The sequence below is a fragment of the Roseomonas acroporae genome (genome assembly GCF_023223525.1).
Classification (GTDB): domain Bacteria; phylum Pseudomonadota; class Alphaproteobacteria; order Acetobacterales; family Acetobacteraceae; genus Roseomonas_E; species Roseomonas_E acroporae.
In genome coordinates this window covers 54884-111965 of sequence record NZ_JALPRX010000022.1, presented here as the reverse complement: position 1 = coordinate 111965, position 57082 = coordinate 54884, and the positions used below count along the sequence as shown (strand labels likewise).

Sequence of the window (57082 nt, the reverse complement as noted above, 5' to 3'; positions counted from 1 at the left end):
GCGCCTCGCCCACCGCGGGGGCGGCGGAGGCCGGCACCGGCATGGCGGCGCCGGCGGACTGCGTGGCGGCCAGGCCGCACAGCGCGGCGGCGGTGAGGCCGGCGACGACGGCGGCACGGCGCAGGCGGGACCGCATGGCGGGGAAATCGGCGAGGGTGGCGGACATGGCTCGGTCTCCTTCGGGGGAACGGGAGGCGGGGCGATGGCCGGCGGCCCGATCCGTCTCCGCCGACGACGCCATTGGGGCCCGGCGGGCGGCCCGCGGCGCTGAAGCGCTTCAGAGGGCGACGCATGCCCGGCCGCGCCTACCGTCGCCGGCAGCGGCAGGCCGGGATTGCGTCGCACGGGTCCGGCGGGCGACCCTGCCGCCTTTGCGGGGAGGGAACGATGGACGGCGGGGCGGAGAGTTACGACGCGGCCTATGCGGCCTGGCGGCGCGACCCGGAGGCGTACTGGGCGGCGGCGGCGAGGGGCATCGACTGGGAGCGCGAACCGGCGCGGATCCTTGCGCCGGAACTCGGCGCCTACGGGCGCTGGTTCCCGGACGGGCGGCTGAGCCTCTGCCACAACGCGCTGGACCGGCACGTCGCCGCCGGGCGCGGCGGGCAGGCGGCGATCATCCACGACAGCCCGATGACCGGCACCTGCACCACCCTCACCTACGCGGCGCTGCTCGCACGCGTGGAACGGGTCGCCGGGGCGCTGGCGGCGCTCGGCGTCGGGGCCGGGGACCGCGTGGTGGTCTACATGCCGATGGTGCCGGAGGCGGCGGTCGCGATGCTCGCCTGCGCGCGGCTCGGCGCCGTGCATTCCGTGGTGTTCGGCGGCTTCGCGGCGCCCGAGCTGGCGGCGCGCATCGCCGACGCGAAGCCGCGCGTCGTGGTGGCCGCCTCCTGCGGGCTGGAGCCGGGGCGCGTCGTCGCCTACAAGCCGATGCTGGACGCGGCGATCGAGCTTTCGCCGCACAAGCCGGATGCCTGCCTGATCCTGCAGCGGCCGCAGGCCGTGGCCGAGCTGGTGCCGGGCCGCGACCACGACTTCCTGGCGGCCGAGGCGGCGGCCGCGCCGCACCCCTGCGTGACGGTGGCGGCCACCGATCCGCTCTACATCCTCTACACCTCCGGCACGACCGGCAAGCCCAAGGGCATCGTGCGCGACACGGGCGGGCACGCCGTCGCGCTGCACCACTCGATGTCGATGGTCTACGGCCTCTCGCCCGGCGAGGTGATGTTCACCGCCTCCGACGTGGGCTGGGTGGTCGGGCATTCCTACATCGTCTACGCGCCGCTGCTGGCGGGCTGCACCTCGGTGCTGTTCGAGGGCAAGCCCGTGGGCACGCCGGATGCCGGCACCTTCTGGCGCGTCTGCGCCGACCACCGGGCGCGCGTGCTGTTCACGGCGCCGACCGCGATGCGCGCGATCAAGAAGGAGGACCCGCGCGGCGAGCTGCCGGCGCGGTACGACCTCTCGAACCTCGCCGCGCTGTTCCTGGCCGGCGAGCGCTGCGACCCGGACACGGCGGTGTGGGCGGAGCGGCTGCTCGGCAAGCCGGTCATCGACCACTGGTGGCAGACCGAGACGGGCTGGACCATCACCGGCAATTTCCGCGGCCTCGGCCTGTTCCCGTCGCGCCCCGGCTCGGGCGGCAAGCCGGCGCCGGGCTATCACGTCGCGGCGCTGGACGAGGCGGGGCAGCCCGTGGCGCCGGGGCAGATCGGCACGCTGGCGATCCGCCTGCCGCTGCCGCCCTCCTGCCTGCCGACGCTCTGGCAGGCCGACGACCGTTTCCGCGCGGCGTACCTCGAAGCCTTCCCCGGCTGGTACAACACCAGCGACGCCGGGATGGTGGACGCGGAAGGCTACGTCTGGGTGATGAGCCGCACCGACGACATCATCAACGTCGCCGGCCACCGGCTCTCCACCGGCGCGATGGAGGAGGTGCTGGCGAGCCACCCGGACGTCGCCGAATGCGCCGTGGTGGGCGTGAAGGACATGCTGAAGGGGCAGGCGCCGCTCGGCCTCGTGGTGCTGAAGTCGGGCGTGGCGCGGCCGGAGAGCGAGATCGTGCGCGAGCTGGTGGCGCTGGTGCGCGAGCGCATCGGGCCGGTGGCCGCCTTCCGCGAGGCGCGGGTGGTGGAGCGGCTGCCCAAGACGCGCTCGGGCAAGATCCTGCGCGCCACCATCCGCGCCATCGCGGATGGCGACCGCTACAACGTGCCGCCCACCATCGACGACCCGGCGATCCTGACGGAACTGGGCGAGACGCTGGGACCGGCGGGGCGGTAGGGCCTCTTCAAGCCGGGCGTCCACGCCCGGTGGTCCGGAAAGGGCGCCGGATCAAAAGGACCGGGGCCGTTCCGGCCCGCCCGTATCGGCCCGGAAGGGCGCCAGAGACCCGGGAACGCTCCAGGCCCGGCGGGGCGGCTGCCAGGCAGGCCGCCTCCGCCGGCCCCCCTGCCCCGTCGGCCCGGCGCCGGGCCGGCGGACCGCGCCGGGCATTGACCGGCCGGCGGCCGGGTGGCCTCCTCGTCCCCGGCGGCGACGGAGCCGGCCGGGGGCGGCGATCGGGCGGCGATCGGGCGCCGCCGGCCTGGCCCGGCGCCCGTCCGGCATACCGAAGGAGAGCACATGGCAGGCATTCCGCGGCGGTCCTGGCTCGCCCTGACCAATGCCACGCTGCTCGCGGGCGGCGCCGGGCCGGCACTGGGCCAGGGGCAGCGCCAGCGTCAGGGCCGCCCGGCCGAGCCGACCACCTTCTCGCTCTCGGCCGAGAGCGACACGCTGCGCGACCGCGGCGCGGTGAATTTCTGGCTGCGCCGCAGCGGCGCGCCGATCGCGCCCGGCCGGAAGGCGACGCTGCGCATCGGCCTCGGCGGCGGCGCCACCGACGCCGACCTGCGCCAGCCGGCGCCGGCGCTGATCTTCCAGTCCCTGGCCCTGACGCGCGGCGTCGCCGTGGATGCGCGCGCCGGCACCGTGACCATCGGGCCGGAGGCGCCCGAGGTGCTGTCCTGGGCGCTGATCGGCCGCACCCTGTCGGCGGAGGACGCCGCGGCGACGCTGGTCACCACCCTGTCGGACCCGGAGGGCTGCCGCCTCGGCACGGCCAGCCACACGCTGCGGATCGAGCACGCGCCCGTCCCGATCCCGAAGCCGGCCTTCGCCTGGGACGCGGACCGCCTCGGCGACCGCAACACGCTCGACGCCGAGGGCCGCATCACCCGCTACACCGACCCGGCGAGCGGGCGCGTCGCCACGGCGCGGCCGGGCACGGCCGGGCCACGTCCGGTCACGGTGGACGGCGTGCGCTACCTGCGGGTGCGCGGCAGCTCGATGCGCTGCGTCGATCCCGCCCTGCTCGCCCTGCTCGGCAAGGTGCCGCGCGACTACACCATCCTGGTCGCCGGCAGGCTGCGCGCGGCGGGCGACGCGGTGCTGCTGGACGTGGGCACGCCGGACAGCAACCCCTCCCCCGGCACGCGCAGCTTCGCGCTGGCGACGGCGGGCGAGCGCCGGGCGGGGCTGAACCTGCGTTTCCGCTCGCATTTCGGGCAGCTCACCCCGACGCCGGACGTGACCCCCGGGGAGGAGCACGTCTGGACCGCGCAGATGCCCGCCGACGAGCGCGCCGCCGGGATGCGGCTGGACGACGGCCCGAGCCTCGGCGTCGAGGGCTGGATGAGCCGGGAGCGGTCCGACTTCTCCGTGGGCGCGGTGGACTTCTTCGCGGGGCTGGCCGGCGGCAACCCCTGCGACGCGGATCTGCGCGCCTTCGAGCTCTACGTGCCTTCGCTCGACGAGATCCAGTTGCAGGCGCGGCAGCGGGCGCTGCTGGCGCGCATCGGCCGGCGCGAGACGCGGCCGGCCTCGATCGACGCGATGCTCGCCGGCACCGAGCTGCGCTTCGCCGACGACTTCGACGAGATGCTGTTCGGCAACGTCGACTTCGCCGAGCAGACGCGCGACGGCCGCCCCGCGCTCTGGCAGAGCGTCGTCAAGGGGATGACGGAGCGCGACGCCCGCGGCGACAACACCGGCAAGTACTACTACGTCATCAACCGCGAGGAGCAGTACTACGGCGAGCCCGGGCGCGGCGTCGACCCGTTCTCGCTGCCGATGCCGAGCGTGCTCGGCATCACCGCCTCGCGCGCCTCCGTGACGGGCGCCAACCCGCTCGGCAAGCCCTACAATTCGGGCCACATCTGCACGCGCCGTGCCTCGATCGAGCAGCGCCTGCTGCACGGCTTCTTCGAGGTGCGCGCGCGCCAGCCGACCGGACTCTCCCCGGCCGAGGCGCAGGGGCTGTGGCCCGCCTTCTGGGACATGCCGGTGGGCTACGACAATTCCAACGAGATCGACATGGTGGAGTCGGTCAACGTCATCCGCGACGCCACCAACATGGGCTGGATACAGGGGATCGCGCAGAACTACAGCGAGAAGCAGGGCGGCGGCGGCTTCACCGGCCTCGCCGACCTGTCGGACGGGAAGTTCCACAACCACGGCAGGCTGTGGGACGCCAACGGCAACATCTGGTTCACCTGCGACGGCGTCATCGTCCGCCACGGCGTGATCGGGGCGCAGTTCATCTGGCTCTACAACCAGATCTACCGCAGCCTGATCCTCAACATGGCGATCGGCGGCACCTTCCCGGGCGATCCGACCCCCGCCACCAAGCTGCCGCAGACCCTGCTGATCGACTGGGTGCGCTACTGGTGCGACGACCGGGCGGTGGGCACCATCGTGCACGGCCGCATCGGCGGCTGGAATCCCGCCTCGCGCTGGCTCGCGGAAGTGCCGCCGGCCCGGGTCGGCATCCAGCTTCCCTTCCCCTACGAGGTGCTGAACGCCACCCGCGGCAGCCTGACCGTGCAGCTCCAGAAGGGCGGCGTCACCGACGGCAAGGTCCAGCTGGCGCCGGAAGGCCCGGCCGTGCTGCTCGGCAACACCTCGGGCGTGCTGTCCGTCCGCCCGCTCACCACCGGGCGGCACGTCGTGCAGATCCTCGACAACAACGACAACGGCAAGGTGGTGGCCGAGAGCCGCTACTTCACCGTGACCTAGAGCCGATCCAGCCTGACTGTATCAGGCCGGAACGGCGCTACAGCGAACCGCAGTCCGGTTGGGACTGCGGTTCGCTGTCGCTCGTTGTTCTCGGCGCGGATCCACGCCGCCGGGCGTGTCCGCCCGCCGGCGATCCGCTCTAGCCTTTGATCCGGCGCATTTTCCGAGTTGAACCGGCGCATCTTCCGGGCCACCGGGCGCGTGCGCTCAGTCGGCCCGTCCCGGGCGCCACCGGGTCTCGAAGGGGGGCCGCTCCCTCGGATCCGGGAGGCGGCGGGAGGAAGCCGGCGTCAGCGCACCAGCGCGCCGTGCCGGGTCTCCGTCGGCAGGCACAGCGCCGCCAGCGCCGCCGCCCGCTCGGCAGGGGCGACCGGGGCGGCCGGGTCGTCGCCCGGGAAGGCGGCGCGGCGCAGGCGGGTGCGCATCGGGCCGGGGGCGAACAGGTTGACACGCAGGCCGCTGCCGGCGACCTCGGCCGCCCAGGTGCGCGCCAGATGCTCCATCCCCGCCTTGCCGGCACCGTACAGGCCCCAGTAGGCGGCGGGCTCGGCCGCCACGGCGTCGGTCACGAACACGGCGCGGCCGGCCGGCGCGGCGCGCAGCGGCGGGTCGCAGGCGCGGATCAGGCGCCAGGCGGCGGCAAGGTTCACGCCGATCGCCTCGGCCCAGTCCTTCGGCTGGATATGCCCGACCGGTGTCAGCCTCGGCAGCGCGCCCGCCGCATGCACCAGGATGTCGAGCCGCCCGAAGCGTCCGACCACCGAGGGGCCGATCATGTCGATCCGCTCCGCCTCGCGCACGAGGTCGAGCGGCAGCAGGGTGGCGCCGCCCTCCTCGGTGATGCCTGCCTCGGCGCGGGCCCGGCGGATGGCGTCGTCGGTCTCCTCCAGCCCGCCCTGGGTGCGCGCCACCAGCACGCAGTGCGCGCCGAGACGCGCCAACTCGACCGCCGCCGCGGCGCCGAGGCCGCGCGAGGCGCCGGTGACCAGCGCGACTCTGCCGGCCAAGGGGGCGGCCAAGGGGGCGGCCAAGGGAGTAGCCAGGGAGCCGGCCGGGGGCGCGACGCTCACGAGACGGCGTGCAGCAGGGAGAGCTGGCGCTCGTTGTTGTCCTGCTGGTCGGTCAGCGGGATGGCGTAGTCGCCGGTGAAGCAGGCGTCGCAGTAGGCGGGCTTCAGCGGGTCGCGCGCCGGCTTGCCCAGCGCCCGGTACAGGCCGTCGAGCGAGATGAAGGCCAGGCTGTCCACGCCGATGATCCGGGCCATCTCGGCGGTGTCGTGCTGGGCAGCCATCAGCTTGCCGCGCTCGGGCGTGTCGATGCCGTAGTAGCAGGAGTGGGTGGTGGGCGGGGAGGAGATGCGCATGTGCACCTCCGAGGCCCCGGCGGCGCGCACCATCTCGACGATCTTCTTGCTGGTGGTGCCGCGGACGATGGAATCGTCCACCAGGATCACCCGCTTGCCCTCGATCATCGCGCGGTTGGCGCTGTGCTTGAGCTTCACGCCGAGGTGGCGGATCTGGTCGGTCGGCTCGATGAAGGTGCGGCCGACATAGTGGTTGCGGATGATGCCGAGCTCGAACGGGATGCCGGACTCCGTCGCGTAGCCCATGGCGGCGGGGACGCCGGAATCGGGCACCGGCACGATCACGTCGGCCGCGACGCCGCTCTCGCGCGCGAGCTCCGCGCCGATGCGCTTGCGCGTCTCGTAGACCGGCGTGCCCTCGACCACGGAGTCCGGGCGGGCGAAGTAGATGTACTCGAAGATGCAGAAGCGGCTGGGCTGGCGGCCGAAGGGCTTGATCGAGCGCACGCCCTGGTCGTCCACCACGACGATCTCGCCCGGCTCCACGTCGCGCACGAACTCGGCGCCGACGATGTCGAGGGCGCAGGTCTCGCTGGTCAGCACCCCGCCGCCGGCGGCGCGGCCGGTCTCGGCGCCGAGCCGGCCCAGCACCAGCGGGCGCACGCCCAGCGGGTCGCGCGCGCCGATCAGCGCGCCGTTGTGCAGCGCGACGAGGGAGTAGGCGCCCTGCACCTGCTTGATCGCGTCGATGAGGCGGTCCACCACGGTGGAGTAGAGGCTGATCGCGACGAGGTGGACGAACACCTCGGAATCGGTGGTGCTCTGGAACAGGCAGCCGCGGCGGACCAGGGCGCGGCGGAGCTGGTGCGCGTTGGTCAGGTTGCCGTTGTGCGCGACGGCGAAGCCGCCGAACTCGAAGTCGGCGTAGAGGGGCTGCACGTTGCGCAGCGCCGTCTCGCCGGTCGTGGCGTAGCGGTTGTGGCCGATCGAGGCGCGGCCGGGCAGGCCGGCCATCACCTTGGCGTTGCCGAAATTCTCGCCCACCAGCCCGAGGCCCTTGTGGGCGTGGAAGATGCCGGCCTCGTCGAGGCTGACGATGCCCGCCGCCTCCTGGCCGCGGTGCTGCAGCGCGTGCAGGCCGAGCGCCGTGAGCGCCGCGGCGTCCACCGACTGCCAGACGCCGAAGACGCCGCATTCCTCGTGGAACTTGTCGTCGTCCGGTCCCCCGGCCGTGGCAGCCTCGACCGGGGACCAGGGATGGGTCGTGACCATGGGCGCACTCACAGCCGGTTGCGGGCGGGGGGACGGAACAGGTCGTCCGCGGAGGGAGCCTGCCCGCCGGGCGGGGCGCCCGGGGCGCTGCCGGGCGGCAGGCCGAGCTGCGGGCGGATGTCGGGGGGAAGCTGGGCGACCAGCCAGGACGCGCCATCCGCCGCCAGGGGCAGCGAGCGCGATTGCAGCACCGCCTCGGGCCAGCGTTCGGTGGCGGGGATGAAATGCACGGCCGCAATATAGGCCACCACCACGAGCAGCGCACCCCGCGCGATGCCGAAAACCAGGCCGAGCGCCCGGTCCGGGCCGCCAAGCACCGAATCCTGCACCAGCCCGGCAACGACGCTGATGATGACCTTGAGCACCACCAGCACCACCAGGAAGACGATGGCGCCGGCCACGACGCCGGCCAGCCAGGGCGGGTCGATGTAGGGCTCCAGGCGCGGCTGGAGCGAGGGGCGCGCGGCGAGGCCCGCCAGCGCCGCGCCGACCCAGGCGCCGATCCCCAGCACCTCGGACACGAAGCCGCGCAGGAAGGCTAGCAGCGCCGAGACGGCGAGAACGGCCAGGACGGCCCCATCAACCCAGGTCATGGTGCGCGGGATATAGCGGCGACGGTGCGCCGCGTCATCGACGAAGCCCCGCGCCGACGATGTTGCCGCTGCATGTCAGGGCAGCGCCGCCGCGGCCGGCCCGGCGGCCGGCGTCCCGGGATGACCGGTCCGGACATGGTCGGCACATGGTCGGCCGGGGCTGCCGGCGAACAGGGCATTGCCCCATGGGGCCACTGGTATCGCGGTCCCATGGGGCAAGCGCCCCGGGCGGGTCCGCCCGGGGCGTCGGCGCGCCGTCCCCCTCCCGCGCCCCTCCACGCGGAGGAGGGAACGGCGCGCCGGATCAGCCGCCGAAGGCGGACGACCCGGTCGGGCCGGAGGCCGGCGCCCCGACCGGCACGCCGCGCGGCGCCTCCGGCGCGCGGGTGCTGTCGGCGAGGCGGCAATTGCCGGGGGCGTAGCGGATCACGAGGTTCTCGCCGCCGCCTTCCATGACGGCGCCGGGGCAGCCGGCGCCCTGGCCGGCACCGCCCTGCGCACGGGTGGCGAGATTGGCCGAGGCGCTGCCGGCGGCGGCAACCGTCAGGGCAAGGACGGCGACGGCCAGAGCGGAACGGGCTAGCATTAAAATTTCTCCACTTTTCGACCCGCCCTACATGGCCGTCGAGCGCGCCGGTTCAATGGACCGGCAGCGGGAATGCGGGCGACGGTCGTTCAAACAAATATTACACGCATTTAATCAGATTCCGCTTCCATCGTCGCCGGCCTGCTTCCGGTGCGCGGCCGCTCCCGCCGCACCGTCGCCGCCGCGAAGCCCGCGACGAGGTCGGCCAAGTGCCCGATCTCGTTGAGCCGCAGCCCGTCGGGCGCCGCCTTGCCGCGCCCGCCGCGCGCCACGCGCCGCGGCAGGGTGGCGGCGGCGAAGCCCAGCTTGGCCGCCTCGCGCAGCCGCGCCTCGGCCTGCGACACCTGCCGCACCTCGCCGGAAAGCCCGACCTCCCCGAAGAACACCGAATCCGCGTCGGTCGGCTGGTCGGTGGCGGCCGAGACCAGGGCGGCCGCCACGGCGAGGTCCGCCGCCGGCTCGGCGATGCGCAGGCCGCCGGCGATGTTCAGGTACACGTCGTTCTGGCCGAGGCTGACGCCGCAGCGCGCCTCCAGCACCGCCATCAGCATGGCGAGGCGCCCGGAATCCCAGCCCACCACCTGCCGGCGCGGCGAGCCGCCCGGGCTCGGCGCCAGCAGCGCCTGCACCTCCACCAGCACGGGGCGCGTGCCCTCCAGCCCCGCGAACACCGCCGAGCCGGAGACGTTGCCGCGTCGCTCGGCCAGGAACAGCGCCGAGGGGTTGGCGACCTCCACCAGCCCGTGCTCGGTCATCTCGAACACGCCGATCTCGTCCGTCGCGCCGAAGCGGTTCTTCACCGCGCGCAGGATGCGGAACTGGTGGCCGCGATCGCCCTCGAAGTAGAGCGTGGCGTCGACCATGTGCTCCAGCACGCGCGGCCCGGCCAGCGTGCCCTCCTTGGTCACGTGCCCGACCAGCACCAGCGCGAAGCCGCGCGACTTGGCGAGGCGGATCAGCTCGGCGGCGCAGGCGCGCACCTGCGAGACGGTGCCGGGGGCGGAGTCGAGCGTGTCCAGCCAGACGGTCTGGATCGAGTCGATCACGGCGAGCGCCGCCTCGCCCTCGGCTTCCAGGCTGGCGCCGATGTCGCGCATCGAGGTGGCCGAGGCGAGCGCCAGCGGCGAGCCGGCGAGGCCGAGCCGGCGCGCCCGCATGCGCACCTGGTCCACCGCCTCCTCGCCCGAGACGTAGAGCGCCCGCCGCCCCGCCGCCGCGATGCGCGAGGCCGCCTGCAGCAGGATGGTGGACTTGCCGATCCCGGGGTCGCCCCCCACCAGCACCGCCGAGCCGGGCACCAGCCCGCCGCCCAGCACGCGGTCCAGCTCGGCGATGCCGGTCAGGATGCGCGGCGGCGGCGCGGCGCGGCCTTCGAGACCGACGAATTCCAGCCGCCGCCCGCCGGCGGCCTTCTGCGTCGGCCCGGCGGGGCGGGCCTCCGGCGCCTCCTCGGCGATGGTGTCCCAGTTGCCGCAGGCGTCGCACCTGCCCTGCCATTTCGGGTAGGCGGCGCCGCAGCCCTGGCAGACGAAGCGGGTCCGTTCCTTGGCCATGGGTCGCGTGCCTCGTCGTCGATTCCGGGGAATGGCTATAAGAACAAATAGAGTACACAGCTTGGCGGCCGGGTCCAGCGGCGCAAGGCCCGCGCGTCACGTGCCGCGCGCGGCCGGCTGGCGCCTAGAGCATTTTCAAGCTGAGCGTCCTCGCTCAGCGGCTCAGAAAATGCGAAAAATCAAAGGCTAGAGCCGTTCCGGCCTGATACAGTCAGGCTGGATCGGCTCTAGCGGGCACGATGCCTGCACCCGCTGACCTGGGCGTGACGCCCGGCCGGTCGGGGGCTGCCCGTGCCGCCTCGCCCGACAGATGGCGGGAGGACCGCGCGCCGGCCCCGGCCGGGGCGAGGCGCCCTACGAGGCCCCGGCCCCGCCGGCCTCCGCCTCCGCGAGGCCCCAGCCCAGCAGCAGGATGAACAGCCCGGCGATCGGCAGGGCGGTGAAGCCGCTGCTGCTGGTCAGCGGCCAGAGCTGCACCAGCGCCGCCACCAGCAGCCCGATCCGCACCGGGCGTGGCGAACGCCACAGCCCGCGCGCCAGCGGCCGGACCCAGGCGAGCGCGGCCGCGGCGAACAGCAGCAGCCCCGGCACGCCGGCATTCACCAGCGCCTCCAGATACGGGTTGTGCGGGTGCTGCACGCAGATGCCGGCGCCGCCGCCATCGTCGCCCGGGCCCCAGCCTTGGAAGTAGCGCGGGTCGGCGCAATGGTCGCGGAAGCTGTCCTCGCCCAGCCCGAGCAGCGGGTGCTGGCGCGCCATCTCCAGCGCGCGGCCGAGGATGCGGCCGTAATGGCTTTCCGGGAACCCCGCGAGCTGCTCGGCGAAGCGCACCACGAGGTAGTGGAACGCGTCCGGCGCCACCAGCGAGGACAGCGCCAGCGCCAGCGCCGCCGCCCCCAGCGCCAGCAGCGCCGGCAGGCGCAGCGCGGGCAGCAGCAGCATCGCCAGCCCCATCCCGGCCAGCCCGTACACCACGGCGAGGCGCTGGCCGATGAAGACCAGCGTCGCCAGCGCCCCCGCCACCAGCGCGAAGCCGCCGACGCGGCGCCAGAACCCGCCCGCCAGCAGCGTCGCGGCGGCGTGCAGCAGCGGCGGCCACATGAGCCGCACCATGAAGCCGCCGGCGCGCGGCCGGGTGAAGGGTCCCGGCAACTGCCCGGCCGGCCAGCGCCGCTGCCCGGTGATGCCGCGCCCGAAGAGCAGCTCCAGCCACACCTCCAGCGCGATCCAGCTCGCGGCGAGGCCGGTGGACCAGAGCAGCAGCCGGCGCGCCCTGGCCGGCGGCAGCACCCAGAGCGCCAGCGCCATCACGGAAAGCGGGATGCGGCCCCAGGCCAGCGCCTCCAGCAGGCGCGGCCAGGCGGCGCCGGAAAGCAGCGTCGCCACCACCAGCCAGGCCCAGTAGAGCAGCGCCGGCACCGCCCAGGGGCGCCGGAAGCCGGACCAGTCGCGGCGGATCAGGCAGCGCAGCACGAAACCCACCGCGAGCGCCACCACCAGCCCCTCGCCGATGCCGCGCGCGTGGATCAGGATGAAGGGCATGGCCAGCGCCGCGCCGAGCGCCGCCGGGTAGGCCCGCGCCTCGAACAGCGCAGCACCGCGCCTCGTCCGCACCGTCTCGCTCAAACCCAAACTCCCCCGCCCGGCCGGGCGGGACTACGGCGGACCGCAGTCCGGTCGGGACTGCGGTTCGCCGTAGCTCGTTGTTCTCGGCGCGGATTCACGCCGCCGGGCTGTCCGCCCGCCGGCGATCCGCTCTAGCGGGCCGCGCGGCGGCGGACAAGCCGGGCTGCGGAGCGCCGGCCCGGACGCCGCCGGAGGGCCTTGCCCCGGACCCCGCCGAAGGGCGAAGCCCCTCCGGAAACCCCGTGCCGATGAGGGGGGGCCGGTCGCTGCGACGCCCCACCCGCGAACGGACGGCAGTGCGGGCGGAGTTCGCCCTCCTGCCGGATCGGGCCCGGGGAAGGCGACGCCTTCCCCGGAGGCGGGCCGCGGCCCTGCCCTGCCGCGCCTCAGCCCCGGCGCCGGAGCACCAGCGTGGTCCACGCCCCCTGGTCCAGCCGGCGCTCCAGCACCAGCCCCTGGCGGCGGTGCGCCGCGAGCACCATGCGCGCCTGGGTGCCGAGCAGCCCGGCCAGGATCGCCGTGCCGCCGGGCGCCAGGTGGTCGGCGAGGTCGCGCGCCATGGCGCAGAGCGGGCGGGCCAGGATGTTGGCGAAGACGAGGTCGTAGGGGCCGCCGCCGCGCACCGCCGGGTCGCGCCAGCCATCGGCCTGCCAGACGCGCACGAGATGGGCGAGGCCGTTCATCGCCGCGTTCTGCCCGGCGACGCGTACCGACCAGGGCTCGATGTCGGTGGCGAGCACGCGCCGGTGCAGCAGCCGCGCCGCCGCCATGGCCAGGATGCCGGAGCCGGTGCCGAGGTCGAGGATGCGCCGGGGCCTGCGGTACAGCACGTCCTGCAGCGCGATCAGGCAGCCGCGGGTGGAGCCGTGCTCGCCGGTGCCGAAGGCGAGGCCGGCATCGAGGCGCAGCACGGCGCGGCCATGGGTGACCGGGTTGGGCAGGTGCGTCGGGCGGATCAGCAGGCGGCGGCCGATCGCCTGCTCCGGGAAGCCCTGCAGCGAGCGCTCCAGCCAGCCGCCGGCCTCGACCGGGCTGGCCTGCACCGTCGCCTCGACGCCGGTGACGGCGGCGGCGAGCGCCAGGGCGGCGGCCAGCTCCTGCTCCCCGGCGCCGGCCTCCCGCACGCCCTCGAGGCGCCAGATCTCGGCATCCTCGTCGCGGAAGAAGGCGACGGTGGTGCAGACCCGCATCAGCGCCGCCTCGTAGGCGGGCACCGCCGCCTCCGGCAGGCCGTCGATGGCGAGCGTCTCCAGCGGCTCGGCGCGGCGGCCGGCCAGCGGGGCGAGACGGGAAGCGGCCAGGGGAACGGCCGGAGGAGCGGCCGAGGGGATGGGCGGGGATGCCGCCGTCGCGTTGGCGGTCATCACGCCTTCTCCACGAAGCTGTCCAGCACGCGCTTGCGGCCGGCCTTCTCGAAGGCGACCTCCAGCCGGTTGTCGTCCACGCTCAGCACCGTCCCGTAGCCGAATTTCTGGTGGAACACGCGCTCGCCCGCCTTCAGCCCGCCGGGCTGGGCGGGGCGTTCCGTCACCTCCCAGGCGTCGATCACCTTCGGCTTGCGGGCGGTGAGGCCGTAGGGCGAGGTGAAGACGGAAGGCGCCTCCACCATGCGGTTGCGCTGCATCGCGGCCGAGCCCTCGCGCTCGACATGCTCGGGCGGCAGCTCGTCGATGAAGCGGCTGGGGATGGCGGCGGACCAGTTGGCGTAGACGCGGCGGTTGGCGGCGAAGGAGATGATCGCCGTCCGGCGCGCCCGCGTGATGCCGACATAGGCGAGGCGCCGCTCCTCCTCCAGCCCCTTGGTGCCGCCCTCGTCCAGCGCGCGCTGGTGCGGGAACAGCCCCTCCTCCCAGCCGGGCAGGAACACCGTGTCGAATTCGAGGCCCTTGGCGGCGTGCAGCGTCATCAGCGAGAGACGGTCGCCCTCGGCGTTCTCGTCGTTCTCCATGACCAGGGCGACGTGCTCCAGGAAGCCGGCCAGGGTCTCGAACTCGCCGATGGCGCGCAGCAGCTCCTTGAGGTTCTCCAGGCGCCCCGGGGCTTCCGGCGACTTGTCCTGCTTCCACATCTCCGTGTAGCCGCTCTCGTCGAGCATGGTGGCGACGGTGGCGACGTGCCCCTCCTTCGGCAGCATCTCCCGCCAGCGCGCGAAGTCACGGTCGAGCTGGGCGAGCGCCTGGCGCGGCTTCGGGCGCAGCGCGGCGGACTGGCCCATGCGGCCGGCGGCGGCGGCGAGCGGGATCTCCTCGTGGCGCGCCACCTCGTGCAGCGCGCGCAGCGCGGAATCGCCGAGGCCGCGCTTGGGCACGTTGACGATGCGCTCGAAGGCGAGGTCGTCGGCGGGCTGGGCGAGGACGCGCATGTAGGCCATCGCGTCGCGTATCTCGGCGCGCTCGTAGAATTTGAGGCCGCCGACGACGCGGTAGGGCACGCCGAGGGTGATCAGCCGCTCCTCGAAGGCGCGGGTCTGGAAGCCGGCGCGGACCAGGATGGCGATCTCGGCGAGGCGGTGGCCGCTGCGCTGGAACGCCTCGATGCGCTCGCCCACCATGCGTGCCTCCTCCTCGGAATCCCAGAGGGAGACGAGCTTCACCTTCTCGCCGTCGGCGTCGTTGCGCCCCGGGCGCAGCGTCTTGCCGAGGCGGCCGGTGTTGTGCGCGATCAGCCCGGAGGCGGCGGCGAGGATCGGGCGGGTGGAGCGGTAGTTGGATTCGAGGCGGACGATGCGCGCGCCGGGGAAGTCCTTCTCGAAGCGGAGGATGTTCTCGATCTCGGCGCCGCGCCAGGAATAGATCGAATTGTGGGTGACGAGGCCGTTGGCGACGAAATTATGCGTGCCGGCGACATCGATGTCGTGGACCGTGACCGGCTCCTCCACGCTCTCCACCGCCACCACCGGGTCGTGTGACCCGTCGGCGGCGGCCAGCACCATGCCGGGGCGTATCTGCGCGGCGGGGCGCAGGGTCAGCGCCTTGCCGAGCAGGTTCGCCTTGCGCACCAGGGTGACGTCGAGCCGTTCGGACAGGCGGGCGCGGATCGACTCCACCTGCGCCATGTCGCGGAACAGCGATTCGTAGCGCCAGTTGGCCGGATTGCGCCTGTAGGCGCGGGTGTTGAGTCCCGCTGCCAGAACGGCCTCGCGCCCCGCCGCGTCGTTGCCACTGAGGGCGACGCGGTGCATCGGCGTCGGGCCGCGATGCTCGGCGTAGAGCGTCACGATCAGGTTTCGGCGTCGGCCGGAAAAGGTCTGGGGACGGTGGTGCGGGTGGTCGGGATCGAGGCCGTAGGCCGTCATCAGCCGCCCTGCGCCGTCCTCGCCGGCGGCGGCGTGGATGCGGTCGAGCCGCGCCTGGTCGTGGACCAGGCCGTTCTCCGAGCCGCCCTTGCGGGCGACGAAAGGTAGGGTGCTGACGCCGTAGCGCAGGCTGAGCAGATGCTCGCACTCCCGCGCGTCGTTCTCGGCCGCGAAGGCATCCACCAGCCAGAGCGCGTCGGCGTGTTCCTGCAGGCAGCGCTGCTTGAAGCCGAGCATCGGCCTCGCCTGCCCGGCCGTATAGACCTGCGAGGTGCCGAGCCGGTAGCCGACGCCCTGCTTGTGCATCAGGTAGGTGAAGAAGCGCTGCGGGCTGTCGCCCAACATCAGGTCGGCGAAGTGGACATGCTCGGGCGTGCTGACCAGCTCGCGCCCGGCGGCGGTGCGCAGGCGGACGAGGCGGCGGTTGACGCGGCGCTCGAACACCGCGGTGACGGGGGCGGGGCGGAAGCTGCCGGCGCCGTAGCAGGAGAGGACCCTGTCGCCGGGGCGGACCTGCTCGATCGGCCGCTCGGTGCCGTCCGCCATGGCGATGCGGGTGCCGGCCGCGAGGCACTGATCGTCGTCGCCGACGCAGCAGATGTTGCGATGGCCCTGCGCCAGCAGCCGCAGCCACAGATACTGCACGAGGTTGGTGTCCTGGTACTCGTCCACCAGGATGTAGCGGAACATGCGGTGGTACTGCGCCAGCACGCTCTCCTCGGTACGCAGGATCTCCGTCATGTGCAGCAGCAGGTCGCCAAAATCGGCGGCGTTGAGGTCGCGCAGGCGGGACTGGTAGTCGCCGTAGATCGCCAGCGCCCGGCCGTTGGCGAAATCCGTGTCCTCGGCCGGCGTCACGCGGGCCGGAGTCAGGCCGCGATCCTTCCACTTCTGGATCTGCGCCATCATGCCCTGGGCCGGCCAGCGCTTCAGGTCGATGCCCGCCGCCTCCATCACCTGCTTGAGCAGGCGCATCTGGTCGTCGGCATCGAGGATGGTGAAGTTGGACTTCAGCCCGACATACTCGGCGTGCCGGCGCAGCATGCGGGCGCAGAGGGCGTGGAAGGTGCCGAGCCAGAGCCCCTCCGCCGGCCGTTCGAGGATGGCCCCCACCCGCTCGCGCATCTCCCGCGCCGCCTTGTTGGTGAAGGTGACGGCGAGCACCTGCCCCGGATAGGCGCGCCCGGTCATCAGCAGGTGGGCAAAGCGGGTGGTCAGCACGCGGGTCTTGCCGGTGCCGGCGCCGGCCAGCACCAGCAGCGGGCCGTCCAGCGTCTCGACCGCCGCGCGCTGCTCCGGGTTCAGCCGGGCGAGGTAGTCGGGGGCCTCGGCGCCGCCGGGCGCGAGCGGCAGCGGGTCGGACAGGCGGCGGGGCGGGAGGGAGGAGGACACGGGTCCGGTATAGGACGCCGGGCCGCTCCGCTCCACCCGTCCGGCGGGCCCGCCGGGAAACGGCGCCCCCGCATTCCCGGGGGCGGCCGCCTCACATGCAGCCGTACTGGACCAGGCACATGGTGTAGCGGTTGTTGCAGCGCGCGAGGCAGGCCGGGCGGTCCTCGGTCCAGGCGGCGGTGGGGCCGCCCCAGGTGGTGGGGCAGGCCATCTGGCAGGAGGCCTGCATGCCCATGCAGCCCTGCTGGAGCGGCGGGGCGCAGCGACGCGGGGCGGTGCCCGGCGCGCCGGCCTGGGCGGCGGGCGGGGCCGGCGGCGCGGCCTGGGAGGGCGGGTTCGGAGGCGGCAAGGCCTGGGACGGTCCCGCCGAGGGTGGGGCGGGCATGGCCGCACCGCCCGACAGCGCCTGGGGCTTGCCGCCCGGCGTGGCCTGCGGCGGGGCGCCCGCCGGCGAATCGAGCGCGGGCGGCTTGCCGGGCAGGCCCTGCGCCTGCGCCGCGACGGCGAACACGATCAGGCCGCTCAGCAGCCAGGCAGGCAACGGACGCACACGCCCCTCCCTCCGGCCGGGAAACGGCCGGGCGGCATGGAAGCACGCGGAGCTTACGGAACGGAATCCCGGCGGGCGGCCCCAGGGAGAGCTACCCGGGGAGAGCTACCCGGGGAGAGCCACCCGGGCGCTCGCTCAGCCCGCCTCGGCGGGGCGCGGCCGGACGCCCAGGATGTGGGCGATGGAGTAGGTCAGGTCCGGCCGGTTCAGCGTGTAGAAGTGGAACTCGTCCACGCCGTTGGCCTGCAGCAGCCGCACCTGCTCGGCCGCCACCACGGCGGCCACCATCCGGCGGGTTTCCGGGTCGTCGTCCAGCCCCTCGAACATCCGGGCCAGCCAGTCCGGCACGGCGGTGCCGCACACGCCGCAGAACTTCGCCACCTGCCTGAAATTCGTCACGGGCAGGATGCCGGGCACGATCGGCACGGTGATGCCGGCCGCGCCGCAGCGGTCGAGGAAGCGGAGGAACAGGTCGGTGTCGAAGAAGTACTGGGTGATGGCCCGCGTCGCGCCGGCGTCGATCTTGCGCTTGAGGTTGTCGATGTCGTGGTCGGCGGACAGGGCGGCCGGGTGAGTCTCCGGATAGGCGGCGACGCTGATCTCGAAGTCGCCGATCCGGCGCAGCCCGGCCACGAGGTCGGCCGCGTAGGCGTAGCCGCCGGGGTGGGGCTGGTAGACCGGCTGGTCGGCCGGGGCGTCGCCGCGCAGCGCCACGATGTGGCGCACCCCCGCCTCCCAGTACCGCTGCGCCACCGCATCCACCTCCTCGCGCGTCGCGCCGACGCAGGTCAGGTGGGCGGCGGGGGTGAGCGAGGTCTCGCGTACCAGGCGGGAGACCGTCTCGTGCGTGCGGGCCTGGGTGGTGCCGCCGGCCCCGTAGGTGACGGAGACGAAGCGCGGCTGCAGCGGCTCCAGCCGCCGGACGCAGGCCCAGAGCTGCTGCTCCAGCGCCTCGGTCCTGGGGGGGAAGAATTCGAAGGACAGCTTGGGCGCCGGCTGTGCCAGTGTGGTGGGCAGACCGGCGAATCGGGGGCCGGTCAGCCAGCGTTGCAGCGTGCCCGCCTCCCGCGCGGGGGCGCCGGGCTCGGTGTTCGCGGTGGGAGGCATGTCCATGCGGCCAAGTTGCCGGTTCGCCGTAGTGCTGACAAGCTTCCTGCCTGTCCCGGGGCGGGATTCGGGCCTGCGGACCGGACGGAGCCCGGCCGGCCGGCCGGACCCGGGCGCGGAAACCCCGTCCCGCGAACGCGGTTAACGGTACGATCACGCCCGCGTCACTATTCGCCATCCGGGTCGTGGCCCGGCCTCGGGCCAGAGAGGAGTGAGTTCCCCCCCATGCTCCGCAACTACCGCTTCATGCTGCTGGCCGCGCTGCTGGCCCTGCCGGCCTGCGCCACCCCGCCGCCGGCCGACGATCCGGATGCCGTGGCCGAGTTCCGCCAGAACAACGACCCTTGGGAGCCCGCCAACCGGGCGATGTTCGCGGTGCACAACGCCATCGACCGGGCCGTGCTGCGCCCGGTGGCGATCGGCTACCGGGACGTGGTGCCGCAGCCGGTGCGCACCGGCCTGCGCAACTTCCTGCGCAACCTGCGCACGCCGGTGGTGCTGGTCAACGACATGCTCCAGGGCAACCCGCGCCGCGCCGGCGACACGCTCGGCCGCTTCTTCGTCAACACCACGGTGGGCCTCGGCGGGCTGATCGACGTCGCCAACAACCGGCTGAACGTGCCGCCGCACTCCGAGGACTGGGGCCAGACCCTGGCCGTCTGGGGCGTGGGCGACGGGCCCTACATGTTCATCCCCATCCTCGGCCCCTCCAACGTGCGCGACACGGCCGGCTTCGGCATGGACCTCGCGATCGACCCGCTCTTCTGGTTCGGCCAGGGCGTGGCGGTGGAGGTGCTGCGCTACAGCCGCGGCGCCGTCACGGCGATCGACACGCGCGAGAGCCTGATCGAGACCGTCGACGCCGTGAACCAGACCTCGCTCGATCCCTATGCCACCTTCCGCAGCGCCTACCGGCAGCGGCGGCAGGCCGAGATCAGCAACCGCAGCGGCGGCGGCGGCGGCCCCCTCGGCCGCTTCGAGCCGATGCCGGGCGTCACGCCGGGGACGGCGCCGAACGCCACGCCGGTCACCACCCAGGGCGGCGCCGGCGGCGTGCCGGGCGTGAGCAGCAGCCCCACCGGCGCGCCCTGACAACCGGCCCGCGCAGGTTCCGGCCCGCACGGGCCGGCATCGCGCGCGGGGTTCGCCGGGAGGCTCGGGAGCCGCCGCCCGCGGGACCGAGGAAACACGCCGGCCCGAAGGCGGACCGGCAGGAGACGACGCGTGGCCGACGGCGCCGCCCGGCACGTGCCGGGGCCGCCATCCACCCCGGCCAGGCCGCGCCCGGCGACAGGCATTTGCCGCCGCCGGGTGCGGCCTGTATGTCGGCGGTCACCGGGCAGGAATCAGGAGACCGCATGCTGTCCCGACCCACGCTACTGGCCGCGCTCGCCCTGCCGGCCCTGTTCCTGGCCCTGCCCGCCATCGACCCGGCCACCGGCCATGTCGGGGCGCGACGCGCCTTCGCCCAGGCTGCCGTGGACATCGGCCGCGCCTCCGGCTTCATCCAGAGCACCGGCCAGGAGCTGGCGGCGGCGATCAACACCCCCGGCAGCACGGCGGCGCGGCGGGACCGCGTGGCGGCGATCGTGCGCCGCACGGTGGACGTGCCGGGCATCGCCCGCTTCATCCTCGGGCGCTGGTGGCGCGTCGCCACCCCAGCGGAGCAGCAGGAATACCTGCGCCTGTTCGAGGAGACGCTGGTGCGCAACGTCTCCGCCCGCTTCGGCGAGTACCAGGGCGTGTCCTTCACCCTCGGCCGTTCGCAGCAGCGCACGGAGTCCGACGCGCTGGTCAACACGGTGATCCAGCGCCCCGGCCAGCCCGCCTTCTCGCTCGACTGGCGCGTCGCCGAGGTGAACGGCCAGCTCAAGGTCGTCGACGTGATCGCCGAGGGCACCTCGCTGCGGCTGACCCAGCGCAGCGAGTATTCCTCGGTGATCCAGCGCAACAACGGCAGCATCGCCGCCCTGCTCGCGGCCATGCGCAACCAGGTGTCCCAGCTCTCCAGCCGCGAAAGCCGCTGAACGGCGGATCCGCCCGGTGGGTGGCCGCGCGGCGCGGTCGCGCGCCGTTCAGGCGCGGCCGAGCAGCAGGCGCGACAGGGCGGCCGCCGGCCGGACGACGAGGTTGCGGACCAGGAACCGCAGGGCCGGGCGCGGCCGTATCCAGCGCGCGACATGGGCGCCGCGGTGGTAGTAGGCGTGCACGAGGCGCCGGCCGGGCCCGGTGCGCAGCAGCACGCGGTCACGCAGCCGGCGCAGGTCGTCGAGGTCCGGGTGGCGCGGATCGCCGAGCGTCGCCGTCGCGACGAAGCAGTCAGGGGTGATCGCCGCCTCGGCGAGGCAGCAGCCGCCCTCGAACAGGCCCCCGGCGGCCTCCACGATGGCCGGTCCGCCCTCCACGGCCACCTCGGCCAGATCGGCGGCGGCCTCCACCCCGTCGAGGACCTTGCCGAGCACCGATTCCTGCTCCGCGGGCGGTGCCGCCCGCGCCGCCCGGGGCTCGGCCGCGTCGGCCGTCCGGGCCTCCGCCGCCGCGCCCGGTCGCGGCCGGGCCTCATCCTGTCCGTCCATCGCCGGAATCGTCCCCCGTCCCGGGCCGTGCCCGGAACGCCGGGCGCCATGTTTCGCCGACGCTACGGCCGCAGCCGGCGGCCGGCGCTGCAGCGCTTCACAGCCGGTCGGCGGCGGGCCGACAGGCCGGCGGGAACGGAGCGCGTGGCCGTTCGCCCGGGACGATGGCGCGGCTGCCCAAAATCGCGCCATGGCGATGGTCCCTCTCGGGCCCGGCCGGGTCGTCGGGAGGCGCGACACCCCTGGCACGGGCCTTGCTCCCCGCCTCCCGTGCCATCAACGCAACGATGCCGGCCGCGCATCGGTGCCGGGCGGGAGCCGACGCTGATCGAGAGACGATGCCGATCGGGAGCCGACGCCGGGTGGGGAGGCGAAGCCGGCCGCCCCTCCCCGCCCGCGGCCTGCCGACCGAAGCCCGCCCGCGGCCCGTCCGCCTCTCCCTCCTCCGGGGGGCGTGGCGGCGGGACGGTTGACCGGCGGGCCGACGGGCCGGAAAGCGCCGCCCCGCCCGCCGGCTCGCCTTGCCGCCCGTACCGGCCCGCCCCGCCGCCCCGCAGAGAGGAATCGCCGCTTGCCGCATGATGTCGAGCTGGTGAACGTCACCAAGCGCTACGGCAGCGGCGCCGTCGCCGTGAAGGGCATCTCGCTGCGCATCCCCGCCGCCACCTATTGCTGCCTGCTCGGGCCGAGCGGCTGCGGCAAGACCAGCACGCTGCGCATGATCGCGGGGCACGAGAGCGTCTCCTCCGGCAGCGTGCTGCTGGCCGGGCGGGAGGTGACGGACCTGCCGCCGGCGAAGCGCGGCACGGCGATGATGTTCCAGAGCTACGCGCTGTTCCCGCATCTCGACTGCCTCGACAACGTGGCCTTCAGCCTGAAGATGCGCGGCGTGCCGAAGGCGGAGCGGCGGGCGCGGGCGCTGCACTTCCTCAAGCTCGTGGACTTGGAGCGCTACGCGTCGCGCCTGCCGGCGCAGCTTTCCGGCGGCCAGCAGCAGCGCGTGGCGCTCGCCCGCGCCCTCATCACCGAGCCGCGCGTGCTGCTGCTCGACGAGCCGCTCTCGGCGCTCGACCCGTTCCTGCGCGGCCGCATGCGCGAGGAGCTGAAGCGGCTGCAGCGCGAGCTCGGCATCTCCTTCGTCCACGTCACCCACAGCCAGGAGGAGGCGATGGCGCTCTCCGACCTCGTGGTGGTGATGGAGGGCGGCGAGATCGTGCAGGCGGCGAGCCCGCGCGACGTGTTCGAGCGCCCGGCCACCGCCTTCGTCGCGCGCTTCATCGGCGGCCACAACGTGCTGCCGGCGCCCGCCGGTGACGGTACCGTGGCGGTGCGGGCCGACCGCTGCCGGCTGCGGCCGCCCGACGCCGAGACCTACGGCCCGCACCTGCCCGGCACGGTCTCGGCGGTGGAGTATCAGGGGCCGGTGGTGCGCGTGGCCCTGGCCACGGCGGCGGGCGAGGCGGTGGCGATGCTGCCCGACGACGTGTTCCACGCCGCCCCCGTCGCCCCCGGCGACGCGGCGGTGCTGGCCTGGAGCGAGGACGACATGCACGCCCTCGCCCCCTCGCCTTCCGACGCCGCGGCGGCGACGCTCACCGATCCCCTCGCCGCCGCCTGAACGACCAGCCTCCCGCACGACCAGACGATGCCGGCCTACGCCGCCGCACACGGAGACGCGCCATGACGGACGACCACGCCGACCGCCCCGCCCGACCCGCCTCGGCCACCCGCCGGCGCCTCCTCGGCGCCGCCGCCGGCGCCGCGCTGGGATCGGGCGCCGTCACCGGCTTCCCGACCCTCTGGGCGCAGAACATCCGCAACGTCACGCTGCGGCAGTTCGGCACCGGCGTCTCGGCGCTGAACCCGATCGCCGAGCAGGTGAAGAAGGATCTGGGCTTCACCCTGAGCATGACCGCGCTCGACACCGACGCGGTGACGCAGCGCGCGGTGACGCAGCCGCGCTCCTACGACATCGCCGACATCGAGTACTTCGTCTGCAAGAAGGTCTGGCCGGCCGGCGTGCTGCAGCCGCTGGAGGTGAAGAAGATCGCGCTCTACGACAAGATCGTGCCGATCTTCACCACCGGCAAGCTGACGCCGGAGAGCCCGATCGCGCAGGGCACGGCGCCGCACACGGTGAGCTTCGTCGAGAGCAAGGGCGCCACCGCCTTCGCCCCGCATCCCACCGAGTGGATGACGCTGATCCCCACCATCTACAACGCCGACACGCTGGGCATCCGCCCCGACCTGGTCGGCCGGCCCATCCGCAACTGGAAGGACCTGGTGGACCCGGCCTTCAAGGGCAAGGCGTCGATCCTGAACATCCCGGGCATCGGCATCATGGACGCGGCCATGGTGATGGAGAGCCTCGGCACGCTGCGCTACGGCGACAAGGGCAACATGACCCGCGCCGAGATCGACAGGACCATCGCCTTCCTGATCGAGCAGAAGCGCGCCGGCCAGTTCCGCGCCTTCTGGAAGACCTTCGACGAGAGCGTGAACCTGATGGCCTCGGGCGAGGTGGTGATCCAGTCCATGTGGTCGCCGGCGGTGACGGCGGTGAAGACGCGCGGCATCCCCTGCGTCTACCAGCCGCTCGCCGAGGGCTACCGCGCCTGGGGCGGCGGGCTGGGCGTGGCCAAGCACCTCTCCGGGCTGCAGCTCGACGCGGCCTACGAGTACATCAACTGGTACCTCTCCGGCTGGTGCGGCGCCTACCTCAACCGGCAGGGCTACTACTCGGCGGTGCTGGACACGGCGAAGCGGCACATGAGCGAGAACGAGTGGGGCTACTGGATGGAGGGCAAGCCCGCCGCCGCCGACATCATGGGCCCGGACGGCAAGCTGCTCGACAAGGCGGGCTCGGTGCGCGACGGCGGCTCCTTCACCGACCGGATGGGCAAGGTGGCCTGCTGGAACTCGGTGATGAACGAGGACCGCTACATGGTCCAGAAATGGAACGAGTTCATCGCGGCCTGAACGGCGGCGGGCGGGTCTGACGGCGGCACGGGCGGGGGCGGCGGCATGAGCGACCGGATGGCGGGCAGCGGCACGGCCGCGCGGCTGCTGCCCTACCTTCAGGTGGCGCCGCTGGCGCTGATCCTCGGCGTGTTCCTGGTGGTGCCGATCCTCACCCTCGTCGTCGTCTCCTTCTTCGACTACGACAGCGTGCGGATCATCCCGGACTTCGTCTGGACCAACTACGCCGAGGTGCTGCTCTCCGCCGTCACCTGGCGCACCTACGCCAAGACGGTGTGGTTCGCGGCCCTGGTCTGGGCGATCACGCTGTTCATCGGCTTCTGGGTGGCCTACTTCCTGGCCTTCCACGTCCGCAGCCGGACGGTGCAGACGGCGCTGTTCCTGCTCTGCACCATCCCCTTCTGGACCTCCAACATCATCCGCATGATCTCCTGGGTGCCCTTCCTCGGGCGCAACGGGCTGCTGAACCAGGCGCTGCTCGGGCTCGGCGCGATCGACCGGCCGCTGGAATTCCTGCTCTTCTCGGACTTCGCGGTCGTGCTCGCCTTCGTCCACCTCTACACGCTGTTCATGGTGGTGCCGATCTTCAACACCATGATGCGCATCGACCGGCGACTGGTGGAGGCGGCGGTGGATGCCGGCGCCAATGCCTGGCAGGTGCTGACCAACGTCATCATCCCGCTCTCTAAGCCCGGCATCGCCATCGGCAGCATCTTCGTGGTGGTGCTGGTGATGGGCGACTTCATCACGGTGCGGCTGATGAGCGGCGGCCAGAGCGCCTCGGTGGGGCTGATGATCTACAACCAGATCTCGCTGCTGCAGTATCCCGCCGCCGCGGCCAACGCCGTGGTGCTGCTGGCCATCGTGCTGCTGATGGTGGGCGCAATCCTGCGCGTGGTCGACATCAGGCGGGAGCTGTAGGGCGATGGAGAAGGCCGGCTTCGGCAAATGGGTGCTCGGCGCCTTCTTCGTGCTGTTCGTGCTGTTCCTCTACGGGCCCACCCTCACCATCCTGATCCTCTCCTTCCAGGGGCCGGAGGGCGGGCTGACCTTCCCGATGCGCGGCGTCTCGCTGGTCTGGTTCCGGCGCCTGTTCGAGACCCAGGCGGTGGGCGACTTCGGCGGCTCGCTGACCCGCTCCCTGCTGCTCGCCTTCCTGGTGATGATGGCGACCGTGGTGGTCTCGCTCGCCGCCGGCCTCGCCTTCCGGCGGCGCTTCGCGGGCTCGGGCGCGCTGTTCTACCTCACCGTGGCCAGCCTGATCGTGCCCTCCATCCTGGTCAGCCTCGGCATCGGCATCCTGTTCAACCAGCTCGGCCTCGACACCGCCTGGTACAGCTCCGGCCTCGGCGCGCAGCTCACCTGGACGCTGCCCTTCGGCCTTCTTATCATGTTCGCCATCTTCAACCGCTTCGACGCCTCCTGGGAGGAGGCGGCGCGCGACCTCGGCGCGACCTCGTGGCAGACCTTCTCGCACGTCGTGCTGCCGATCATCCTGCCCAGCGTGGTCGGCGTCGCGCTGTTCGGCTTCACCCTCTCCTACGACGAGTTCGCCCGCACCCTGCTCACCGCCGGGGTGGACAACACCCTGCCGCTGGAGGTGTTCGGCATGACCACCAACATCACCACGCCCGTGCTCTACGCGCTCGGCACGCTCAGCACGGCGCTGAGCTTCGCGGTGATCGGGCTGGCGCTCGGGGCGGTGGCGGTGCTGCAACGGCGCCGCGCCAGGCGGCTCTCCGGCTGAGGCAGGCGCGATGAGGATCCCCACCCTCCCCTTCACCGTCACCGACTGGGACGCGATGGTGCCCACGGTGCATCCCGGCGAGACCGGCCACGCCCTGTGGCGGACGCTGGAGATCGGCGACCTGCGCGTGCGCATGGTGGAGTACTCGCCCGGCTACCTCGCCGACCACTGGTGCGACCGCGGCCACGTCCTGCTGGTGCTGGAAGGCGAGCTGGAATCGGAACTGCGCGACGGGCGCCGCTTCGTGCTCAAGCCGGGGATGAGCTACGAGGTCTCGGATCACGGCGACGCCGCCCACCGCTCCTCGACCCGGATCGGCGCGAAGCTGTTCATCGTGGACTGAAGGCGGCGCCGTGGCGCCGCCCCGGCCGGGAAGCGCCCGGCCGCTTCGCCCTATGCCGGCAGCGCCACGGCCTGGCGCGCCAGCAGGCGCCAGTGCCCGGCCTGCTTCTGCCAGACCATCAGCACCCCGATCCGCACCGGGACGCGGCGGCCGCCGCTCTCCGTGTCGCCGACCAGGACGTGCCGCACCACGGCCGCGTCGCCGGACAGGGCGATGCTCTGGTCGGACAGGGTGATGGCGTGGAAGATGCTGGTGCGGTTCACCAGCGCGTCGATGAACTGCGCCTTGTTCTCGACCCGGCCGGCGGAATGGCCGTAGCTGAGATGGTCCGAGACGAGCGCCGCGAGCCTGGCGCGGTCCGGCGCCAGCATGGCCTCGCGCAGCGCCTCGACGGCGTGCGCGACCGCCGCCTCGTCACTCCCCTGCGCGCGCAGCGGCGCGGCGGCAAGCAGCACGGCGCCACCGGCGGCCGCGAGCCCGAATCGACGACGTGTTGCGGACATCGCCTCTCCTCCCCTTCTTTCGCCGCCGCGCCGGGACGCGGCGGCTCGTTGCAGCCGCATCATAAGCCGTCTCCGGCCGGAACGCCCATGCCCCCACGTCGCGGCCGGAGGTTGGGACCGGGGAGCGATCGCCGGGGGGCCGGGCCCTCGGCGGCCGGCGGTCAGTGCGCCCGCAGCGCGAGGCTCGCGACCAGCGCCAGCGCCAGCAGCGCCGAGACCAGCTTCCAGGCCAGCAGCGGGTCGCGCTCGTAGAGCGGGCGGCGGCGGGCCGGCGCGGGCGCGCCGCGCGCCATGCCGGTCTCCAGCTCCAGCACCAGCTCCAGCGCGTCACCCTGCCGCTCGCGCGGGTCCGCGGCGACGGCGCGGGCCAGCGTCTCGTCCAGCCAGGCCGGCAGGTCGGGGCGCTTCGCGAGCAGCGAGCCCGGGCGGCCGAAGCGCGGGCGCGAGAAGGCCTCGACCTCGCCGTAGGGGTAGGCGCCGCCGCTCCACATCCGCCAGAGCGTGACGCCGAGCGCGAAGATGTCGGAACGCTCGTCGCCCGGCCTGCCGTCGAACAGCTCGGGGGCCATGTAGCTCGGCGTGCCGGGCGCGGCATCGGCGGCGAAGTCCTCCAGATGCGGCAGCCGGGCGACGCCGAGGTCGATCAGCTTGAGCCCGGCGGGCTGGCCGCGCGGCCCCTGCTCCCGGCTCGCCCGGGGGCCGCGCAGCAGCAGCACGTTGTCGGGCTTGATGTCGCGGTGCACGACGCCGGCCCGGTGCAGCGCCGCCACCGCCTTGCCGAGTTGCGTCGCGATGGCGATGCCCTCGGCCAGCCGCACCGGCGGCGGCCGCAGCAGGCGCCGCTCCAGCGTCTCGTCGCCGTAGTCCGGCATCACGGCGTAGAGCTGCGTGGCGCGGCCGGCGGGCGGCTCCAGCACCTCGCCCACGAAGGGGCTGCGGATGCGCGCGGCGATCCAGCTCTCGCGCAGGAAGGACTGGCGGAACGTCACCTCGGCGGTGGCGCCGGCCTTGGGGAACTTCACCACCACGGCGCGGCCGTCCGTCGTGTCGCGGCCGCGGAAGACGCGGCTGTAGCGGGCATCGGCGAGCAGCGTGTCCAGCGCGTAGCCGTCCACGACCGCGCCCGCGCGCGGCGGCGGCAGGATCGGCAGCGCCGCCATGGCGGATTCGAGGTCGGCCTGGTCGGGCGGCGGCAGGTCGAGGATGTCGAGCAGCAGCGCCGTGGCGTTGTCGCCGACGCGCGCGTCCAGCGCCTGGTCGACGAGGCGCCGCGCCGCCTCCTCGGTCCCGGCGCGCCGGTTCAGCTCGGCGGCGATCCGCGCATCGCTCAGGCCGCCGTGCACGCCGTCGCTGACGAGCAGCAGCCGGTCGTGCGCGCGCAGATCGTGCTCCGCGTAGTCGACGCGCACCCATTCGGCGGCGCCCACCGCGCGCAGCAGGGTGTGCGAGGTGCCGGGCCGGCCGGGCGTGTGATCGGTGGTGAGCTGCTGCAGCGCCCCGTCGCGCAGCCGGTAGAGGCGCGTGTCGCCGACATGAAGAATGTGCAACCGGCGGCCGCGCAGCACCGCCGCGGTGAGGGTGCAGGCCATGCCTTCGAGCGCCGGGTCGGTGCGGCCCTTGCTGTGGATCCAGCGGTTCACCGCCTCGATGGCGCGCGCGCCGGTGCGCCGCACGCCGAGCGCCGGGCTCTGGCCGAGCATGCCGTCGATGAAGCCGCGCACCGCGGTCTCGGCGGCGACGCGTCCCCCCTTGGCGCCGCCGACGCCGTCGGCGACCACGGCGATCACGCCCTGCAACGCGCGCCGCCGCGGCTCGCCGAGCCAGGCAGCGGCATAGTCCTCGTTGCGTGGGCGCATGCCCTGCTCGCTGACGAAGGCGAGGCGCACCTCCAGCCGTCCGTGCGGGCGGGCGGCGGTAAGGCCCTGCGTCGCCGTCCCCGGCTTCGTCTCCCCCCGGGCCTCCCTCGGGGCCTCCTTCTGGCTGTCGGGCAGGGTTCGGCCTCCTCTCGGCGAAGGGCGCGGCGGGCGGCGGAACGCACGCTGGGCGGGAGAACGGGCGATTTTGCGAAAGAGTGATCGTCACCGACACAAGCACCCTTGTCGAGAACGGTTCTGTGCTCATAGCTTTTCCGTACCGACGCCCCGCCGGGGGCGGCGCGAGGCAAGCCGAGGCCCGGCATCGGGACCCGCAGAGGCGGTCCCGATGTTAACTCGCCGCAAGATCAGCGCGGCGGCCCCCTGGCTTGACGAACGCCTCCCTGGTAGGACGCCGGCCACGCGCCACGACGGGCAAGGCCGAAGCCTTGCCGGGATACGTGGACGCAAAAGGGATGCGCCTGATCCAGTCACCACGGCGGTGCGCCGCACCGCGTGGCGGAGCCTTGCCCTGAAGGGCCCGGCACCACCGTTCCGCGTCGCGACGCCCGGCGAACGGACCTGCGCGCCTGCTGGCGCGCCAACGGGGTGATCGGCAGGGCATGGTCAGTCGGGCGTTCTTCCAGGCGGGACATCCGCCGACGCTGTTCGCGGCTTTCTTCTACTTCGACATGAGCTTCATGGTCTGGGTGATGCTGGGACCGCTCGGCGTCCAGATCGCCCAGGACCTGCACCTCGATGCCGGTCAGCGCGGCCTGATGGTGGCCGTGCCGCTGCTCTCCGGCGCGCTGCTGCGCGTGGTGAACGGTTTCCTAGTCGACCGCATCGGGCCGCTGCGCACGGGCATCATCGGGCAGGTGATCGTGCTGCTGGGGCTGCTGGTGGCGTGGTGGTTCGGCGTGCACAGCTTCGCCCAGGTGCTGCTGCTCGGCGTGGTGCTGGGCGTGGCCGGCGCCTCCTTCGCGGTGGCGCTGCCGCTGGCCTCGCGCTGGTACCCGCCGGAGTTGCAGGGCATCGCGCTCGGAATCGCGGGGGCGGGCAATTCCGGCGTGGTGTTCGCGGCGCTGTTCGCGCCCGGCCTCGCCGCCGCCTTCGGCTGGACCAACGTGTTCGGGCTGGCCTGCATCCCGCTCGGAATCGCCTTCATCACCTACCTGCTGCTCGCGCGCGAGAGCCCGGAGCGGCCGCCGCCCAAGACCTTCGCCGAGTACATGCAGGTGTTCCGCATCGGCGACGCGTGGTGGTTCATGTTCTTCTACGGCGTCACCTTCGGCGGCTTCTCCGGCCTCGCCTCCTCCCTGCCCTCCTACTTCCACGACCAGTACGGGCTGGACCCGAAGGTGGCCGGCTACTTCGCCGCCGCCTGCGTCTTCGCGGGCTCGCTGGTGCGGCCGATCGGCGGCACGCTGGCCGACCGGATCGGCGGCATCAAGGCGCTGAGCTTCATGTACGCGGTGGCGGCGATCGCGATCGCGGTGGTCAGCTTCGGCCTGCCCACGGCGGGCATGGCGCTCACCGTGTTCATCGTCGGCATGCTGGCCTTCGGCATGGGCAACGGCGCGGTGTTCCAGCTCGTGCCGCAGCGCTTCCGGCGCGAGATCGGCATCATGACCGGCCTCGTCGGCATGACCGGCGGCGTCGGCGGGTTCTGGCTCGCCTCCTCGCTCGGCTACTCGAAGCAGCTCACCGGCTCCTACCAGCTCGGCTTCCTGGTCTTCGCCGCGCTGGCGGCGATCGCGCTGGCCGGGCTGACCACGGTGAAGACCCGCTGGCGCACCACCTGGGGCGCGGCCCCGGGCGTCGGGCGGATCTGAACCGATGACGGGCGCGCTGGCCCTGCCCGAGGCGGCGCTCGGCTCGCACTGCCCCTATTGCGCCCTGCAATGCGCGATGCGGCTGGTGCCGGACGAGCAGGACCCGACGCGCCTCGCCGCCAGCGCGCGCGACTTCCCGAGCAACCGCGGCGGGATGTGCCGCAAGGGCTGGACCGCGGCCGAGCCGCTCCAGTCGCCCGACCGGCTGACCACGCCGCTGCTGCGCGACCGCAAGGGCGCGACGCTGCGGCCGGCAAGCTGGGACGAGGCGCTGGACCGGGTCGTCGCCGGCCTGCGCGACGCGCAGGCGAAGGGCGGGCCGGACGCGGCCGCCATCTTCGGCGGCGGCGGGCTGACCAACGAGAAGGCCTACCTGCTCGGCAAGTTCGCGCGAATCGGCCTCGGCACGCGCAACATCGACTACAACGGCCGCTTCTGCATGGCCTCGGCGGCGGCGGCGGGCACGCGCGCCCTCGGGCTGGACCGCGGCTTCCCCTTCCCGCTCTCGGATCTGCCCGAGGCGGATGCGATCCTGATCGTCGGCGGCAACCCGGCCGAGACCATGCCGCCGATCATGCAGTACTTCGACGCGCTGAAGGCGAAGGGCGGCAGGCTGATCGTCTCCGACCCGCGGCGCACCGCGACCGCCGAGGCGGCGACGCTGCACCTGCAGCCGACGCCCGGCACCGACGCGGCGCTGGCCAACGGGCTGCTGCACGTCGCCGTGCGCGACCGGCTGATCGACGAGGGCTACATCGCCGCCCGCACCGAGGGGTTCGAGGCGGTGCGCCGGCTGGTGGCCTCCTGGTGGCCGGACCGGACGGAGCGCGTGACCGGCGTGCCGGCACGGCTGATCGAGCAGGCCGCGCACATGCTGGGCGAGGCGCCCAACGCCTACGTCCTGACCGGGCGCGGGCCGGAGCAGCAGAGCCACGGCGTGGACAACGTGCTGGCCTTCATCAACCTGGCGCTGGCGCTGGGCAAGGTGGGGAAGCTGCATTCCGGCTGGGGCACCTTCACCGGCCAGGGCAACGGCCAGGGCGGGCGCGAGCACGGCCAGAAGGCGGACCAGCTTCCCGGCTACCGGATGCTCGCCAACCCCGAGCACCGGCGCCACGTCGCCGCCGTGTGGGGCGTCGATCCGGACAGCCTGCCGCCGCCCGGCCCTTCCGCCATGGAGCTGCTGGCGCAATGCGGCGCCGAGGGCGGCATCCGCGCGCTGATCGTGCTCGGCGCCAACCTGCTGGTCTCGGCGCCCGCCGTCGGGCAGCTGCGCGAGCGGCTGGAGTCGCTCGACCTGCTCGTCGTCGGCGACCCGTTCCTCTCCGAGACCGCCGCGATCGCCGACGTGGTGCTGCCCGTGGCGCAATGGGCCGAGGAGGAGGGCACCATGACCAACCTGGAGGGCCGCATCATCCTGCGCCGGCGCATGGTGCAGCCGGCGCCGGGGGTGCGGACCGACGCCGAGATCGTCAAGGCGCTGGCCGACCGGCTGGGCCATGGCGACCGCTTCACCGCCGAGCCGCGCGCCATCTTCGAGGAGCTGCGCCGCGCCAGCGCCGGCGGGCTCGCCGACTATTCCGGCGTGACCTGGGAACGGATCGCCGCCGAGGACGGCGTGTTCTGGCCCTGCCCCGAGGGCGAGGCCGGCACGCCGCGCCCCTTCCTCGACCGCTTCCCGACCGCGAGCGGGCGGGCGAAATTCCACCGCGTCGATCACCGCGTGACGGCGGAGGAGCCGGATTCCGACTACCCGCTCTTCCTCACCACCGGCCGGGTGATGGCGCAGTACCAGTCCGGCACGCAGACGCGCCGCGTCGCCGCGCTGAACGAGGCCGAGCCCGCCGCCTTCTGCGAGATCCATGCCGAGATGGCGCGGACGCTCGGCATCCGCGAGGGCGAGCCGGTGCGGCTGACCAGCCGGCGCGGCACCGCCCTGGTGCGCGCCCGCTTCTCCCGCTCCATCCGCATGGACACGGTGTTCGTGCCCTTCCACTGGGGCGGCGAGGCCTGCGCCAACCTGCTCACCAGCACCTATCTCGACCCGGTCTCGCGCATACCGGAGTTCAAGGTCTGCGCCGTCCGCGTCGAGCCGGCCGGCGCCATGCCGGCGACGGCCGACGCGGCGATGCTGCCGGCCGGCACGGCGCCGGCCTGACGACTTCCGCCGCCACCCACCACGCCAAGGGATGACCATGGAAACCACCTCGCACTTCATCAACGGCATCTTCCCGTTCAGCGGCACGGGCCTCGCGAAGCCGGCGATGCTCGATGCCGCCACGGCCTACACCGTGCCGTCGGACAAGCGCGCGCAGCTCATCTACTTCCGGGCCGGCAATTCGGCGGACGCGCTGGTCTCGGTCAGCCTGACGAAGGACGGCAAGCCGATGCGCATGTTCCCGATCGGCGCCAAGTCCGCCGTCCACGTGCCGCTCGCCGTGGTCGAGGACATCTTCCCCGAGAGCCGGATCGAGGTGCTCGTCGCGGCGCCAGAGGGCGTCTCGGGCGAGATCGTGCTCGACATCGGCCTGCTCGAAGTCTGAACCGCGAGACCCAGGGAGCCACGCGCATGGCCAAGCAGAAGCTGGTCGTCATCGGCAACGGCATGGCGGGCGCGCGTGCGGTCGAGGAAGTGCTCGCCCGCGGCGGCGCCGAGATGTTCGACATCGTCATGTTCGGCGACGAGCCGCACGGCAACTACAACCGCATCATGCTGTCCAACATCCTGAGCGGGCAGCAGACCTACGACGAGATCTTCCTCAACCCGCTCCCCTGGTACGCGGAGAACGGGATCACGCTGCATGCCGGCGAGCGGGTGACCGAGATCGACCGCTTCGCCAAGGTCGTCACCTCGGCCGGCGGCGTGAAGGAGCACTACGACGTGCTGCTGATCTCGACCGGCAGCCGCGCCTTCATGCCGCCCATCCCCGGCCTGCACACCGCCGGCGGCACGCTCAAGCCCGGCGTGTTCGGCTTCCGCACCATCGAGGACACCAACGGCATGGTGGCCGCCGCCGCCCCCGGCGTGAAGGCGGTGGTGATCGGCGGCGGCCTGCTCGGGCTGGAAGCGGCGCGCGGCCTGCTGAACCACGGCTGCGATTCGACCGTGGTGCATCTCGGCGGCCACCTGATGGACGCGCAGCTCGACGCCACGGGCGGCGCCATGCTGCGCACCGCCATGGAGCGGATGGGCGTCAGGGTCCTGCTGTCGAAGTCCACCACCGAGGTGCTGGGCGAGGACAAGGTCACCGGCCTCACCTTCAAGGACGGCGAGACCATCGACTGCGACCTGCTGGTGGTCGCGGCCGGCATCCGGCCCAACGCCGAGATCGGCACGCGGGCGGGCCTCACCGTCGAGCGGGCCATCGTGGTGGACAACCACATGCGCTCCGTGGACGACCCGAGCGTCTACGTGGTGGGCGAGTGCGCGCAGCACCGCGGCATGGTGTACGGCCTGGTCGCGCCGCTCTGGGACCAGGCCAAGGTTTTCGCCGACCACGTCACCGGCCGCAACCGGGATGCCGCCTATCACGGCTCCAAGCTCGCGACCAAGCTGAAGGTGATGGGCGTCGAGCTGGCCTCCATGGGCATCACCATGCCCAAGGAGGAGCGCGACGAGGTCATCCAGTTCATGGAGCCGAAGAAGGGCACCTACAAGAAGCTGATCGTGCGCGAGGGGCGGCTGGTCGGCGGCATCCTGATGGGCGACATCTCCAAGGCCGCCTTCCTGATGCAGGCCTTCGACCGGGATTCGCCGCTGCCGGACGAGCGGCTCTCGCTGCTGTTCGACCTCGGCGCGCCGCCGCAGAAGGTGACGCTCGACGAGATGCCGGCCGAGGCGCAGGTGTGCAACTGCAACGGCGTCTCCAAGGCCGCGATCGGCACGGCCGTGGCCGGCGGCTGCAAGACCGTGACGGCGGTGATGAACGCCACGCGCGCCGGCAAGGGCTGCGGCTCCTGCAAGGGCCTCGTCGGCGACGTGGTGGCGTGGTTCCTCGGCGGCGCGGTGGAGGAGGATCCTTCCGTCCACTGGTACGTGCCCTGCATCCCGATGAAGAAGCAGGAGCTGGTGGCGGCGATCCGCGAGCAGGAGCTGAAGTCCGTCTCCGCCGTGTTCCGCGCCCTGGCCGGCGGCGTCGAGGACCCGGCGAGCAAGATCCCGCTCGCCTCGCTGCTCAACACCATCTGGCCCGGCGAGTACGTGGACGAGCGCGACGCGCGCTTCATCAACGACCGCGTGCACGGCAACATCCAGAAGGACGGCACCTTCTCCGTGGTGCCGGAGATGGCGGGCGGGCTCTGCACGCCGGAGGAGCTGGTGCGCATCGCCAACGCGGCGGTGAAGTACAAGGTGCCGCTGGTGAAGCTGACCGGCGGCCAGCGCATCGACCTCGTCGGCGTGAAGAAGGAGGACCTGCCGGGCATCTGGCGCGACATCGGCATGCCGGCCGGCCACGCCTGGGGCAAGAGCTACCGCACCTGCAAGAGCTGCATCGGCATCGACTACTGCCGCTTCGGCCTCGGCGACAGCATGGGGCTGGCGACCCGCATCGAGAAGACCTTCCGCGCGCTTTCCGACAGCCCGGGCAAGATGAAGCTCGGCACCACCGGCTGCCCGCGCAACTGCTCCGAGGCGCTGATCAAGGATGTCGGCATGGTCGCGGTGGGCGACGGCAAGTGGGAGATCTACATCGGCGGCGCCGGCGGCGCGCATGTCCGCAAGGGCGACCTGCTCTGCACGGTGGAGGGCGAGGACGAGGTGATGAAGGTCATCGGCCGCTTCATGCAGTTCTACCGCGAGGACGCGAAGTACAAGGAGCGCACCTACACCTGGGTGCCGCGCATCGGCCTGGAGCGCATACGCGCCGTGGTGGTGGACGATTCGGAGGGCTGGTGCGAGCGCTTCGACCGCGAGATCGAGGCGGCGATCGCGGCCTATCGCGACCCGTGGCTGGACCGCGACGCGCCGAAGACGGCGAACCAGTTCGCCTCTCTGATCCCGGCGGAGGGCTGAGCGATGCCGGGAGATACGCTCACCAGGGAACACGTGCTCGGCAACGTCGACGAGATACCGGTCGGCGAGGGGCGGAATTTCGAGGTCGCCGGCCGCACCGTCGCGGTGTTCCGCAACCATGCGGGCGAGGTGTTCGCCTCGCAGGCGGATTGCCCGCATCTCGGCGGGCCGCTGGCGGACGGCATGCTGGGGGGCAGCACCATCATGTGCCCCCTGCACGACCGCATGTTCGACCTGCGCACCGGCAGCGTGCTGGTGGGGGAATGCGGCATCACCGTCTACCCGATCCGCAAGGCCGAGGACGGGACGCTGCTGCTGAGCCTGGACGGCTGAAGCCGCGCGGGCGAACGGAAGGAGGGGCCTCGCGGACGCGTCCCGCGAGGCCCCTCCTCCTTCCCTGGGCCGTGTCGCCTACACGGCGGCCGGCTGCGGCAGCATCGGCCCGGCGGGCTGGCGCGGCAGCATGAAGTGGATCGCCACCACCGCCAGGACGTAGGCGCTGGCACCGACGAAGAAGATCAGCGTGTAGTTGTTGCCGGTGGCATCGAGCAGGTGGCCTATCACCACCGCCGAGAAGCCGCTGAAGATCGAGCTGATGCCGCCGCCCAGGCCGACCGCGCCGGCCACCGCCCCCTTCGGCATGGTGTCCGAGACCAGCGTGAACAGGTTCGCCGAGAAGCCCTGGTGCGCCGCCATGGCGAGGCCGATCAGCGGCACCGCCAACCACAGGTCGCTCACCATCGGCGCCAGGAAGACGGGAACGGTGCAGGCGGCGCAGCACAGCAGCGCCAGCTTGCGCGCATGGAACACGTCCATGCCGGCGCGCATGAAGCGCCCGGAAAGCCAGCCGCCGCCGACCGAGCCGATATCGGTCATCAGGTAGATCACCACCAGCGGCATGCCGAGCGCCATCAGGTTGACGTGGAATTTCGAGAACAGGAAGCTCGGCACCCAGTTGTTGTAGAACCACCAGACCGGGTTGGTCAGCACGCCGCCGACGATGTAGACCCAGGTGCCGGAATAGCGCAGCAGCCGGCTCCACGGCACGTGCTGCACCGTCGGCACCGGATCGCTCTGGATGTAGGCCAGCTCGCTCCGGGAGACCTTCGGATGCTCCTCGGGCGCGCGGTACAGGACGAGCCACGCCACCACCCACAGCAGCCCGACGATGCCGGTGACGTAGAAGGCCATCTGCCAGCCGAAATGCACCGTGACGAAGGCGGCGATCAGCGGCGCGAGCAGGCCGCCGATGTTGCTGCCCGAGTTGAACACGCCCGTCGCCAGGGCGCGGTCGCGCCTCGGGAACCAGGTCGCCACGGACTTGATGCAGGTCGGGAAGTTGCCGCCCTCGCCGAGCCCGAGCAGCACGCGCGCCAGCATGAACCCGCCCACCGAGGTGACGAAGCCGTGCGCGGTCGAGGCCGCCGACCAGATGATCGCGGCGATGGCGAGGCCGTAGCGTATCCCGACGCGGTCGGTGAAGGCGCCCATGCTGGCGTAGCCCGCCGCGTAGGCCATGCTGAAGGCGAAGACGATGTTGCCGTATTCGCTCTCGCTGAAGTGCAGTTCGCCCTGGATCGTCGGCTTGAGCACGCCGAGAAGGTTGCGGTCCATGTAGTTGACGGTCGTGATGACGAAGAGCAGGGCGACCACGACCCAGCGGTAATTGCTGGCCGGTTTCGCCGCCATGCCCGGCACCGTGCTTGCCGACATCGCTCCCTCCCCGCGCGCCGGTCCCTGTCTCGGGTGCGCCGGTCCGTTACCGGCACTTGTCCTGGCGACCCTGCTATCTGCCATTGCAGATGGCGGGGTTGCAACCGACACCAACCCGTCTCAACAAAACTTAACGTGGCGCACGCAATCCGCGCCCGGGCCGCATCCGTGGTGTCGGGCGATGGCGACCGTGCCGCCGGCAACGGCGCCGTCCGGCCGGCGCCGTTGCCGGCAAGACCGCCCCGTCACCCCATGCGCGGCGGTGCCGCGCACGGGCCTGGGTTCCGACGAAGGCGGGCTACCGCCCCCTCTCCTTCCGCCACTCGGCGAAGACGGCGAGGTTGCTCTCGTCGGTGGGCGGGTAGAGGCCGAGGATGGACTGGCCGCCGCGCACCTTCTCGGTGACGAAGTCCTCGTAGGCGGTCATCTCGACGGCCTCGGCCGCGATCTCGTCGGCCAGGTGCGCGGGAATGACGATCACCCCGTCCGCGTCGCCCACGATCACGTCGCCCGGGAACACCGGCGCGTCGCCGCAGCCGATCGGGCCGTTGATCTCGATCGCCTCGTGCAGCGTCAGGTTGGTGGGCGCCGAGGGGCGGGAGTGGAAGGCCGGCATGGCGAGGCCGGCGATCTCGGCGGAATCGCGGAAGCCGCCATCGGTCACCACGCCGGCGACGCCGCGCTGCATCAGCCGCGTCACCAGGATGCCGCCCGCGGAGGCGGCGCGCGCATCCTTGCGGCTGTCGATCACGAACACCGCGCCGGGCGGGCACTCCTCCACCGCCTTGCGCTGCGGGTGGGCACGGTCGCGGAAGGCGGTGAGCGGGTTGCGGTCCTCGCGCGCGGGCATGTAGCGCAGCGTGAACGCCTCGCCCACCATGCTCTCCTTCGGCGCGCTCAGCGGCCGCACGTCCTGGATCATCTGGTTGCGCAGGCCGCGCTTGAAGAGCGCGGTGGCGAGCGTCGCGGTGCTGACGCCCTTCAGCTTGTCGCGGGTTTCCGGGCTCAGGGCCATGGGTCGGGTCTCCTCCTGGTGGGCGGGCGGGGCTCGGTCAGTAGATCACCGGCTCGGGCACGGGGGCGCCGAACTCGGTGCGCAGGAAGTCGAAGTCGCAGCCCTCGTCCGCCTGCTGGATGTGCTTCGTGAACATGAAGCCGTAGCCGCGCTCGAAGCGGGCCGGCGGCGGCGCCCAGGCGGCGCGCCGCCGCTCCAGCTCCTCGTCGGAGACCTCCATGTCGATCGTGCGCGCCTCGACGTCGATCGAGACGATGTCGCCGGTCCTGAGCAGTGCCAGCGGCCCGCCGATGTAGCTCTCGGGCGCGACGTGCAGCACGCAGGCGCCGTAGCTCGTGCCGCTCATGCGCGCATCCGAGAGGCGCAGCATGTCGCGCAGCCCCATCTTCAGCAGCTTCTTGGGCATCGGCAGCATGCCCCATTCCGGCATGCCCGGCCCGCCCTGCGGCCCGGCGTTGCGCAGCACCAGCACGCTGTCCGGCGTGAAGGGGTAGCTCTCGTCGTCCACCGCCTTCTTCATCGAGGGGTAGTCGTCGAACACCACCGCCGGACCGGAATGCTTGAGGAATTTCTGGTCCATCGCCGCGGGCTTGATGACGCAGCCGGAGGGCGCGAGGTTGCCCTTCAGCACGGCGAGCGAGCCCTGCCCGTAGATCGGGTTCGAGAGCGGGCGGATCACGTCGTCGTTGTAGACCTTCGCCCCCTCGATGTTCTCGCCCACCGTGCGGCCGGAGACGGTGAGGCAGTCGAGGTGCAGGTGCTCGCGGATGTTGTTCATCAGTCCGCGGATGCCGCCGGCGTAGAAGAAGTCCTCCATCAGGTACTGGTTGCCCGAGGGGCGCACGTTGCCGATCACCGGCACGCGGCGGGAATAGCGCTCGAAGTCGTCGAGGCCGATATCCTGCCCGGCGCGGCGCGCCATCGCGATCAGGTGGATGATCGCGTTGGTCGAGCAGCCCATCGCCATGGCGACGGCGATCGCGTTCTCGTACGCCTTGCGCGACTGGATCTTCTGCGGCGTGAGGTCCTCCCACACCATCTCGACGATCCGCCGCCCGCTCTCGGAGGCCAGCCGGATATGCCCCGCATCCGCCGCCAGCACCGAGGAGCCGCCCGGCAGCACCATGCCGCACGCCTCGGCGATCGCGGTCATGGTGGAGGCGGTGCCCATGGTCATGCAGGTGCCGTAGGAGCGCGCGATGCCGCCCTCGACGCCGAGCCAGTCCTGGTCCGTGATCTTGCCCGCGCGCAGCTCGTCCCAGTACTTCCAGCTATCCGAGCCCGAGCCCAGCGTCTTGCCCTGCCAGTTGCCGCGCAGCATCGGCCCCGCCGGCAGGTAGATCGCCGGGATGTTCATCGAGGTCGCGCCCAGCAGCAGCCCCGGCGTCGACTTGTCGCAGCCGCCCATCAGCACCGCGCCGTCGACGGGATGCGAGCGCAGCAGCTCCTCCGTCTCCATCGCCAGCATGTTGCGGTACATCATCGTGGTCGGCTTGACGAAGCTCTCGGAGACCGAGATCGCCGGCAGCTCCACCGGGAAGCCGCCCGCCATCAGGATGCCGCGCTTGACGTCCTCGACCCGCGTCTTGAAGTGCGCGTGGCAGGGCTGGAGATCGGACCAGGTGTTGACGATCGCGATCACCGGCCTGCCTGTCCACTCCTCCGGGCTGTAGCCCATCTGCATCGCGCGGCTGCGGTGGCCGAAGGAGCGCAGATCCGCCGGGCCGAACCAGCGGCGCGACCGCAGCTCCTCCGCCGAGCGGCGCTTCGGCTGCGCCGAATGCTCCCCGGGGTCGGCTTCCAGCGCGGTGGGCGGCAGGTCGGGGGTTTCGGGCATCGGCGCATCTCCTGGGCGGCCGGCGGGGTTTGCCGGCGTTTGGGTGTCATCGCTCCGGCGACACCTGAGCCGGCAGCAAACTAATATATGAGATTTCGACAGGCAAGGCTGTTATGCTGCCGGCCATGGACAGCATCGCCTCAACCCGGCCCGCCGAGGCGCTCGCCAGCTTCGACCGTGGCCCCTCGGCCACGGAATTCGCCTATCGCAGCCTGCGGGCGGCCATCCTCTCGCTCTCCCTGCCGCCGCGCACGGTGATCTCGCGCGGCACGCTGGCGGCCGAGCTCGGCGTGAGCCAGACGCCGGTACGCGAGGCGCTGATCCGCCTGCAGGAGGAGACCCTGATCGAGGTGGTGCCGCACTCCGCGACGCGCGTCGCCCGCATCGACCTCGACAATGCGCGGCAGGCGCACTTCCTGCGCCTCTCGGTGGAACTGGAGGCGGTGCGGGTGGTGGCCGCGCGGCAGGACGACACGGCAGCCGCGCTGGAGGACGAGATCGGGCGGCAACGGGCGCTGCTGGCGCAGGGCGACGCGGCCGGCTTCGCGGCGGCGGATACCGCCTTCCACGGCCTGCTCTACAATGCCGGCGGCGTGGCGGGGCTGTGGGAGCTGATCCGCAGCCGCAGCGGCCATCTCGACCGGCTGCGGCGCCTGCACCTGCCCTCCCCCGGCAAGGGCGAGATGATCCTGCGGGAGCACGGCGCGATCGCCGCCGCGATCCGGCAGCACGCACCGGAGGCGGCGGCGCAGGCGCTGCGGCGCCACCTCTCCCATACCTTCGGCGAGCTCGACTCGGTCCGCGCGGTGCACCCGGACTACTTCTGACGCCGCCCCGCGTCGTTGCCGACCTGCCTCGGTGAACCGGCTACAGCGAACCGCAGTCCGGTTGGGACAGCGTTCCGCTCCCTCCCATTGTTTTCCGAGCGGATTCACGCCCCCGGGCGCCGCCGCCCGCCGGCGATCCGCTCCATCCCGGAATCAGGGGGGGTCTCGAAGGGGGCTTCGCCCCTTCGCGGGGTCCGGGGCAGAGCCCCGGGCGGGTCAGCGGACGCCGCCGCGGGCATCGGGCCGGCCGGCCGCCGCGGCGCGAATCAGGCGGCGAAGACCTGCGCCGACACCACCTGCACGCCACAGGCCGCGCCGCGTTGCGGCGCCGGCCAGTCCGACGCCGCCACCGCCTCCAGCTCCGCCGGGCCGACCGCGACCACCACGCGCAGCCCGCGCGCATCCGGCCGCACCGTGACCACGCGCCCGTTGCTGCCCGCCGGCGAGGCCAGCACCTCGACGGGGCGGGCGAAGGCGAGACCGGGCCCGTCCGGCACGCCCGGCGCCGGCAACGGCGAGAGCCCCGGCAGCGCGAAGCGCGCCATGCCGCCGGCCACGGCGCATTCCAGCCGGTTCGCATCCCCGAGGAAGCCGGCCACGAAGGGATCGGCCGGCCGTGCCAGCACCGCGGCGGGCGTGTCGAACTGCGCCACGCGCCCGTCGCGCATCACCGCGATCCGGTCGGCCATCTCCATCGCCTCGTCCTGGTCGTGGGTGACGAAGAGCGAGGTGATGCCGAGCTGGTCGTGCAGCGCGCGCAGCCAGCGGCGCAGCCCCTTGCGCACCTGCGCGTCCAGCGCGCCGAAGGGCTCGTCGAGCAGCAGCAGCGGCGGCTCGATCGCCAGCGCGCGGGCCAGCGCCACGCGCTGCTGCTGCCCGCCCGAGATCTGGCCCGGATAGCGCCGCTCCAGCTCCGGGATCTGCACCAGCGCCAGCAGCCGGCGCACCCGCTCGCGGATCGCGGCCTGGCTGGGGCGGCGGGCACGCGGCAGCATGCGCAGGCCGAAGGCCACGTTGTCGAACACGTTCATGTGGCGGAACAGCGCGTAGTGCTGGAACACGAAGCCGACGCCGCGCTGGCGCGCCGGCACCGAGGCGACGTCGCGCCCGCCGATCCGCACCACCCCCGAATCGGGGAAGTCGAGTCCGGCCAGGATGCGCAGCAGCGTCGTCTTGCCCGAGCCCGAGGGGCCGAGCAGCGCCACGAACTCGCCGGGCGCCACCGCGAGGTCCACCGCGCACAGCGCCGCCGCCGCGCCGAACTGCCGGGTGAGGCCCGACACCTCGACGGCGACGCCGCGCCGCGGCGCGCCGGATTCCGGCTGCTGCGTGAAACCGAGCGCAGGGCCGGGCACGTGGTCCCCCATCCCAGTGTCCCTCACGGCGTCTCCACACCCTGCCGACGGCCCGTCAGCCATTCCAGCGCCCCCTTGGCGAGCAGCGTCACCAGGGCCAGCAGCGCCAGCAGCGCCGCCACGGCGAAGGCACCGACGAACTGGTACTCGTTGTACAGGATCTCGACATGCAGCGGCATCGTGTTGGTCTCGCCACGGATATGGCCGGACACCACGGCCACCGCGCCGAACTCCCCCATCGCCCGCGCATTGCACAGCAGCACGCCGGCGAGCAAGGCCCACTTGATGTTGGGCAGGGTGACATGGCGGAAGGTCTGCAGGCCGGAGGCGCCGAGGGTCGCCGCCGCCTCCTCCTCGGCGCGCCCCTGCTCCTGCATCAGCGGCAGCAGGGTGCGGGCGACGAAGGGGAAGGTGACGAACAGCGTCGCCAGCACGAGTCCCGGCAGGGCGAAGACGATCCGCACGTCGCGCGCCTCCAGCCACGGCCCGAACCAGCCCTGGCTGCCGAACAGCAGCACCCAGACCAGGCCCGAGATCACCGGCGAGACGGAGAAGGGCAGCTCGATCAGCGTCACCAGGACGCGCCTGCCGGGAAAGTCGAACTTGCTGATCGCCCAGGCCGCGGCGATGCCGCCCAGCGTGTTCACCGGCACGGCGATGGCGGCCACCAGCAGCGTCAGGCGCACCGCCGCGAGCGCGTCCGGCTCGACGATCGCCGCCAGCGCGGGGGCGAGGCCGCGGCGCAGCGCCTCGGTGAAGACGGCCAGCAGCGGCAGCAGCAGCAGCAGCGCGAGCGACAGCACCGCGGCGCCGATCACGAATCGGCGCACCCAGGGCGCCTCGGCGACCGCCGGACGGATGGCGACGCTCACGCCGTCCTCGGACGCAGCCGGCGGCCGAACAGGTTGAGCAGCAGCAGCAGCAGGAAGGAGCAGGCGAGCATGGTCAGCCCGATCGCGGCGGCGCCGGCGTAGTCGTACTGCTCCAGCCGGGTGACGATGACCAGCGGCGCGATCTCGCTCACCATCGGCGTGTTGCCGGCGATGAAGATCACCGAGCCGTACTCGCCCACGGCGCGCGCGAAGGCGAGCGAGAAGCCGGTCAGCAGCGCCGGCGCCACGGCCGGCAGCACGACGTGGCGCAGCGTCTGCAGGCGCGTCGCGCCGAGCGTCGCCGCCGCCTCCTCGGCCTCGCCGGGCAGGTCGAGCAGCACCGGCTCCAGCGTGCGCACCACGAAGGGCAGGCCGACGAAGATCAGCGCCATCACCACCCCCGCGCGCGAATACGCCACCTGCACCCCGATCGCCGAAAGCGGCGCGCCGAGCCAGCCGTTCGGCGCGTAGAGCGCCACCAGCGCCAGCCCCGCGACCGCGGTGGGCAGGGCGAAGGGCAGGTCCACCATCGCGTCCAGCAGCCGCCGCCCGGGAAAGCGGTAGCGCACCAGCGCCCAGGCTACCAGCAGCCCGAGCGGCAGGTCGATCAGCGCGGCCAGGATCGCGGCGCCGAAGGAGAGCCGGAGCGCCGCCAGGGCGCGCGGCTCCGTCACCACGCGCCAGACGCCGTCGAGGCCGATCTCCCAGGGCCGCAGCAGCAGCCCGGTCAGCGGCAGCAGCACCAGCAGGGAGAGCCAGAGCAGCGTCAGCCCCAGGGTCGGCCGCAGCCCCGGCAGGGCCGAGCGCGGCCAGGCGCGGCGCCGCCCTGCCGGGACGGCGGCCGGCGACAGGCCGGCGATTCCGGCGGTGCTCATCTGGGCCGGTACAGGCGGTCGAAGGAGCCGCCATCGCCGAAATGGGTGCGCTGCGCCGTGGCCCAGCCGCCGAAGGCCTCGTCGATGGTGACGAGGCGCAGCTCTGGGAACAGCGCCCGGTTGGCGGCGACGAGGTCGGCCTCGCGCGGGCGGTAGAAGCGCTTCGCCGCGATCTCCTGCACCGGGCGGGTGAAGAGGAAGCGCAGGAAGGCCTCGGCCGGGGCGCGGCTGCCCTTGCGGTCCACGTTGCGGTCCACCACCGCCACCGGCGGCTCGGCCAGGATCGAGAGCGAGGGATGCACGATGTCGAACCTGTCCTCGCCGAACTCGGCGCGGGCGAGGTGCGCCTCGTTCTCCCAGGCCAGCAGCACGTCGCCCTGGCCGCGCTGCACGAAGCTCGTGGTCGAGCCGCGCGCGCCGGTGTCGAGCACGGGGACGTGGCGGAACAGCTCGGTGATGAAGCGCTCGGCCGCGGCGTCGGAGCCGCCCGGCTGCTCGCGCGCCCAGGCCCAGGCGGCGAGGTAGTTCCAGCGCGCCCCGCCCGAGGTCTTGGGGTTGGGCGTGACCACCGCCACCCCGTCCTTCACCAGGTCGCCCCAGTCGCGGATGCCTTTCGGGTTGCCCTTGCGCACCAGGAACACGATGGTCGAGGTGTAGGGCGTGCTGTTGTGCGGCAGGCGCTGCTGCCAGTCCTTCGCGATCAGCCCGCGCTCGGCGATGGCGTCGATGTCGTAGGCGAGCGCCAGCGTCACCACGTCGGCCGGCAGCCCGTCGATCACCGCCCGCGCCTGCGCGCCGGAGCCGCCGTGCGAGCTGTTCACCCGCACCGCGGGCGGCCCCTGCCACTGCGCGGCGAAGGCGGCCGAGACGTCGCGGTACAGTTCGCGCGTCGGGTCGTAGGAGGCGTTGAGCAGGGTGAGCGTGGCGCCCTGCGCGGCGGCGGGACGCGGCTGCGCCAGGGCCACCGGAACGCTGCCCGCGGCGGGCAGGGCGGCGAGCAGGCTGCGTCGGGTCATGCGCATCACAGGCGTCCTCCGTGTCGGATGGTGGGGGAAGGCCGGGCCCGGCCGCAAGGGTACGCAGCCGATGGCGGCGCCGGGCACGCCGTGCCCGGCCGCCCGGATGCGGCGCGGACCGGGCACCGCCCATTATTATCAATTCTTCATCGTGTTTTTCAAATATCAACGAACCAGGATGGTTTGAGGACGCTTTCTCCCAGAATCCTGCCACGCCGCGGTCGCGCCCCGCCACGGAACGGGCCAGCCGCAGGCGGCCCCCCCCCCGGCGCTTTCCCTGGCGCTTTCCCCGGCACTTCCCATCCCGCAGCCACCTCGGGCCATGCAGGGAGCCATGCGGGTTTCGGATGCGGGACGGCGCATCTCGCGATATCGTGTGTCCGCACCGACAGGTGGGAGGCGCGACCGTGTCCCAGGACAGAACTCGGCCCCCACGGGGCGTGGCCGGCTGGCGACCCGTTCTCGTCCAGGATCCGTCCTGGCCGGGCGGCCCGCGGCCACGCGCCGTCGCCCATCTGCCAGGCCGCGCCGTGGCCATGGCCCTTCCCACCCCGCCGCCGCTGCGCGGCAGCCGCGACTGGGCGCTCTGGCTGGCGGTGACGATGCTGTCCTACCCGCTGGTGGTGGCGCTCGGCGCCATCGCCGCGCGCGTGCTGGAGCGGCTGCACCTGGTCAGCCTGAGCGACCCGGCGCTGGACGCGCTGCCCTGGGTGGCGCTGCCCCTCTGGTGCGCCCTCTGCCTGCTGCTGCAGTGGCTGCGCGTCTGGCCCGCCCCGGCGCGCTGGGCACCGCTGGCGCGCGGCGTGCTGGAGCGCGGCGCGGCGGTGCTGCTGACCGGCCTCGCCGCGCTGCTCGGCGGGCTGCTGGCGGTGGGGGCGGTGCTGAGCGTGCTGGGCGGCGGCGCGGGGCTGCTCTGGTACGGGCTGCGGCAGCTCTTCTGAGCGCGGCACGACGGGCGGCAGCGGCCCGGCAGGGGCAGCAGCAGCGGCCAGGGAGCGGCGGCGCCGCTCCGATCACGATCCGGCCGCGGCCTTCCGGCGGCAGGGCGCCGGCGCTTCGGGCCGCCACGCCCGATCCCCGGGCCCGGCGCGGCGCCCAAGGGACTCCGCGCTACTCGTTGCGCAGCAGCGGCGCCGGCCGCGCCCGCAGCGCCAGCGCCGTGCCGACATAGCCGAAGGCCAGCGTCAGCACCGTGCACAGCGCCACCGTGGCCAGCAGCGTGCCGGGCAGGAAGGTCCAGTCCAGCCGCATCACGTGGCGCAGCACGCCCCAGGAGGCCGCCGTGCCCGCCGCCGCCGCCAGCACCCCCGCCGTCACCCCGAGCAGCCCGAACTCCACGAGGTAGGCGGCGCGCAATTGCGCGCGCGTGGCACCCAGCGTCTTGAGCACCACCGCGTCGCGCACCCGCCGCCGCTGCCCCGCCGCCACCGCGCCGGCCAGCACCAGCCCGCCCGCCAGCAGAGTCACCCCGGCCACCGCCGAGAGCGCCGTGCCGACCCGCCCGAGCAGCGCCGCCACCTGCTCGATGGCGTCGCGCACGCGGATCATGGAGATGTTGGGGAAGGCGTCGGTCAGCGCCCGCAGCACGGCGGCGTCCTCGGCGGGCGCGTTGCGCAGGGTCGCGATGTGGGTGTGCGGCGCGCGCTCCAGCAGGCCGGGCGAGGCGACCAGCGCGAAGTTCAGCCCGAGGCCGCGCCAGTTGATCTCGCGCAGGCTGGCGATGCGCAGCTCGATGTCGCGGCCCAGCACGTTCACCGTCACCGTGTCGCCCACGCCCACGCCCCAGCCGCGCGCCAGGTTGGCGTCGAGCGAGACGAGCGGCGGCCCGGCGTAGTCGGCCGGCCACCAGCCCCCGGCGACGAGATGCGTCCCCTCGGGCGGCGTCGCCGCGTAGGTCAGGCCGCGATCGCCGCGCAGCGCCCAGGCGCTGTCCTCGCTGACCCGCACCCGCTCCACCGGCACGCCGCCGATGGCGACGATGCGCGCGCGCAGCGAGGGCACGCGGCGCACCTCGGTCACGCCCGGCAGGCGCGCCGCCAGTGCGTCGAAGGCCGCCGCCTGATCGGATTGCAGGTCGATCGCGTAGAAGCTCGGCGCGTTGCCGGGCAGCTGGCTGCCGAGGTCGCGCTCCAGGTTGCCGCGGATCAGCGCGATGGCGGCCAGCGTGGTCAGCCCGATACCCAGCGAGACCAGCACCAGCGGCGTCGGCGCCCCCGGCCGGTGCAGGTTGGCGAGGCCGAGGCGCAGCGCCGGCCGACGGGGCCGCCAGGGGGAACCGGCGCCGGCGCCGGGCGGCCGTTCCCAGCGCCGCGCCAGCGCCATCAGCGCGGCGGCGCCGAGCCGGAACAGCAGCAGCGTCGCCGCCGAGGCGGCGCAGAACCACAGGGCGAAGCGGCGGTCCTCGGCGGTGGCGACCACCAGCGCGACCAGCAGCAGCGCGACGGCGGCGTTGGCCAGCAGCAGGCCGAGGCGGGGCCAGGGGAAGGCCGCATCGCGCCGCCCGGGTGCCGCCGGCGCCGCGCCGCGCCCGGCCTGCCGCGACACGAGGCGCGACCACCGGCCGCGCCATGCCGCGCCGGCCGGCACCGGACCCACCCGCGCCTGCGGCGCGATGCTCCCCCGGAACAGCGCCGCCCCCGGGATCTCGCGCGCCCGGCCGAGCGGCCAGAGCGCGAAGGTGAGCGCGGTCAGCAGCCCGTACAGCGCCGCCAGCGCCAGCGGCGCCGGGTAGAAGCCCAGGCGCGGCGGCACCGGCAGCGCCCCGGCCAGCAGGTTCGCCGCCGCGAAGCAGGCGCCGACGCCGAGCACGAGGCCGATCGCCGTCCCCGCCACCGCCAGCGCCGCGAGCTGGATCAGGTAGGTCCAGAAGATCGCGGCGGCCGGGGCGCCGAGGCAGCGCAGCGTGGCGATGGTGCGCGCGCGCTGGTCCAGCCAGGCGCGCACCCCGGTCGCGACGCCGATGCCGCCCACCAGCAGCGCGGTCAGCCCGGCCAGGGTCAGGAAGGCGGCGGCGCTGTCGAGGAAGCGGCCGACGCCCGGCGCCGCCTCGCTGGCGCCGCGCAGCCGCCAGCCGCCATCGGGGAAGGCGGCGCGCAGCGCGGCGGCGAAGCGGTCCGGGTCCGTCCCCGGCGGCAGGCGCAGCCGGTAGTGGTACTGGATCAGGCTGCCCGGCTGCACCAGCGCGGTGGCGGGCAGCGTATCGAGCCCGATCAGCACGCGCGGGCCGAAGATGGCGGCGGTCGCCACCCGGTCCGGCTCGTCGGCGATCAGCGCCCGCACCGGCAGCCGCGCCTCGCCGAGCCGGACCGTGTCGCCGGGGCGCAGGCCCAGGCGCTCGGCCAGCAGCGGGTCGAGCGCCGCGCCGCCGGCCAGCGGCACCGCCGGGTCGAGCCGCAGCGTGCCGTAGAGCGGGTAGGCGGCGTCCACCGCCTTCAGCTCCACCAGGGCGCGGTCGGGCCGCGCGGCCGGGGCGCCGTCGGCGGCCGGTTCGCCGCCTGATCCGGCGCCCGATCCACCGCTGGCACCGGCTGTGGCGCCGCCGCCGGGTGCCGGCGCGGCCGGATGCCCCGGCGCCGCGGCATCGCGCGCGCCGCCCGCCACCCCGGCGGCCACAACGCCATCGGCCGCACCCGCCGGCGGCACCACCACCGCCATGGCGCGCATCTGCACCACCTCGGACACCGTGGCGCCGCGCGACGCGATCCAGGCGCGCGCGGCATCCGGGATCGGCCGTTGGCTGACCTGGATCTCCAGGTCGCCGCCCAGCAGCCGCGTGCCGTCGGCGCGCAGCCCCGCCTCGGTGGCGGCGCGCAGCGTGCCGACCGCCGCGATGGCGGCGACGCCGAGGGCGAGGCAGGCCAGCACCAGCCGCAGCCCGCGCGCGCCGCCGCGCAATTCCCGCCGCGCGAAGCGCAGCCCGATGCGCCAGGACGCGGCGCCGACCGGCGGCGCGGCCGGCAGCCGGCTCAGCCCCTCCATGCGCCGCCCCTTCCCCGGCTGCCCTTCCCGGCCCCGGCATCCGGCACGGCGGCTGCCGCCCCCGGCGCCCCCGCCGGGCCGCCATCCCGCGGGGCCCGCCCCGTATCCGCGACGATACGCCCATCCTCGATCCGCACCTGCCGGTCGCAGCGCGCGGCCAGCGCCTCGTCATGGGTGATGAGCAGCAGGGTGGTGCGCCCCCCTTCCCTGGCCTCGCCGCGCAGGCCGAACAGCAGCTCCATCACCTGGGCGCCGGTGGCGCGGTCGAGGTTGCCGGTGGGCTCGTCGGCGAGCAGCAGCGGCGGGCGGGCGACGCAGGCGCGGGCCAGCGCGACGCGCTGCTGCTCGCCGCCCGAGAGCTGCCCGGGATAATGCGCGAGGCGGTGCCCCAGCCCGACCGCCCGCAGCGCCAGCTCCGCCGCCGCGAAGGCGTCCGGCCGGCCCGCGAACTCCAGCGGCACCGCCACGTTCTCCAGCGCCGTCATGGTGGGGACGAGGTGGAAGGCCTGGAACACGATGCCCACCCGGTCCCGCCGGAAACGTGCCAGCGCGTCCTCGTCCATCGCGGCGAGGTCGTGGCCGGCGACCCGCAGCACCCCGCTCGTGGGCCGCTCCAGCCCGGCCAGCAGCATCAGCAGCGAGGTCTTGCCGGAGCCGGAAGGGCCGACGATGCCCACCGCCTCCCCCGCCGCCACGCCCAGGTCGAGGCCCCGGAGAATGTTGACCTCCCCCGCCGCCGCCCCCACCCTCAACGTCAGCCCGCGCACCTGGATGAGCGAATCCGTGGCGCCGGGCACGGGGTCGTCGGGCGGGGTGCGGGGGGTGATGGCATCCATCAGGGCGATCGTCTCCGGGTCTGGACGGGAAGCATCCGGCGAGGACAACGCGGCCGGCCGCGGGACCAGCCGCGACACCAACCGCGACACCAACCATGGGGCGCCGCCGGCCGGGGCCTCGGGATATGGGCGCCGTGCTGCGCTGCGCAAAGCCGGCCTCGCCCTCGTTGCGCTGGCCGCCGCGCCCCGCGCCGGCCAGGCCGCCGACCCGGCGCCCCCGAGCGGCGCGGGAAGCGTCGCGGGCGGCGGCAGCGACTGGGCCCGCTCCCTGCCCGGCCGCTGCGCCTGCGAGGCGCCGACGCCGGCCGCGAACCCCACCCCGGTCGACCCTGCCCCGGCCGGCCGGACGCCACGCCGGCTGCTCATGCTGGGCGACAGCATCACCGCCGCCTACGGCCTGCCGCGCGGCGAGGGCCTGCCCGCCCGGCTGGAGGCGGCGCTGCGGGCCGAGGGAAGGCCGGTCACCGTGCTCGATGCCGGCGTCTCGGGCGACACCACCGCCGGCGGCCGCGCCCGGCTCGACTGGGCGCTGGCCGACCGGCCGGACGCCGCCATCGTGGCGCTCGGCGGCAATGACGGGCTGCGCGGCCTCGACCCGCGCGCCACCCGCGCCAACCTCGCCGCGATCCTGGACGGGCTGGCGGCGCGGCGCATCCCGACGCTGCTCGCCGGCATGCTCGCCCCGCCCAATCTCGGCGCCGACTACGGCCGCGAGTTCGCGGCCACCTTCGCCGACCTCGCGCGCGCGCACCCGCAGGTGGTGTTCTATCCCTTCCTGCTGGACGGCGTGGCCGGCGACGCCGCGCTGAACCAGCCGGACGGCATCCACCCCAACGCACGCGGCGTCGCGGTGATGGTGCAGCGGATGCTGCCCGCCGTGCGCGCGCTGCTGGACCGGCCCGTGGACCGCGCCATGCCCGCCGGGTGAAGCGCCGGGCCGCCGTGCCGGTCCGGGCGCGGCGGCCCACGGTCCCGGGAAGGGCGGCGCCGTCGCGGGCCGCCGCGCGCGGGGGCACGCCCCCGCCCCGGGATTTCCGCGCCCGGCCGAATCCCGCCCCGCCCGACCGGCGGCAGGCGGCCTGCGAGGAGACCCCGATGCCACGCCTCTTCGTCGCCTTGAGCCTTCCCACCGAGGTCAAGACCCAGCTCGCCGCCCTGGTCGGCGGCATCCAGGGCGTCCGCTGGGTGCCGCCCGAGAACTACCACCTGACGCTGCGCTTCATCGGCGAGGTGCCGGGCTGGCAGGCGCAGGAGGTGGACGACGCGCTCTCCGCCATCCGCGCCCGCCCCTTCGAGCTGCGCCTGCGCGGCGTCGGCACCTTCGAGAAGGCGGGGCGGATCAGCGCCCTCTGGGTCGGCGCCGAGCGCACCGAGGGGCTCGCGCACCTGCAGAACAAGGTGGAGACGGCGCTGCAGCGCATCGGGCTGGAGCCGGAGCGGCGGCGCTTCGCCCCGCACGTCTCGCTCGCCCGCAGCACCGAGCGCGCGGCGCCCGAGAAGCTGATCGCCTTCGTGCAGGCCACCAACCTGTTCCGCGCCCCGCCGCTGATGGTGGAGCACTTCACCCTGTTCTCCTCGCTGCTGGGCAAGGAGCAGGCGGTCTACACGCCGGAGGTGGACTACGCCCTGGTGGCCTGACAACCCGGCCCCGGCGGGCGAACAGGCGCCGGGGAGGCGAGCGACGGGCGGCCAGTCTCCGGGTGGCCAGTCTCCGGGTGGCCAGTCTCCGGGCGGTTGGGTGCCGGCCTTTCCCGCGCGCCCGCCGGCCCGCCTTCGTCGCCCGGCCGCGCCAAGACGTCGTGCCGCCGGCGCGACGCCTCGATCTCGCCGACATGCGCCTCGGCCCAGCGCGCGATCCGGGCGAGGATGTCGATCAGCCCCTCGGCCAGCGGCGCCAGCGCGTATTCCACCGTGACCGGCACGGTCGGGAAGGCGGTGCGCGTCACCAGCCCGTCCCGCTCCAGGCTCTTCAGCGTCTGCGACAGCATCTTCTGCGAGATGCCGCCGATGCGCCGGCGCAGCGCGCTGAAGCGCAGCGGCCCGGCCTCCAGGCTCAGCAGGATCAGCGTCGCCCACCTGTCGCCGATCCGGTCGAGGACCTGGCGCGTCGGGCAGTCGGGGTTGAAGGCGTCGCCGCTCATCCGGCCTCCGGTCGTGCTGCTCCCGCGCTTCCCGCGCGGCCTCCCGGGAGCGCCGCCCGCCGGGCCTCCGCCGAGGACATGGTTTCCCCGGGGTGACTTCGTGACGGCAAGGTGCGTCCTTCACGGCAGATACCCGGACTGCTAGCTGGTTTCCATCGGAAACCGCCAAGGGGAACCCCCATGAGGATCGCCGTCATCGGCGCCACCGGCCGCGCCGGCCGCGAGATCACCGCCGAGCTGGCCCGCCGCGGCCACCACGTCACCGCCATCTCGCGCCACCCGGAGAAGACCCCGGCCGATCCCAACGTCACGCCGCGCGCCGGCGACGCGACGGATGCGGCCGGGCTGCCGGCGCTGCTCGCCGGCCACGACGCGGTGGTCAGCGCCGTCATGTTCAAGGACACCGACCCGGCCACGCTGGTCGGCGCCGTGCGGGCGGCGAAGGTGCCGCGCTACCTCGTGGTCGGCGGCGCCGGCAGCCTGGAGGTGGCCCCCGGCCAGCGCCTGGTGGACCAGCCGGACTTCCCGGCGGCCTACAGGGCGGAAGCCACGCGCGGCGCGGCGTTCCTCGACCACCTGAAGCAGGTGGACGACCTGGACTGGACCTTCCTCTCCCCCTCCGCCCTGTTCTTCGAGGGACCGCGCACCGGCCGCTTCCGCCTCGGCGACGACCAGCTGCTGAGCAACGACCAGGGCAGCTCGATCTCCTTCGCCGACTACGCCATCGCGATGGCGGACGAGATCGAGGCGCCCCGGCACGCGCGCCGCCGCTTCACCGTCGGCTACTGACGCCGCGGCGGCAGGGCAGCGCCGGCGCGGGTGCCGCCGGGACCTCGCGCGGCGCGCCCGCGCCGGGGATCGTGGCCGCGCCGCGCACCGGGGACGGGACGATGCCGGCCGGCCCGCATGCCCGCCGCCGGGCCCGCCGATCCCCGGCGCGGGCGGACGGGATTGACCCGCCCCGCCGCCTGCGCCCTGATCGCGGCATGGCCGTTCCCCCTGCCGGCTCCCCCGGCGCCCCGCCCGCCATCGTGGTGCTCACCGGTGCCGGCATCTCGCGCGAATCCGGCCTCGACACCTTCCGCGACGCCGGCGGCGTCTGGCAGCGCGTGCGGCTGGAGGACGTCGCGACCCCCGAGGCCTTCGCGCGCGACCCGGCCCGCGTGCACGGCTTCTACAACGCCCGCCGCGCCCAGCTCGCCGACCCGGCGGTGCGGCCCAACGCCGCGCACCTCGCCCTCGCCGCGCTGGAACGGCACTGGGAGCGCCTCGGCGCTCCTTTCCTGCTGGTGACGCAGAACGTGGACGACCTGCACGAGCGCGCCGGCTCCCGCCGGCTGCTGCACATGCACGGCGCGTTGCGCCGGGTGCGCTGCCTCGGCTGCGCGGCGGAGGCGGACTGGTCGGAACCGCTCTCCACCGCGACCCCCTGCCCCGCCTGCGGCGCCAGGGGCGGCATGCGGCCCGACATCGTCTGGTTCGGCGAGATCCCGATGCACATGGAGGGGATCGAGGCGGCGCTGGCCGGCTGCGGCCTGTTCGTCTCGATCGGCACGTCGGGCAGCGTCTATCCGGCGGCGGGCTTCGTGGAGCTGGCGCGCCGCCATGCCCGCACGATCGAGCTGAACCTGGAGCCCTCGCACGGCGCCAGCCGCTTCGGCGAGGCCCGGCACGGCCCCGCCACCGCGCTGGTGCCCGCCTTCGTGGACGAACTCCTCTCCGCGTGGGGCTGACGCCGGGGCGCGGGCGGGCGGGCGCGAAGCCCGCCGGGGCGGCCGGAGCCCCGGCCGGGACCCCGGCCGGGGCCACGGAGCCCGGCGGCGCGGGGCCGGCCGCGCCATCGGGCGCCTCGCCGCCACCGCGGGCCCGCCGGGCGGCAACGCCGCCGGCGGGCGCCGCCCCGCCTCTCGCCGCCCTGGCCGCCGAGGCGCGCGCCTGCACGGTCTGCGCGCCGCGCCTGCCGCTTGGCCCGCGGCCGATCCTGCGTGTCTCGGAGACGGCGCGGATCCTGATCGCCAGCCAGGCGCCCGGCACCCGCGCGCACGAGAGCGGCATCCCCTTCGAGGACGCCTCCGGCGCCCGGCTGCGCGACTGGCTGGGCCTGGACCGCGACGTGTTCCACGACGAATCCCGCGTCGCCATCCTGCCGCAGGGCTTCTGCTACCCGGGCCGGCTGCCGCGTGGCGGCGACGCGCCGCCCCGGCCGGAATGCGCGCCGCTCTGGCAGGCCAGGCTGCTCGCGCCGATGCGCGGGCTGCGGCTGATCCTGCCGATCGGGGCGCACGCGATCCGCTACCACCTCGGGGCGCGGGCGAAGCCCACCCTGGCGGCGACGGTGGCCGGGTTCCGCGACTACCTGCCGCGCCACCTGCCGCTGCCCCACCCCTCCTGGCGCACGCTGGCCTGGGCGGGTCGCAACCCTTGGTTCGAGGCGGAGGTGATCCCGGCGCTGCGCGCGGCGGTGGCGGCGGCGCTGCGGGAGGAGACCTGAGAGCTTGTGAAAGAATGCCCGTCAGCGTTGAAACCGGCCGAAAAAGACGGGTCTTTTCAACGGGCATTCTTTCGCAAGTTCGATTTCTTCACACACGCCGGGCCGGCGCCGGCCCGCGTTCGCGTCAGCCCTCGCTTTCCAGCCGCTCGATGTCCTCGTCCGAGAGGCCGAAATGGTGGCCGATCTCGTGGATCAGCACGTTGCGGACGAGTCGGAACAGGTCCTCGCCGGTCTCGATCCACTCCAGCAGGATCGGCTCGCGGTACAGCATCACCGTGTCGGGCAGCAGCGGCACGTCGGCGACGCTCTTGCGGGTCAGCGGCACGCCCCGGTAGAGGCCGGTCAGCTCCCAGGGGCTGTCGAGCCCGAGTTCCTCCAGGGTTTCGTCGTCGGCCGCGTCCTCCACCATGATGGCGGCCCCGCGCACCATGTCGCGCAGCGGGACGGGCATGGCGGCGAGCGCGGCCTCGGCCATCTCGATGATGTCCTCGGCGGAGGGCGGGGCGGTATGACGCATGGCGGAGCACATGATGCGCCCAACGGACGCCGCCCGAGGGTCACAGTCAAGCACGCAACCGCCGCCCCACGCAGGTGTCACCTCGGTGTAAGGCAGACCCCTAAACCCCGGAAGGGATTACGTAATGCAACAATTGGACGCAGCCGCCCGCGAGGCCTTGCCGACGCTCCTGCCCGATTGGTCGCCCGCGGCGGACGGCCGGTCGATCCGGCGCGAGTTCCGCTTCGCCGATTTCGGCGCGGCCTGGGGCTTCATGAGCCGGGTCGCCCTGCTCGCCGAGAGGCAGGACCACCATCCGGACTGGCGCAACGTCTGGAACCGGGTCGAGATCACCCTGACCACGCACGATGCCGGGGGCCTGAGCGAGCGCGACGTGACCCTGGCCAGGGCCATCGACGCGCTGCTCTGATCGGAGGCCGGGCGGACCGCCCCTGCGCGGGCCGGCCGGGCCTCCGGCCCGAGGGGGGAAAGGGCAGGCCGCCACGGCGCGTGATGGCGGAACTGTACGTCACGCCCGGCATTTGGTTTGCTCTCGCCACGACAGCACCAAGACAGCGCCACGACAACGAAAGTTGGGAGAACGCAGCATGGCCATCAAGGATGCGGCGCCGAGGAGCCGGCGTTCGGCGAGGGCGGGAGTGTCGGAGGCGGAACCCGGCGCGCCCGCGCCGCAGCAGGCCGGCGACCCGCGGGCGGAGGACGGCCCGGCACAGGCCGACGGGGCGCAGGCCGGCGTGGCGCAGGCCGACGAGACACAGACCGGCGGGACACAGACCAGCGGGGCACAGGCCGGCGGGGCGGCGACCGAAGCGATGGCCGATCCGGCACCGGCGGCGTCGCAGCAGCCGCCCGGCTCGATGCTGGGCCTCTGGACCTCCTGGCTGGACCTGATGCGGGGACAGGTCCTCTCCGCCGGCCAGGCCGTGCCGGAGGGCCAGCCCTGGCAGGTCCGCGCCGACGAGGTGGCCGGCCGCGTGCTGGCCGACAGCGTCCGCAAGGTCAACGACGCCCTGCTGCAGGACCCGAACCTGCGCACGCTCGACCGGCTGCTGAACGCCAACCCGCTGCGCGAGGTGATCCCGGTCGACTGGGCCGAGGTGGCGCGGGCGCTGCGCACCGTGTGGCTGCGCAACCTGGGCCGGCCGGGGTCGGCGGTGCAGTCGGCGCTGGACCTGAACCTGCGCCTGTGGCGTTCGGCGCTCGATGCCTGGAGCGAGGCCGGGCGGCGCTGGCTCGGCGAGGAGACGGCCGCCCCGGCCACCCCCGGCGGCAAGGCGCCGCCGGTGGCCGACAAGCGCTTCGCCGCGCCGGAATGGCAGTCCAACCCGCTGTTCCGCACGCTGCGCGATTCCTACCTGATCGCCTCGGAGTGGCTGCTCAAGCAGGGCGACGCGCCGGACCTCGACGAGGCGGAGCGCCTGCGGCTGAACTTCCACCTGCGCCAGTTCATCGACGCGACCAGCCCGACGCTCGCCCTCGCCTCCAACCCCGCCGCGCTGCGCCGCGCCATGGAGACGGGCGGCGCCAGCATCGCCAGCGGCATCCGCAACCTGCTGGCCGACGTCAAGGCCGGCCGGCTCTCCATGGTGGACGCGACCGCCTTCGCGCCGGGGCGCAACCTCGCCCTCTCGGAAGGCAAGGTGGTGTACCGCAACCGGCTGATCGAGCTGATCCAGTACGCGCCGCGCACGGAGACGACGCACGCCGTGCCGCTGCTGATGCTGCCGCCCTGGATCAACAAGTTCTACATCCTCGACCTCCAGGCGAAGAACAGCATGGTCCGCCACCTCCTGGACCGCGGCTTCACCGTGTTCATGGTCTCCTGGAAGAACCCCGACGCCTCGATGGATTCGATCGGCATCGAGGACTACATGGAGCTGGGCCCGCTGGCCGCGAGCGAGGTGGTGGGCGAGATCACGGGCGCGCGGCAGGTCAACGTGATGGGCTACTGCATCGGCGGCACGCTGCTGGCGATGACTCTGGCCTGGCTGGCCGCGAAGGGCGACGACCGCTTCAACTCGGCCACCTTCATGGTCTCGCTGCAGGACTTCTCGCGCGTCGGCGACACGGCCGTGTTCATGGACGAGGACACCGTCGACCTCGTCGAGCAGCAGATGCTGGAGCGCGGCTACCTCGACAGCCGCGACATGGCCAACATGTTCAACCTGTTGCGGCCGAACGACCTGATCTGGGTCAACGTCGTCAACAACTACCTGATGGGCGACAAGCCGGCGGCCTTCGACATCCTTTACTGGAACAGCGATTCCACCCGCATGGCGCGCGCCGCGCACAGCTGGTACCTGCGCAACACCTACCGCGAGAACAACCTGATCGTGCCCGGCAGGGTGACGCTGAAGGGCGAGCCGATCGACCTCGGCAGGATCACGCTCGACACCTACGCGGTGGGCGCCGAGAAGGACC

General features: G+C 73.6%; 47 protein-coding genes and 1 pseudogene (2 of these 48 cut by a window edge). 23 read left to right on the top strand and 25 right to left on the bottom strand.

All coding sequences use genetic code 11. From position 1 onward, the window contains the following. Positions 1 to 166: the 5' portion of a hypothetical protein gene (locus M0638_RS06315; RefSeq protein ID WP_248666111.1), read on the bottom strand. Its footprint begins 149 nt before the window's first position; 166 of the gene's 315 nt are visible here — the first part of the coding sequence; its start codon is at positions 164 to 166; its stop codon lies off the left edge, out of view. 221 nt (positions 167 to 387) lie between these two features. Here M0638_RS06315 and M0638_RS06310 point away from each other — a divergent pair, with 221 nt between their 5' ends. Next, a complete protein-coding gene (locus M0638_RS06310) occupies positions 388 to 2286 on the top strand; it encodes an AMP-binding protein (RefSeq protein WP_248666110.1) in 1899 nt (632 codons plus the stop codon). A 342-nt stretch (positions 2287 to 2628) separates the two neighbouring features. Further along, positions 2629 to 5061, top strand: a complete 2433-nt coding sequence (locus M0638_RS06305) for a glycoside hydrolase family 16 protein (protein WP_248666109.1) — start codon at positions 2629 to 2631, stop codon at positions 5059 to 5061. 290 nt (positions 5062 to 5351) lie between these two features. Here M0638_RS06305 and M0638_RS06300 read toward each other — a convergent pair whose 3' ends face one another. The 10 genes from M0638_RS06300 to metF form a co-directional block, all read right to left on the bottom strand. After that, positions 5352 to 6068 (bottom strand): SDR family NAD(P)-dependent oxidoreductase, encoded by a 717-nt coding sequence (locus M0638_RS06300; RefSeq protein ID WP_248666108.1) that lies wholly within the window; start codon positions 6066 to 6068, stop codon positions 5352 to 5354. A 59-nt stretch (positions 6069 to 6127) separates the two neighbouring features. Next, the gene (purF, locus tag M0638_RS06295) at positions 6128 to 7636 is read right to left on the bottom strand and encodes an amidophosphoribosyltransferase (RefSeq protein WP_248666107.1); all 1509 of its coding nucleotides are present in this window, start codon (positions 7634 to 7636) and stop codon (positions 6128 to 6130) included. Positions 7637 to 7644: 8 nt separating this feature from the next. After that, on the bottom strand, positions 7645 to 8229 hold the full coding sequence (locus M0638_RS06290; RefSeq protein WP_248666106.1) for a CvpA family protein: 585 nt from the start codon (positions 8227 to 8229) through the stop codon (positions 7645 to 7647). 304 nt (positions 8230 to 8533) lie between these two features. Continuing rightward, complete coding sequence (locus M0638_RS06285) at positions 8534 to 8815, bottom strand: hypothetical protein (protein ID WP_248666105.1); 282 nt, start codon at positions 8813 to 8815, stop codon at positions 8534 to 8536. 110 nt (positions 8816 to 8925) lie between these two features. Continuing rightward, positions 8926 to 10368: a DNA repair protein RadA gene (radA, locus tag M0638_RS06280; RefSeq protein WP_248666104.1), complete on the bottom strand. Its 1443-nt coding sequence runs from the start codon at positions 10366 to 10368 to the stop codon at positions 8926 to 8928. A 354-nt stretch (positions 10369 to 10722) separates the two neighbouring features. Further along, on the bottom strand, positions 10723 to 11994 hold the full coding sequence (locus M0638_RS06275; protein WP_248666103.1) for an O-antigen ligase family protein: 1272 nt from the start codon (positions 11992 to 11994) through the stop codon (positions 10723 to 10725). A gap of 386 nt (positions 11995 to 12380) precedes the next feature. Then, positions 12381 to 13358, bottom strand: coding sequence for a 50S ribosomal protein L11 methyltransferase (locus tag M0638_RS06270; protein WP_248666102.1), 978 nt, complete (start codon positions 13356 to 13358; stop codon positions 12381 to 12383). Further along, the gene (locus tag M0638_RS06265; RefSeq protein WP_408903054.1) at positions 13358 to 16654 is read right to left on the bottom strand and encodes a UvrD-helicase domain-containing protein; all 3297 of its coding nucleotides are present in this window, start codon (positions 16652 to 16654) and stop codon (positions 13358 to 13360) included. Before M0638_RS06265 ends, M0638_RS06270 begins: the two co-directional genes overlap by 1 nt. Before the next feature lie 118 nt (positions 16655 to 16772). Further along, positions 16773 to 17231, bottom strand: coding sequence for a hypothetical protein (locus M0638_RS06260; RefSeq protein WP_248666101.1), 459 nt, complete (start codon positions 17229 to 17231; stop codon positions 16773 to 16775). Between the two features lie 135 nt (positions 17232 to 17366). Continuing rightward, complete coding sequence (gene metF, locus M0638_RS06255) at positions 17367 to 18344, bottom strand: methylenetetrahydrofolate reductase [NAD(P)H] (protein WP_248666100.1); 978 nt, start codon at positions 18342 to 18344, stop codon at positions 17367 to 17369. Between the two features lie 219 nt (positions 18345 to 18563). On the opposite strand from metF, the gene M0638_RS06250 reads away from it, so the two are divergent. Then, positions 18564 to 19430, top strand: coding sequence for an MlaA family lipoprotein (locus M0638_RS06250; RefSeq protein WP_248666099.1), 867 nt, complete (start codon positions 18564 to 18566; stop codon positions 19428 to 19430). A 266-nt stretch (positions 19431 to 19696) separates the two neighbouring features. Next, on the top strand, positions 19697 to 20365 hold the full coding sequence (locus M0638_RS06245) for an MlaC/ttg2D family ABC transporter substrate-binding protein (RefSeq protein ID WP_248666098.1): 669 nt from the start codon (positions 19697 to 19699) through the stop codon (positions 20363 to 20365). A gap of 48 nt (positions 20366 to 20413) precedes the next feature. Here M0638_RS06245 and M0638_RS06240 read toward each other — a convergent pair whose 3' ends face one another. Then, the gene (locus M0638_RS06240; protein ID WP_248666097.1) at positions 20414 to 20914 is read right to left on the bottom strand and encodes a CFI-box-CTERM domain-containing protein; all 501 of its coding nucleotides are present in this window, start codon (positions 20912 to 20914) and stop codon (positions 20414 to 20416) included. Positions 20915 to 21485: 571 nt separating this feature from the next. On the opposite strand from M0638_RS06240, the gene M0638_RS06235 reads away from it, so the two are divergent. The 5 genes from M0638_RS06235 (at position 21486) to M0638_RS06215 (ending at position 25983) form a co-directional block, all read left to right on the top strand. Beyond that, complete coding sequence (locus M0638_RS06235; RefSeq protein WP_248666096.1) at positions 21486 to 22532, top strand: ABC transporter ATP-binding protein; 1047 nt, start codon at positions 21486 to 21488, stop codon at positions 22530 to 22532. A 62-nt stretch (positions 22533 to 22594) separates the two neighbouring features. After that, positions 22595 to 23893 (top strand): ABC transporter substrate-binding protein, encoded by a 1299-nt coding sequence (locus M0638_RS06230; RefSeq protein WP_248666095.1) that lies wholly within the window; start codon positions 22595 to 22597, stop codon positions 23891 to 23893. A 45-nt stretch (positions 23894 to 23938) separates the two neighbouring features. Next, positions 23939 to 24814, top strand: coding sequence for an ABC transporter permease (locus M0638_RS06225; RefSeq protein WP_248666094.1), 876 nt, complete (start codon positions 23939 to 23941; stop codon positions 24812 to 24814). A gap of 4 nt (positions 24815 to 24818) precedes the next feature. Then, on the top strand, positions 24819 to 25640 hold the full coding sequence (locus tag M0638_RS06220; protein WP_248666093.1) for an ABC transporter permease: 822 nt from the start codon (positions 24819 to 24821) through the stop codon (positions 25638 to 25640). Between the two features lie 10 nt (positions 25641 to 25650). Next, entirely contained in the window at positions 25651 to 25983 is a 333-nt protein-coding gene (locus M0638_RS06215; RefSeq protein ID WP_248666092.1) for a DHCW motif cupin fold protein, read from the top strand. 50 nt (positions 25984 to 26033) lie between these two features. Here the strand turns inward: M0638_RS06215 and M0638_RS06210 are convergent, their stop codons facing one another. Then, positions 26034 to 26486, bottom strand: a complete 453-nt coding sequence (locus tag M0638_RS06210) for a nuclear transport factor 2 family protein (RefSeq protein ID WP_248666091.1) — start codon at positions 26484 to 26486, stop codon at positions 26034 to 26036. Positions 26487 to 26647: 161 nt separating this feature from the next. Then, complete coding sequence (locus M0638_RS06205) at positions 26648 to 28372, bottom strand: bifunctional protein-serine/threonine kinase/phosphatase (protein ID WP_248666090.1); 1725 nt, start codon at positions 28370 to 28372, stop codon at positions 26648 to 26650. 590 nt (positions 28373 to 28962) lie between these two features. Here M0638_RS06205 and M0638_RS06200 point away from each other — a divergent pair. The 5 genes from M0638_RS06200 to M0638_RS06180 are packed head-to-tail and all read left to right on the top strand — an operon-like array spanning position 28963 to position 35521. After that, entirely contained in the window at positions 28963 to 30174 is a 1212-nt protein-coding gene (locus tag M0638_RS06200) for a nitrate/nitrite transporter (protein WP_248666089.1), read from the top strand. 4 nt (positions 30175 to 30178) lie between these two features. After that, positions 30179 to 32332, top strand: a complete 2154-nt coding sequence (locus M0638_RS06195) for a molybdopterin oxidoreductase family protein (RefSeq protein WP_248666088.1) — start codon at positions 30179 to 30181, stop codon at positions 32330 to 32332. A gap of 37 nt (positions 32333 to 32369) precedes the next feature. Further along, on the top strand, positions 32370 to 32717 hold the full coding sequence (locus M0638_RS06190; protein WP_248666087.1) for a hypothetical protein: 348 nt from the start codon (positions 32370 to 32372) through the stop codon (positions 32715 to 32717). Between the two features lie 26 nt (positions 32718 to 32743). Beyond that, the gene (nirB, locus tag M0638_RS06185; protein WP_248666086.1) at positions 32744 to 35188 is read left to right on the top strand and encodes a nitrite reductase large subunit NirB; all 2445 of its coding nucleotides are present in this window, start codon (positions 32744 to 32746) and stop codon (positions 35186 to 35188) included. Between the two features lie 3 nt (positions 35189 to 35191). Next, positions 35192 to 35521 (top strand): Rieske (2Fe-2S) protein, encoded by a 330-nt coding sequence (locus M0638_RS06180; RefSeq protein WP_248666085.1) that lies wholly within the window; start codon positions 35192 to 35194, stop codon positions 35519 to 35521. Between the two features lie 78 nt (positions 35522 to 35599). On the opposite strand, the gene M0638_RS06175 is transcribed toward M0638_RS06180, so the two are convergent. From M0638_RS06175 to araD, 3 genes are all read right to left on the bottom strand, one after another. Beyond that, the gene (locus M0638_RS06175) at positions 35600 to 36901 is read right to left on the bottom strand and encodes an MFS transporter (protein ID WP_248666084.1); all 1302 of its coding nucleotides are present in this window, start codon (positions 36899 to 36901) and stop codon (positions 35600 to 35602) included. Between the two features lie 298 nt (positions 36902 to 37199). Continuing rightward, complete coding sequence (locus tag M0638_RS06170) at positions 37200 to 37916, bottom strand: ribonuclease activity regulator RraA (protein WP_248666083.1); 717 nt, start codon at positions 37914 to 37916, stop codon at positions 37200 to 37202. A 37-nt stretch (positions 37917 to 37953) separates the two neighbouring features. Beyond that, positions 37954 to 39753, bottom strand: a complete 1800-nt coding sequence (gene araD / locus M0638_RS06165; protein ID WP_248666082.1) for an L-arabinonate dehydratase — start codon at positions 39751 to 39753, stop codon at positions 37954 to 37956. Between the two features lie 125 nt (positions 39754 to 39878). Here araD and M0638_RS06160 point away from each other — a divergent pair, with 125 nt between their 5' ends. Beyond that, the gene (locus M0638_RS06160) at positions 39879 to 40580 is read left to right on the top strand and encodes a GntR family transcriptional regulator (protein WP_248666081.1); all 702 of its coding nucleotides are present in this window, start codon (positions 39879 to 39881) and stop codon (positions 40578 to 40580) included. An 815-nt stretch (positions 40581 to 41395) separates the two neighbouring features. Here M0638_RS06160 and M0638_RS29225 read toward each other — a convergent pair. The 4 genes and pseudogenes from M0638_RS29225 to M0638_RS06140 form a co-directional block, all read right to left on the bottom strand. Continuing rightward, positions 41396 to 41947: pseudogene (locus M0638_RS29225) on the bottom strand (sulfate/molybdate ABC transporter ATP-binding protein); the annotation flags it as partial. An 11-nt stretch (positions 41948 to 41958) separates the two neighbouring features. Then, entirely contained in the window at positions 41959 to 42795 is an 837-nt protein-coding gene (cysW, locus tag M0638_RS06150; RefSeq protein WP_456316026.1) for a sulfate ABC transporter permease subunit CysW, read from the bottom strand. 8 nt (positions 42796 to 42803) lie between these two features. After that, positions 42804 to 43682, bottom strand: coding sequence for a sulfate ABC transporter permease subunit CysT (gene cysT, locus M0638_RS06145; RefSeq protein ID WP_248666078.1), 879 nt, complete (start codon positions 43680 to 43682; stop codon positions 42804 to 42806). Next, on the bottom strand, positions 43679 to 44698 hold the full coding sequence (locus tag M0638_RS06140; protein WP_456316024.1) for a sulfate ABC transporter substrate-binding protein: 1020 nt from the start codon (positions 44696 to 44698) through the stop codon (positions 43679 to 43681). Before M0638_RS06140 ends, cysT begins: the two co-directional genes overlap by 4 nt. A 536-nt stretch (positions 44699 to 45234) precedes the next feature. On the opposite strand from M0638_RS06140, the gene M0638_RS06135 reads away from it, so the two are divergent. Beyond that, entirely contained in the window at positions 45235 to 45639 is a 405-nt protein-coding gene (locus tag M0638_RS06135; RefSeq protein ID WP_248666076.1) for a hypothetical protein, read from the top strand. Positions 45640 to 45808: 169 nt separating this feature from the next. Here M0638_RS06135 and M0638_RS06130 read toward each other — a convergent pair whose 3' ends face one another. Together M0638_RS06130 and M0638_RS06125 are read right to left on the bottom strand one after the other, a co-directional pair. After that, positions 45809 to 48676, bottom strand: a complete 2868-nt coding sequence (locus M0638_RS06130) for an ABC transporter permease (RefSeq protein ID WP_248666075.1) — start codon at positions 48674 to 48676, stop codon at positions 45809 to 45811. After that, positions 48664 to 49512 (bottom strand): ABC transporter ATP-binding protein, encoded by an 849-nt coding sequence (locus M0638_RS06125; protein ID WP_248666074.1) that lies wholly within the window; start codon positions 49510 to 49512, stop codon positions 48664 to 48666. Before M0638_RS06125 ends, M0638_RS06130 begins: the two co-directional genes overlap by 13 nt. Between M0638_RS06125 and M0638_RS29220 the strand changes: the two genes are divergently transcribed. Together M0638_RS29220 and thpR are read left to right on the top strand one after the other, a co-directional pair. Further along, on the top strand, positions 49502 to 50440 hold the full coding sequence (locus M0638_RS29220; RefSeq protein ID WP_408903039.1) for an arylesterase: 939 nt from the start codon (positions 49502 to 49504) through the stop codon (positions 50438 to 50440). The two genes, M0638_RS06125 and M0638_RS29220, sit on opposite strands and share 11 nt — an antisense overlap. A gap of 167 nt (positions 50441 to 50607) precedes the next feature. Then, positions 50608 to 51150, top strand: a complete 543-nt coding sequence (gene thpR / locus M0638_RS06115) for an RNA 2',3'-cyclic phosphodiesterase (protein WP_248666073.1) — start codon at positions 50608 to 50610, stop codon at positions 51148 to 51150. Here the strand turns inward: thpR and M0638_RS06110 are convergent. Next, positions 51132 to 51653 carry a winged helix-turn-helix transcriptional regulator gene (locus M0638_RS06110; RefSeq protein WP_345892999.1) on the bottom strand — a complete coding sequence of 174 codons (522 nt, stop codon included), beginning with the start codon at positions 51651 to 51653 and terminating at the stop codon, positions 51132 to 51134. The two genes, thpR and M0638_RS06110, sit on opposite strands and share 19 nt — an antisense overlap. A 180-nt stretch (positions 51654 to 51833) precedes the next feature. Here M0638_RS06110 and M0638_RS06105 point away from each other — a divergent pair, with 180 nt between their 5' ends. From M0638_RS06105 to M0638_RS06095, 3 genes are all read left to right on the top strand, one after another. Continuing rightward, complete coding sequence (locus M0638_RS06105; RefSeq protein WP_248666072.1) at positions 51834 to 52442, top strand: NAD(P)-dependent oxidoreductase; 609 nt, start codon at positions 51834 to 51836, stop codon at positions 52440 to 52442. Positions 52443 to 52639: 197 nt separating this feature from the next. Continuing rightward, complete coding sequence (locus M0638_RS06100; protein ID WP_248666071.1) at positions 52640 to 53386, top strand: NAD-dependent deacylase; 747 nt, start codon at positions 52640 to 52642, stop codon at positions 53384 to 53386. A gap of 182 nt (positions 53387 to 53568) precedes the next feature. Further along, positions 53569 to 54144 (top strand): uracil-DNA glycosylase family protein, encoded by a 576-nt coding sequence (locus tag M0638_RS06095; RefSeq protein ID WP_248666126.1) that lies wholly within the window; start codon positions 53569 to 53571, stop codon positions 54142 to 54144. Positions 54145 to 54268: 124 nt separating this feature from the next. Here the strand turns inward: M0638_RS06095 and M0638_RS06090 are convergent, their stop codons facing one another. Then, positions 54269 to 54661 carry a metallopeptidase family protein gene (locus tag M0638_RS06090; protein WP_248666070.1) on the bottom strand — a complete coding sequence of 131 codons (393 nt, stop codon included), beginning with the start codon at positions 54659 to 54661 and terminating at the stop codon, positions 54269 to 54271. A 124-nt stretch (positions 54662 to 54785) separates the two neighbouring features. Here M0638_RS06090 and M0638_RS06085 point away from each other — a divergent pair, with 124 nt between their 5' ends. Continuing rightward, on the top strand, positions 54786 to 55070 hold the full coding sequence (locus M0638_RS06085; RefSeq protein WP_248666069.1) for a 4a-hydroxytetrahydrobiopterin dehydratase: 285 nt from the start codon (positions 54786 to 54788) through the stop codon (positions 55068 to 55070). A 178-nt stretch (positions 55071 to 55248) separates the two neighbouring features. Next, positions 55249 to 57082: the 5' portion of an alpha/beta fold hydrolase gene (locus tag M0638_RS06080; protein ID WP_248666068.1), read on the top strand. Its footprint extends 326 nt past the window's final position; 1834 of the gene's 2160 nt are visible here — the first part of the coding sequence; it begins with the start codon at positions 55249 to 55251; the stop codon falls past the right edge of the window.

Coding starts and splice junctions, on each gene's coding strand:
- purF (WP_248666107.1), bottom strand. CDS start 7,636: ATGGTCACGACCCATCCCTGGTCCCCGGTCGAGGCTGCCACGGCCGGG.
- M0638_RS06160 (WP_248666081.1), top strand. CDS start 39,879: ATGGACAGCATCGCCTCAACCCGGCCCGCCGAGGCGCTCGCCAGCTTC.
- metF (WP_248666100.1), bottom strand. CDS start 18,344: ATGGACATGCCTCCCACCGCGAACACCGAGCCCGGCGCCCCCGCGCGG.
- M0638_RS06200 (WP_248666089.1), top strand. CDS start 28,963: ATGGTCAGTCGGGCGTTCTTCCAGGCGGGACATCCGCCGACGCTGTTC.
- M0638_RS06210 (WP_248666091.1), bottom strand. CDS start 26,486: ATGTCCGCAACACGTCGTCGATTCGGGCTCGCGGCCGCCGGTGGCGCC.
- M0638_RS06270 (WP_248666102.1), bottom strand. CDS start 13,358: ATGACCGCCAACGCGACGGCGGCATCCCCGCCCATCCCCTCGGCCGCT.
- M0638_RS06245 (WP_248666098.1), top strand. CDS start 19,697: ATGCTGTCCCGACCCACGCTACTGGCCGCGCTCGCCCTGCCGGCCCTG.
- M0638_RS06215 (WP_248666092.1), top strand. CDS start 25,651: ATGAGGATCCCCACCCTCCCCTTCACCGTCACCGACTGGGACGCGATG.
- M0638_RS06225 (WP_248666094.1), top strand. CDS start 23,939: ATGAGCGACCGGATGGCGGGCAGCGGCACGGCCGCGCGGCTGCTGCCC.
- M0638_RS06135 (WP_248666076.1), top strand. CDS start 45,235: ATGGCCCTTCCCACCCCGCCGCCGCTGCGCGGCAGCCGCGACTGGGCG.
- M0638_RS06190 (WP_248666087.1), top strand. CDS start 32,370: ATGGAAACCACCTCGCACTTCATCAACGGCATCTTCCCGTTCAGCGGC.
- radA (WP_248666104.1), bottom strand. CDS start 10,368: ATGGCCAAGGAACGGACCCGCTTCGTCTGCCAGGGCTGCGGCGCCGCC.
- cysT (WP_248666078.1), bottom strand. CDS start 43,682: ATGAGCACCGCCGGAATCGCCGGCCTGTCGCCGGCCGCCGTCCCGGCA.
- M0638_RS29220 (WP_408903039.1), top strand. CDS start 49,502: ATGGCATCCATCAGGGCGATCGTCTCCGGGTCTGGACGGGAAGCATCC.
- M0638_RS06305 (WP_248666109.1), top strand. CDS start 2,629: ATGGCAGGCATTCCGCGGCGGTCCTGGCTCGCCCTGACCAATGCCACG.
- M0638_RS06220 (WP_248666093.1), top strand. CDS start 24,819: ATGGAGAAGGCCGGCTTCGGCAAATGGGTGCTCGGCGCCTTCTTCGTG.
- M0638_RS06250 (WP_248666099.1), top strand. CDS start 18,564: ATGCTCCGCAACTACCGCTTCATGCTGCTGGCCGCGCTGCTGGCCCTG.
- M0638_RS06140 (WP_456316024.1), bottom strand. CDS start 44,698: ATGACCCGACGCAGCCTGCTCGCCGCCCTGCCCGCCGCGGGCAGCGTT.
- M0638_RS06230 (WP_248666095.1), top strand. CDS start 22,595: ATGACGGACGACCACGCCGACCGCCCCGCCCGACCCGCCTCGGCCACC.
- nirB (WP_248666086.1), top strand. CDS start 32,744: ATGGCCAAGCAGAAGCTGGTCGTCATCGGCAACGGCATGGCGGGCGCG.
- M0638_RS06110 (WP_345892999.1), bottom strand. CDS start 51,653: ATGAGCGGCGACGCCTTCAACCCCGACTGCCCGACGCGCCAGGTCCTC.
- M0638_RS06170 (WP_248666083.1), bottom strand. CDS start 37,916: ATGGCCCTGAGCCCGGAAACCCGCGACAAGCTGAAGGGCGTCAGCACC.
- M0638_RS06105 (WP_248666072.1), top strand. CDS start 51,834: ATGAGGATCGCCGTCATCGGCGCCACCGGCCGCGCCGGCCGCGAGATC.
- M0638_RS06290 (WP_248666106.1), bottom strand. CDS start 8,229: ATGACCTGGGTTGATGGGGCCGTCCTGGCCGTTCTCGCCGTCTCGGCG.
- M0638_RS06180 (WP_248666085.1), top strand. CDS start 35,192: ATGCCGGGAGATACGCTCACCAGGGAACACGTGCTCGGCAACGTCGAC.
- M0638_RS06130 (WP_248666075.1), bottom strand. CDS start 48,676: ATGGAGGGGCTGAGCCGGCTGCCGGCCGCGCCGCCGGTCGGCGCCGCG.
- M0638_RS06240 (WP_248666097.1), bottom strand. CDS start 20,914: ATGGACGGACAGGATGAGGCCCGGCCGCGACCGGGCGCGGCGGCGGAG.
- M0638_RS06085 (WP_248666069.1), top strand. CDS start 54,786: ATGCAACAATTGGACGCAGCCGCCCGCGAGGCCTTGCCGACGCTCCTG.
- M0638_RS06310 (WP_248666110.1), top strand. CDS start 388: ATGGACGGCGGGGCGGAGAGTTACGACGCGGCCTATGCGGCCTGGCGG.
- M0638_RS06285 (WP_248666105.1), bottom strand. CDS start 8,815: ATGCTAGCCCGTTCCGCTCTGGCCGTCGCCGTCCTTGCCCTGACGGTT.
- M0638_RS06125 (WP_248666074.1), bottom strand. CDS start 49,512: ATGGATGCCATCACCCCCCGCACCCCGCCCGACGACCCCGTGCCCGGC.
- M0638_RS06175 (WP_248666084.1), bottom strand. CDS start 36,901: ATGTCGGCAAGCACGGTGCCGGGCATGGCGGCGAAACCGGCCAGCAAT.
- M0638_RS06100 (WP_248666071.1), top strand. CDS start 52,640: ATGGCCGTTCCCCCTGCCGGCTCCCCCGGCGCCCCGCCCGCCATCGTG.
- M0638_RS06195 (WP_248666088.1), top strand. CDS start 30,179: ATGACGGGCGCGCTGGCCCTGCCCGAGGCGGCGCTCGGCTCGCACTGC.
- thpR (WP_248666073.1), top strand. CDS start 50,608: ATGCCACGCCTCTTCGTCGCCTTGAGCCTTCCCACCGAGGTCAAGACC.
- araD (WP_248666082.1), bottom strand. CDS start 39,753: ATGCCCGAAACCCCCGACCTGCCGCCCACCGCGCTGGAAGCCGACCCC.
- M0638_RS06090 (WP_248666070.1), bottom strand. CDS start 54,661: ATGCGTCATACCGCCCCGCCCTCCGCCGAGGACATCATCGAGATGGCC.